This is a genomic window from Nocardioides sp. 616, assembly GCF_002930065.1.
Taxonomy (GTDB): domain Bacteria; phylum Actinomycetota; class Actinomycetes; order Propionibacteriales; family Nocardioidaceae; genus Nocardioides; species Nocardioides houyundeii.
Genome location: NZ_POAG01000024.1, coordinates 163,216 through 220,886 on the forward strand (window position 1 = coordinate 163,216; position 57,671 = coordinate 220,886).

Here is a 57,671-nt window from a genome sequence, read left to right on the forward strand (position 1 = left end):
CCTGGAGGCCCTCGAGCAGCCGCACCGCACCGACCGGGTGCGCGCCGCCGCCCTGACCTGCTTCCTCGGGGTCTCCGCGACCCAGCTGGACGCCGACGGCGACGCCGGCACCGACCGGCTCAGCGACCAGGTGCGCACCCTGGCCGACCTGCTCAACACCCGCGGCGTGGCCGCCGTGCTCGAGTACGCCGTGGTCGGCGGGCTGACCGCGCGGGTGCTCGGCACCCTGGGCGGCGAGCGCACCCTGACCGACATCCGTCACATCGGAGAGGCGCTGCACAAGATCTCGGTGGAGCAGCGCCTGGGTGCGGTCGGGCTGCTGGGCTGGCTGCGCAGCCAGGTGGCCGACGACAAGATCGAGGTCGCCTCCGAGCGGACCCGGCGCCTGGACTCCGACGCGGCCGCGGTGCAGCTGGTCACCATCCACGGCAGCAAGGGGCTGGAGTACCCGATCGTCTACGCCCCCACCTTGTGGAACCGCTACACCGGGCGGGACCCTGAGGTGCCCCTGTTCCACGACGAGCAGGGCGCCCGGTGCCGCGACGTGGGCGGCCCCAGTCCCTACCGCGCCGAGCACGTGAGCCGGCACTGGAGCGAGGACGCCGGGGAGTCGCTGCGGCTGCTCTACGTCACGCTGACCCGCGCCCGCTCCCAGGTGGTGGCCTGGTACGCCCCCACCGGCAAGAACACTACCGGCTCGCCGCTGCACCGGATGCTGTTCGGCCGCCGCCCCGGCATGGCCGCGGTGCCGGCGGAGCAGGCGCTCGTGGAGGACGACCGGGCGATGGAGATCTTCGGGCACTGGCGCGACGCGGGCGGCTTCTGGCCGGAGCTGGCCGCGCACGCCGCGCCCGACCCGACGCCGCTGCAGCCCTCGCGCGACCCGCTCTCGGTGCGTCGCTTCACCCGGGAGGTCGACACCAGCTGGCGGCGTACGTCGTACTCCGCCCTGTCGGCGGCGGCGCTCCAGCACGCCGGCGCCGAGCGCAGCCTCTCCGAGCCCGAGGACGTGCCCGAGACCGGGGACGAGGCGGTGCCGGTGCTGAGCACCGAGCCCGACCACCTCGAGCTGACCGCCGTGGCCTCCCCGATGGCCGACCTGCCGGTGGGCGCCACGTTCGGCTCCCTGGTGCACGCGGTCCTCGAGCACGCCGACCCTGCCGCACCCGACTTCCGTGCCGAGCTCCTGGGACACATCGAGGAGCAGCGGGTGTGGTGGCCGGTCGAGGTGGACTCCGAGGCCCTGGCCGACGCCCTGGTGACCGTGTGCGCCAGCCCGCTGGGGCCGCTGGCCGGCGAGGCGACCCTGATGGACGTGGCGGTCGCGGACCGCCTCACCGAGCTCGACTTCGAGCTGCCGCTGGCCGGTGGCGACGACGCCTCCTACGACGCCGGCGCGGTGCGGCTCGGCGACCTGGCGCCGCTGCTGCGCCGCCACCTGGGCGCGGGCGACCCGCTGCGGGGCTACGCCGAGACCCTGGACTCCGACCCGGAGCTCGCGCGCCAGCTGCTGCGCGGCTACCTCGCGGGCTCCATCGACGTGGTGGTGCGGGTCCCGGTCGAGGGCCGTCAGCGCTTCCTCACCATCGACTACAAGACCAACTGGCTCGGCGAGATGGGCGGGCCGCTGACCGCGCACGACTACCGTCCGGCGATGCTCGACCAGGCGATGGGCCACTCCGACTATCCGCTCCAGGCGCTGCTCTACACCGTGGTGCTGCACCGCTACCTGCGGTGGCGGATGCCCGGCTACGACCCGCACCAGCACCTCGGCGGGGTCCTCTACCTCTACCTCCGCGGCATGTGCGGACCCCAGACGCCGCGGGTCGACGGCCTCCCCTGCGGGATCTTCTCCTGGGCGCCTCCGGTCGCGCTGGTCGAGGAGCTCTCGGCCCTGCTGGACGGAGAGAAGGCATGAGCGACCTCTTCGAGATCGGCGACCCCCGCGACGCCCACCTGGCGCTGCGCGCCACTGGCCTGCTGGCGACCTTCAACCAGGCCGGGGTCATCACCTCCGGCGACGTCCACGTGGCCCGCACCCTGGGCGAGCTGGGCCAGGAGTCGGACGAGTCGGTGCTGCTGGCGATCGCCCTGACCTGCCGCGCGGTGCGCGCCGGGTCGGTCTGCCTCGAGCTCGACCGGGTGCGCGACACCCCCGTGGAGGTCGACCTGCCCTGGCCCGACCCCACGGCCTGGGACGAGGCGCTGACCGCCAGCCCGCTGCTGCGCCTCGGGGTGCTGCACTGGGTCGACGGCCTGCTCTACCTGGACCGCTACCACGAGCAGGAGAGCCAGGTCCTGGCCGACCTGGGGCAGCGGGCCGCCACCACCCCGCCGCACGATCCCGCCCTGATGGCAGCCTCCCTGGACCGGGTCTTCGCCGCCACCGGGTACGACGAGCAGCGCGCGGCCTGTCTGCGGGCGGCCGGACAGTGGACCACCGTCATCACCGGCGGTCCCGGCACCGGCAAGACCACCGCGGTGGCCGGGCTCCTGGTGGGGCTGCACGAGCAGTTCGCGGCCCGCGGCGAGACGGTCCGGATCGCGCTGGCCGCGCCCACCGGCAAGGCCGCGGCCCGGCTGCAGCAGTCGGTGCATCGGGAGGCGGGCACGTTCTCGGCCCACGACCGGGACCGGCTGGCCGGGCTGCAGGCCTCCACCCTGCACCGGTTGCTGCGCCCGCACCCGGGCAACCGCACCCGGTTCCGCCACGACCGCGGCAACCGGCTGCCGCACGACGTGGTCGTGGTCGACGAGACCTCGATGGTGTCGCTGACCATGATGGCGCGGCTGCTCGAGGCGGTACGCCCCGACGCCCGGCTGATCCTGGTGGGCGACCCCTTCCAGCTCTCCTCCATCGAGGCGGGCGCGGTGCTGAGCGACCTGGTGCGCGGCTACGCCGGGCGCAGCGACTCGCCGGTGGTCGCCCTGAGCACCACCCACCGGTTCGGCCAGGAGATCGCCGAGCTCGCCGAGGCGCTGCGCACCGGCGACGCCGACGCGGCGGTCGCGGTGCTGTCCGCCGGGCACGACGAGGTCGAGTGGGTGCGCGAGGAGGACCCGTCCGCCCGGATCCGGGACACCGCGCTGCCCGCGGCGCTCGCGGTGCGCGACGCCGCGGCCGCCAACCGGCCCGACGCGGCGCTCGCGGCGCTCGAGCAGCACCGGCTGCTCTGCGCGCACCGCGAGGGGCCGTACGGCGTACGGCACTGGAACCGCCGGGTGGAGGCGTGGATCACCGCCGAGACGGGCGACCCGCTGTACGAGTCGGCGTACGTCGGGCGGCCGCTGCTGGTGACCGCCAACGACTACGCCCTGGGCGTCTACAACGGTGACACCGCGGTGGTGGTCGACACCGGCCAGGCCCGCCGGGTCGCGGTGGACGCGAGCACCGGTCCGCTCGACCTCGCCCCCTCCCGCCTGGGGGACGTGGAGACGATGCACGCGATGACGATCCACAAGAGCCAGGGCAGCCAGGCCGACGTGGTCACGGTGCTGCTGCCCCCCGAGGACTCCCGGCTGCTCTCGCGCGAGCTCTTCTACACCGCGGTCACCCGGGCCCGGTCCCGGGTGCGGGTGGTGGGCTCGGAGGCGGAGGTACGGGCCGCGATCACCCGACGCGCCCAGCGCGCCACCGGGCTCGCCGTCCGCCTCGCCGGCTCCTGAGGCCGCTGGGGCGCTCACCGGAGGGCGCCCCGGAGACGGCCCGACCCGCCCGGGCCGGGAGTCGGGGAAACGCAGCCGTCATAACTTTTCGTTACTGTCATGGGTCAGAACGCCTACAGACTCGCGCACGAGGCGAGCCGGACATCTGGAGTTTGCCGAATGCCGTTCCTGCTGCGTGTGGAGTTGCCCGACGTGCCCGGATCACTGGGCCGCGTCGCCAGCACGATCGGTGAGGCCGGTGGCGACATCGAGGCGATCGAGATCGTGGAGAAGACCGGCCACGGCACCGCGGTCGACGACGTGCTCCTCGAGCTCGCCCCCGGGATGATGCCCGACTCCATCGTCTCGGCGTGCAGCTCGCTGCCCGGGGTGCACGTGCTGTGGGTCAGCCGGTACGCCGGCGGCGGCAACCTCTTCCTCGACCTCGAGGCCGTCGAGGACCTCACCGAGCACCCGGGCGAGGCGCACCAGCGGCTGCTCGCCCTGATGCCGCTGACCTTCCGGCTCGACTGGGCGGTGCGCGCCACGCAGGACGGGTTGGGCGCCCGGATCCTGGAGCGCACCGAAGCGGCACCGGAGAGCGTGGAGTGGGTCGACATCGGGGTCCCCAGCAGGCTGATCAGCGCTGACGACAACCTGGTGCTGTGCGGGGTGCCGGTCGGCGACGACGTCTATCTCCTGGCGCGCCGCGGCGGACCGGAGTTCCTGGACTCCGAGCTGGCACGGATGGGTCATCTGGTCGGGCTCGCCACCAGCATCGCCCAGGTCCAGGCCCTGACCCAGGCGCAGGCCGGGGTGCTCGGAGAGGCGGGCCTGCCCCAGTCGCCCGACCTGCCGCCCAGCGCCTCGCTCAACCCGCTCAGTCCCCCGCCTCCGGGCGCCGGGGGCTGAGGACGGCACTCCGCGACGCCGGCCTGCTACGCGGTGGTCGCCAGTGTCGCGTGCTCCTCGGCCAGGGCGACCAGCTCGGCGTAGCTCTCCTCGATCGCCGTGCACAGCCCCGAGGGGTCGGTGAGCGCGTCGGCGAAGGCCAGGATGCCCAGCAGCATCCGGTCCCCGTAGCTCCAGAGCATCACGTTGCAGCCCACCCCGTTGCTCGGTGGGCCGTCGACGTAGAGGTCCTCCACGGTGCGGCCCAGCAGGCGCAGCGGGCGCGCCGGGCCGCGGACGTTGGAGATCAGGATGTTGGCGTCCACGTCCGTGGTCGCCTCGCGCAGCCGCTCGGGAAGCTTGCGGGCCCCCGGCTCGGCGAGCAGCGGCGGCACCACGTCCAGCCAGGACGGCATCAGGTCCACGCCGAACAGGTCGAGCTGCCGCTTGCCCTCCCCGGCGTACGCACTGATCCGGGCCAGGCGCTCCCAGGGGTCGGCGACGTCGGTGGCCAGCGACGTGGTGAAGCTCCAGAACCGGTTGTGCGCCTGACGCACCGGGGCACCTGGAGGCTCCGAGGAGACCGGCACCGTGGTCAGCAGGGGTCGCTCCGGGACCTCGGAGACCCGGGCCAGGTATCGCACCAGCGCCCCGGCCATCACGCCGAGCACCACGTCGTTGACGGTGACCCCGGCGACCTCCTTGACCCGCTTGATCCCGGCCAGCGGCAGCGCGGCCCGGGCATAGGTGCGGGCCGGGGTGAAGGCATCGTTGAGCACCGTCCACGGGGCCGCCCCGCTGAACGCGGGCAGCTGCACCGGCGCGACCCGGCGGCGGGCCCGCACCCGGGCGGTGCCGCGCACGGTACCGAGCACCAGCCCGACGATGGTGACCAGGGCGCGCAGGTGGGCCAGCAGCGCCGCCCCCACCAGGCGCGCCTTGCCGGGGATCCGCTCAGCCACGTCGGGTTCGGCATCGGGCAGCGGCTCGAACTCCTCGTCGCTGTAGATCCGGGCGAAGGTGGTCAGTCCGGCGACGCCGTCGGCCAGGCAGTGGTGGTACTTGGTGATCAGCGCCTGACGGCCGTCGTCGAGGCCGTCGACCAGGGTGACCTGCCACAGCGGACGGTCCGGGTCGAGGTGCTCCTCGGCCAGGGACGCGAACGCCGCGTCCAGGGCGGCGTCCCCCTCGATGGTGATCGCCTGCAGGTGCTGGTCCAGGTCGAAGTGGGGATCGCGGACCGCCACCGGATGGTGCAGGCCGAGTGGCACCCGGACGATGCGCCAGCGCCACGACGGCAGGTGGTCCAGCCGCGCCTCGACGTGCCGGCGTACGTCGGCCAGGGACAGCGGGGGCCCGTCGCCGCCCAGCACCCCCAGCGCCATCGAGCACATCGCCTGCTGGGGCAGGTCCATGTAGAGGAACCCGGCGTCCTCGCCGTTGAGCCGGCGCATCAGGCCACCACGTCCGGTCGCGTCGCCGCCGGGTCGGTGTACGCCGCCAGCAGCTCGTCGAGGGAGGCGCGCAGGCGGCCGGCCAGCTCCTCGGGCGCGTCGACCGCGCTGGGGTTCGCCACGATCGCCAGCCCGAGCCGGTCGCCGTACCCGGTGAGGGTGATGTTGAGCCCGGCGCCGTCGGCGGCCGGACCCGACATCACCACCGTCTCCACCGTGCGGCCCGCCATCGTCCAGGGGCTGCCGGGCAGCCGCATGTTGGAGACCAGCACGTTGAAGTCGGGCTCGGCCTCGCCGCTGCGCTGCTTGGCCGCCATCCGGGCCGCGGCCGGCCGGGCCAGGGCCGGCGGAATCCGGTCCAGCCAGGCGGTCAGGGTGTCCCGGCCCAGCACGTCGAGCTGGGTGCGGGCGGCCGCGTTGGCGGCGGCGACCGCGGCCAGCCGGCGCCGGGGGTCGGGCTCGTCGGTGGCCAGGTGCGCCAGGTAGTTGGCGAAGACGTTGCCGGTGGTGCGCGTGACCTCACCGGGGGCGTCGTTGCCGATGGGCACGTTGACCACCAGCGGGGTGTCCGGCAGCGCGTCGCGCTGGGCGAGGTAGTCCCGCAGGGCGCCGGCGACGACCGCCAGCACCACCTCGCTCAGCGTGGTGCCCGCGGCGGCGCGCACCCGTCGTACGTCGGCCAGGGGGAGGTCGGTGCGGGCGTAGCCGCGCCGGGCGTCGGCGGACCGATTGAGCAGGGTGCGGGGAGCGCCGCCCATGGCCGGGGGCGGGGCGAGCTCCTGGCCCGCGCGGTGCCGGTCGACGGCACGGAACCGGCGCAACGTCCGGACCAGGAGCAGCGGGAAGGCGCACCAGGCCAGCAGCTGGCGGCCGAAGGTGCCGGCGAACAGCACGGCGCGGCGCGGCGCGGGGGCCGGGGCGGCCGGGAGCGCGGGGCGCGCGGCGTGCCTCCGGTCGTCGATGAGCTGGGCGAGGGTGTTGGCCAGTCCGGCACCGTCGGCCAGGGCGTGGTGGAAGGCGAAGACCAGCGCCTGCCGGTCCCCGGCCAGCCCGTCGACCAGCACCACCCGCCACAGCGGGCGGCCCTGGTCCAGCAGGGTCGGCAGCACCTCGGCGACCGCGGCGTTCAGCTGCTCGTCCCCGCCGGGCGCCGGGAGCCGGACCTGGCTCAGGTGGGCGTCCAGATCGAACTCCGGATCGTCGACCAGGAGCGGGTGTCCGAGCCCCAGCGGCACGTGCGCCAGGCGTCGGCGCAGCGCGGGTGTGCCCGAGAGCCGGGCGCTCAAGTGACCCCGCAGGTCCGCCAGCGACCAGGGCCCGCGTCCCTGCGGTGGGGCGCCCAGCACCACCAGGTCGACGCAGGTCGAGGTCTGGGTCTCGCTCTCGATGAACAGGAACCCGGCGTCGCTGCCGACGAGTCGGTGCATGGTTGCGCCCCCTCCAGGCGTTGCGCCGGATCGCCGGCGGCGGGTGTCAGACCGGCGCTCCCCACGCCGGGCTGGCGGCGAGCATGACACGGCCCCCGAGGTCGAGTCACCGGATTCGTCCCGTCAATCGGACACTCCGAAGTCCGCTGTCCAGACATGAGATGTGACCTACGTCACACTTACTGTGGCGTAGGTTGCGGGCGTCCTAAGGTGCCGGAACATCGAAAGGTGACTAGCTGGTAACAACAGGAAGAGCCAGCGCAACGTCCTGGGAGGGGCGGTCACCAGCCGAGGCGAGGGAGCGACGACGATGCTGCATGCACGCCACCAGCACGATGCCGAGCAGATCATCGCGGCCGACCCGTGCGGTGTCGAGAACCCCGCGCTGGTCGCTGCCGCCGGGCGCGCCGGAGGCACCGGACTGCTCGACATCCGCGACTCCGACCAGCTCGATCGGCTCCGCGTCGACCTCCGCCGGCGCGACGCCCTGGGCTGCTGGCTGCGCCCGGCGCCCGAGCTCGACGCCGCCGCGGCCGACCTGGGGTCCGACGCCGCCGGGTTCCCCGTGGCGGTGCTGGCCCTGTCGATGCGTCCCGGCGCCGATCTCCCGGCCCTGGTGGCCGGCTGGTCCGCAGGGGGATCGCGACGCGTGGTGGCGCAGGTGACCTCGCGGGCCGAGGCCGAGGCGGCAGTCGCGGCAGGCGTGCACGGGCTCCTCGCCTCCGGCTCCGAGGCCGGCGGCGTCGTGGGGCCCACCGAGGCGTTCGTACTGTTCCAGCAGGTCGTGGACCTGGGCGTGCCGGTCTGGCTCCGTGGCGGCATCGGCCTGCACACCGCCGCCGCGGTGATCGCCGGCGGCGGCGCCGGCGTCGTCGTGGACACCCAGCTGGGCCTGCTGCGCGAGTCCTCGCTGGACCACGACGCCCGTCAGGCGCTGGCCGCGATGGACGGCAGCGAGACCCGCGTGGTGGCCGGCATCCGCTTCTACACCCGTCCCGACCTCCCGGCGCACTCCCTGGCGCCAGACACCGACCGGGCGACCGTGGCGGCGCTGCTCGGCCCCGACCTGCGCACCCAGCTGGTCCCCTTCGGTCAGGACAGCGGCTTCGCCGCCGGGCTCGCCGAGCGCCACCACACCGTCGGCGGCGTGGTCCAGGCGCTGCGCGCCGCCATCACCGACCACCTCGCCGCGGCCGCCGCCGCCCCGCCGCTGGCTCCCGGCGCCGGTGTCAGCGCCGCCCACGGCACCCGCTACCCGATCGCCCAGGGCCCGATGACCCGGGTCAGCGACCGCGCCGCCTTCGCCGCCTCGGTCGCCGAGGGCGGCGGCCTGCCGTTCCTGGCGCTCGCCCTGCTGCCCGGCGAGGAGGTCCGGGCCCTGCTCACCGAGACCCGCGACCTGCTCGGCGACCGCCCCTGGGGCGTCGGCATCCTCGGCTTCGTCCCCGCCGAGCTGCGCGCCGAGCAGCTCGCGGTGGTCCACGAGATCGCTCCGCCGGTGGCGCTGATCGCGGGCGGCCGTCCGTCCCAGGCCGTCTCCCTGGAGGAGGCCGGCATCGCGACCTACCTGCACGTGCCCTCCCCCGGGCTGCTCGACCGCTTCCTCAAGGACGGCGCCCGCTCCTTCATCTTCGAGGGCCGCGAGTGCGGCGGCCACGTCGGTCCGCGCTCCAGCTTCGCCCTCTGGGACGCCCAGATCGAGCGGCTGCTCGAGGTCGAGGACGCGGCGAGCCTCAAGGTCATGCTCGCCGGCGGCATCCACGACGCCCGGTCGGCCGCGATGGCCGCCGCCGCGCTGGCCCCGCTCGCCGCCAAGGGTGCGCAGGTCGGCGTGCTGATGGGTACGGCGTACCTCTTCACCGCCGAGGCGGTGGCGGGCGGGGCCATCCAGCCCGCCTTCCAGGACGTCGCCCTCGAGTGCGACACCACGGTGCTGCTCGAGACCGCGCCCGGGCACGCCACCCGCTGCGTGGAGACCGACTTCGTCCGAGCCTTCGCCTCCCGCAAGGCCGAGCTCGAGGCCGCCGGCGTGGAGCCGGGCGCCCGCTGGGCCGAGCTGGAGCAGCTCAACCTGGGCCGGCTGCGGATCGCCGCCAAGGGGCTGGAGCGCGGCGCGGCCGGGCTGGGTCACGTGGCCGAGGACCGGCAGCGGGCCGAGGGCATGTACATGATCGGCGAGGTCGCCACCCTGCGCTCCGAGGTCACCACCGTCGCCACCCTGCACGCCGAGGTCAGCGCGGGCAGTGCCGCGTGGGCGCGGGAGCACGCCGCGCCCGCGCTGGAGGTCGCCGAGCCCCAGGGCCACCCCCTCGACGTCGCCATCATCGGGATGGACTCCTTCTTCCCCGGCGCGGTGGGCGCCGAGGAGTTCTGGTCCCAGATCGTGGCCGCCACCGACCAGGTCACCGAGGTCTCGGCGGAACGCTGGGACACCGACCTCTACTACAGCCCCGACGCGTTCGCGAAGGACGCCGGGGCCAAGACCCCGTCCAAGTGGGGCGGCTTCCTGCGCCGCATCGGCTTCAACCCGCTGGCCTACGGCATCCCGCCGGCCTCCCTGGCCGCGATCGAGCCGGTCCAGCTGCTCAGCCTCGAGGTCGCCTCCCGGGCGCTGGCCGACGCCGGCTATGCCCGACGCCACTTCGACCGCGAGCGCGCCTCGGTGATCTTCGGCGCCGAGTCGGGCAACGAGCTCGGCGGCGCGTACGGCGCCCGGGCGTTCCTGCCGCAGCTCTTCGGCTCCGTGCCGCCCGAGCTCGACCAGTGGCTGCCCACCCTGACCGAGGACTCCTTCCCCGGCGTGCTGGCCAACGTGATCGCCGGCCGCATCGCCAACCGGCTCGACCTGGGCGGGGTCAACTACACCGTGGACGCCGCCTGCGCCAGCTCGCTCGCGGCCCTGGACGCGGCCTGCAAGGAGCTGGTGACCGGCCAGTCCGACCTGGTCCTGGCCGGCGGGGCCGACCTGCACAACGGTCTCAACGACTACCTGATGTTCTCCTCCGTGCACGCCCTGTCCCCGACCGGGCGCTGCCGCACCTTCGACGCCGGTGCCGACGGCATCGCGCTGGGCGAGGGCATCGCCTGCGTGGTGCTCAAGCGCCGCGTCGACGCCGAGCGCGACGGCGACCGGATCTACGCCGTGATCGACGCCGTCTCCGGGTCCAGCGACGGGCGCCACCTCGGCCTGACCGCCCCGCGCAAGGAGGGCCAGCAGCGGGCGGTGGTCCGGGCGCTCGCCCAGGCCGGCACAGACATCGGCGAGGTCGGGCTGGTGGAGGCTCACGGCACCGGGACCGTGGTCGGCGACCGGACCGAGATGGCCACCCTCACCGAGCTGTTCGCCGAGGCCGGGGTGGCACCGGGCTCGGTGGTGCTCGGTTCGGTGAAGTCCCAGATCGGCCACACCAAGTGCGCCGCGGGCCTGGCCGGCCTGATCAAGGTCGCCAAGGCGGTGCACCACGGGGTGCTGCCGCCGACGATCAACCTGGTCGACCCCAACCCCTACTACGACGCCGAGCGCAGCCCGTTCCGCTTCCACGACACCGCCCGCCCGTGGCCGGCGGAGAAGCGCCGTGCCGGGGTGAGCGCGTTCGGCTTCGGCGGGACCAACTTCCACGCCCTGGTCTCCTCCTACGACGGCGGCGACCGGCCGGCGTACGGCCTGACGCAGTGGGGGCACGAGCTGTTCCTGGTGCGCGGCACCAGCGCCGAGGACGCCGCGCGCACCTGCACCGAGCTCGCCGGCACGGTGGCCCAGATCCTGGAGTCGGACCCCGAGGGCCAGCGTCACCCGCTCCGCGACCTGGCGGCGACCGTCTCCCGCGCCGGCCGCGGTCCGGTGCGGGTCGCCCTGGTGGCCTCCTCGCTCGACGACCTCGCCACCGGACTGGGCCGGGTGGCCGGCGGCACCGACGCCCGCCACGGCGTCTTCGTCGCCGACCCCGAGGCCGGGTCGCAGGCACCCAAGGTCGGGTTCCTCTACCCCGGCCAGGGCAGCCAGCGCCCGGGCATGCTCAACGACCTCTTCGTCACCTTCTCAGGCCTCGACGACCTGCTGCGCCTGGGCGCCCGCTGGACCGACACGATGTTCCCGCCCACCGCGTTCAGCCGGGAGGAGAAGGCCGCCCAGCAGGCGGCCATCACCGCCACCGACGTGGCCCAGCCGACACTGGGCATCGCGTCGCTGGCGATGACCCGGCTGCTGCGCCGCTTCGGCGTGGAGCCCGACGTAGCCGGCGGCCACAGCTACGGCGAGCTGGCCGCGCTGGCCGCCGCCGGGTCCTTCGACGACGCCACGCTGCTCGAGCTCAGCGCCGCCCGCGGCGGTGCGGTGCTCGGAGCCATCGAGCGCTCCGGGGGCGACCCGGGCACCATGGCCGCCATCGCGCTGCCGCTGGCCGAGGTGACCGAGCGGCTCGCCGCCTGGCCGACCCTGGTGGTCGCCAACCACAACGGACCCAAGCAGGTCGTGGTCTCCGGGCCCACCGAGGCGGTCCACGAGGCCGTCGCGGCCCTGGCCGCCGACGGCGTCCGCGCCACGGTCATCCCGGTGGCGTGCGCCTTCCACTCCCCGCTGGTGGCGGCTGCGGGCGAGATCCTCGGCGAGCGCCTGGCCGACCTGCCCGTCGCGGCCCCGCGGTTCCCGGTGTGGTCCAACACCACCGCCGAGCCCTACCCGGCCGACGACCCCGACGCCGTACGGCGGCTGCTCACCGAGCAGGTCACCGCCGGGGTCCGCTTCGTCGACCAGGTCGAGTCGATGTACGCCGCCGGCGTGCGGGTGTTCGTCGAAGCCGGTCCCGGACGCGTGCTCAGCCAGCAGGTCGCCAAGATCCTGGGCGACCGGCCGCACCACGTGGTGGCCTGCGAGTCGGGCGGAGAGCCCGGGCTGCGCCGCTTCCTGACCGCCCTCGCCGAGCTCGCCACCCTCGGCGTGCCCGTGGACCCCACCGGCCTGTTCGCCGGCCGGGCCACCCCGCTGGACCTGCACGCCCTGCCCGTCGCCGCGCCGGCGTGGACCGTGGACGGCGCGTTCGTCCGCCGTGCCGACGGCACCCCGCTCCCGAACAGCTACCAGCCGGCGAACACCATGCCGGCCCCCGACCTCGCGCCCCGGGGTCCCGAAGGAGACCCTGTGATCTACGCAGCGAGCGGCCCCGTCGTCCAGGCAGAGGCCGAGCCCGCGACCCCGGCGGCCGAAGTCCGGGCGATCCCGGCGGCCCCCGCGGTCCCGGCGACCCCGGCGGCCGAGGTCCCGGCGGCGAGCCAGGCGGCACCGGTGTCCGCTCCTGCTCAGCCGAGCCCGGTCCCGCAGGCACCCCTGGCCGCGGCACCCGCTCCCCTCGCGCCGGTCCAGCACGGCGACGGTGCGACCAGCATCGTGCACGAGTACCTGCGCAGCGTGCGCCAGATCGTGGCCGCCGAGCGGGACGTGGTGCTGCGCTACCTCGGCTCGGCCGTCCCGGTGAGCGGCGCCTTCGACGAGTCGACGTACGCCCCCCCGGTGCGTGAGGTGGCTGCGGAAACCCCGCCTAGGCGGGGAAACATCGGGTTCGAGGGGGTTGCAGAGGCCACTAACCGTAGGGAACCCCGCCTAGGCGGGTATCCCGACACCGCCGCCACGCCAGCAGCGCCGGCCCCGGCACCGGCCCCGATGCCCGCACCCGTGACCCCGACCCCGGCCGCCCCGGCCCCGGCCATCCCGGCCCCGGCTGCCACTCCCGCGCTCTCCGGCGCCGCCCTGATGCAGACGGTGCAGGGCGTGGTCAGCGACCGCACCGGCTACCCGATCGAGATGCTGGAACCCGACCTCGACCTCGAGGCAGACCTGAGCATCGACTCCATCAAGCGCATCGAGATCGTCGGCGAGCTCGCCGAGCGGATCGGCCTGGGTGGACTGGACGAGTCCGGGCTGGACGAGGCGGCCGTCGAGGAGCTCTCCCGGCACAAGACGCTGCGCTCCATCGTGGAGTGGGTCGAGGCTCTGCAGTCCGCCCCCGTACCCGCCGCACCGGCCCCCGCCGCGGTGCCGGACGCCGTACCCGCGGCGGCTGTCGCAGCACCCGAACCCCTGGCCACCCCGAGCCTCAGCGGGGCGGAGCTGCTGCGCGCCGTGCAGAGCGTGGTCAGCGACCGCACCGGCTACCCGATCGAGATGCTGGAGCCCGACCTCGACCTCGAGGCAGACCTGAGCATCGACTCCATCAAGCGCATCGAGATCGTCGGCGAGCTGGCCGAGCGGATCGGCCTGGCTGCCCTGTCCAGCGGCGGTGCGGACGAGCTCGACGAGAGCGTGGTCGAGGAGCTGTCCAGCCACAAGACGCTGCGCGCGATCGTGGAGTGGATCGAGGGCGTGACCGCGGCGCCCACGGCATCGCCCGCCGCCCCGGCCCCCGTCCCGGCCCCGGCCCCCGCCGCGGCGGCGGCGACGGTGAGCGAGCCGGAGGTCCACCTCCCGGTCGGCACCCAGCTCTTCGACGTCGCCATCGAGCCCCTCGGGCCGACGGTGGCGCTCGGCGACCTGCGCGGCGCCGAGGTGGCGCTGCTGGAGGGCCACGCCCAGCTCACCGGCCACGTCGAGGCCGCTCTGGCCGAGCGCGGTGCCCGGGTGCTGCGGCTGCCCGCCACGGCCGCGTCCTCGCACGCCGACGCGCTCTCCGGGGTGGACGCCCTGGTCGACCTGACCGCCACCGCCGGGGACCCCTCGGTGGACGCCCGCGGCGTCTTCGCCGCCGTACGACCCGCCCTGCTCGGCAAGGTACGCCGGGTGCTCGCGGTCACCGTGCCGCTGCACGCCGACGGCACCCCGACCGGGGTGCCGGGCCTGATGCGGGCGCTGGCCCGGGAGCGCACCGACGTGCTGCTGCGCTCGGTGGAGATCGAGACCGCCGACCTGCGGCACGACCTGATCCACAACCTGGCACCGCTGGCGGTCACCCTGGTCGACGAGCTGCTCGACCTGGACGCCCCCGCGGCGGTCTCCTGGGCCGGCGGCCAGCGGACCAGCCGGGTGGTCCGGGCCCCGCGCGAGGTGCCTGCCGACTACCCGAGCCTGGACCTGACCCCGGAGTCGGTCGTCGTGGTCACCGGAGGCGCTCGCGGCATCACCGCCCGGGTCGCCGAGGGCCTGGCCCGCACCGCCCCCTGCCGGGTGGTGCTGGTGGGTCGCTCGCCGTTCCCGACCGAGGACGAGGACCCGCGCACCGCGGCCGCCCAGGACACCGTGTCCCTGCGCCGCGCGCTGCTGGAGATCGGCGAGCTGCGCACGCCCGCCGAGATCGAGGCCGCCTGTGCCCGGATCGAGGCGGCCCGCGAGATGCGCGCCACCCTGGCCACGCTCAAGAGCGTGGCCGCGGAGGTCGACTACGTCCCGATGGACGTCCGCTCACCGGCGTTCGGGGCGCTGCTCGACGCGCTGCACGCCCAGTTCGGCCGCATCGACGCCGTCATCCACGGCGCCGGTGTGCTGGACGACCGGCTCGTGGTCGACAAGACCGCCGAGGGCTTCGACCGGGTCTACGGCACCAAGGTCGACGGGGCGCGCGCCATCCTGGAGCGCCAGCACCTCGGGATGCGCTTCGTGGTGCTGTTCGGCTCCGTCAGCGGCGTCTTCGGCAACAAGGGCCAGTGCGACTACGCCTCGGCCAACGACGCCCTGGACACCTTGGCCCGGACCCACGACGGCGTGCACGGCTGCCGCGTGGTGAGCCTGGACTGGGGCCCGTGGGCCGGCGGCGGGATGGTCTCGGCCGAGCTGGAGCGGGAGTACGCCCGGCGCGGCATCGGCCTGGTCGACCCGACCGACGGGGTGCGCGCGCTGCTGCACGAGGTGGCAGGAGGCCACGGCGGGTCGCAGGTGGTGGTGATGCGCGGTAACCCCGAGGCGTTCGCCCCGCCGGTGGACCACTCCTCGCTGGGTGAAGAGCTGCTCCAGGACTCGCGCAGCCGTGACTGACCTGTCCCCGCGCCCCGACGACACCGACGACGGCATCGCCATCGTCGGTGTCGCCGGCATCTTCCCCGGTGCGGCCGACGCGTCGACGTACTGGTCCAACGTGCTCGGTGGGGTGGACTCGATCACCGACGCGCCGGCCTCGCGGTGGGACCCGGTCTTCTTCGACGCCGACGCCAAGAGCGCGGACCGGTTCTACACCCGACGCGGCGGCTTCGTCGACGACGTGGCCACCTTCGACCCGTTGGCCTTCGGCATCATGCCGGTGGCGATGGAGGCGGCCGAGCCCGACCAGCTGCTGGCGCTCTCGGCTGCCGCGGCCTGCCTGGCCGATGCGGGTGACGTGCACGAGCGGCTGGACCCCACCCGGGTCGCGGTGCTGCTCGGCCGCGGCGGGTACGTCGGCGACGGCGTGGCCCGGCTGGACCAGCGGGTCCGGACCGCGCAGCAGCTGGTGGAGGTGCTGCGCACCCTGGTGCCCGGCATCGAGGAGGACCGGCTGGCGCAGGTGAAGGCGGAGTTCCAGGACTCCCTCGGCCCGGAGCGGCCCGAGAGCTCCATCGGCCTGGTGCCCAACCTCGCGGCCTCCCGGATCGCGAACCGGTTCGACTTCCAGGGTCCGGCGTACACCGTGGACGCCGCCTGCGCGAGCTCGCTGATCGCGGTGGACCAGGCCACCGACCTGCTGCGCTCCGGGCGCTCGGACCTGGTGCTGGCCGGCGGTGTGCACCACTGCCACGACCTGACCCTGTGGAGCGTCTTCTCCCAGCTCCGCGCCCTGTCCCCCAGCGGCGGCATCCGGCCCTTCAGCGGCGCCGCCGACGGCATCCTGATCGGGGAGGGCACCGGGCTGCTGGCGCTGCGCCGACTGGCCGACGCCGAGCGCGACGGCGACCGGGTCTACGCGGTGATCCGCGGCACCGGGGTCTCCAGCGACGGCCGTGCCTCCAGCCTGATGAGCCCCCGCCCCGAGGGCCAGGTGCTGGCGGTCGAGGCGGCGTGGCGCGCCAGCGGGCTCGACCCGGCCGACGTGGGCCTGATCGAGGCCCACGGCACCGCGACCCCGCTGGGCGACCGTACCGAGCTGGAGACCCTGCGCGCCGTCTTCGGCGCCCCCGACTCCCGGCCCCGAGCCGGGTTGGGGTCGGTGAAGTCGATGATCGGGCACGCCATGCCCGCCGCCGGTGCCGCCGGACTGATCAAGGCCGCACTGGCCGTGCACCACGGCGTGCTGCCCCCCACGCTGCACGCCCAGGAGCCGCACGAAGCCCTCGCGGACACCCGGTTCCGGCTGATCGCGGGGACCGAGCCCTGGGAGTCCGCCGGCCCCCGGCTGGCCGGGGTCAACGCGTTCGGCTTCGGCGGCATCAACGCCCACGTGGTGCTCGGCGAGACGCCCGGCGCCCGCAGCAGCGGCGAGCCGGCGTACGTCGGGGCGCGGGCTGTGCCGCCGGCGACCGAGGAGGTGCTGCTGCTCGCGGGCCGCGACGCCGCCGACCTGCTGACCCAGCTCGACGGCTGGACGCCGGGCGACTTCGCGGTGCCCACCGGCGGGCCCGCCCGCCTCGCGATCGTCGCCCCCGACGAGCGGCGCCTCACCCTGGCGCGCAGGGTGCTCGAGCGGGGTACGCCGTTCCGGGGCCGCAACGACGTCTGGTTCGACCCCATCGGCCTGCTGACCGACGGGGGCAAGGTGGGCTTCCTCTTCCCCGGTGTGGAGCCGGAGTTCGACCCCAAGGTCGACGACATCGTCGCCCAGCTCGGCCTGGAGTGGGAGGGGCTCTCCGGCGGCAGCGGGCTGCAGGAGCAGGGGCGAGGCATCGTCGCCGTCGGTCGCCTGCTCTCCGACGCGCTGGGGATCCTCGGGATCCGCCCCGACCTGATGGCCGGGCACAGCCTGGGCGAGTGGACCGGCCAGATCGTGTCGGGGATGATCCCCGCCGAGCACATCGACGACTTCCTGGGCAACCTGCGTCCCGACTCCATCTCCGTCTCCGACGTGGTCTTCCTGGCCCTGGGCTGCGGCGCCGAGGTCGCCGCCGAGCTGGTGTCCGGGCTCGACGACGCCCACGTCTCCCACGACAACTGCCCGCACCAGTCGGTGGTCTGCGCCCCTGCCGGGGTGATCGAGCAGGTGACCGCCCGGGCCCGGGCCCGCAAGGTGCTCGCCCAGGAGCTGCCCTTCCGCTCCGGCTTCCACTCCCCGCTCTTCGCGCCGCTGATCGACTCGATGCGCGAGCAGTTCGGCAGCCTTCCCCTGGTGCCCGCCCGGGTGCCGCTGTGGTCGGCCACCTCGCTGGCGCCCTACCCCGACGACGCCGCCGCCATCGGCGAGCTGGCGCTGCGCCACCTGGTGGAGCCGGTGCGCTTCCGCCAGCTCGCGCACGCGTTGTACGCAGACGGGGTGCGGGCCTTCATCCAGGTCGGCACCGGCAGCCTGACCGGGTTCCTCGACGACTCCCTGCGCGAGCAGGACGTGCTGACGGTCTCGGCCAACAGCGCCAAGCAGAGCGGGGTCGGCCAGCTGCGCCGGGTCGCGGCCGCACTGTGGAGCGCCGGGGCCACCGTGGACTTCGCGCCGCTGGGTCACGCCCCCGCGGGCCGGCGGGGGGGCTCCGCTGCGCCTGCCTCGGCTGCCTCGCCGACCTCCGCTCCGGCGAGCGCTCCGGCGAGCAAGGGCGCCCGGCCCCTGCCGATGGGCTCCCCGCTGGTGCGGCGGCTGACCCCGCTCGACCTGCCGGCCGCCGGCGCGCCGTCCCCGGCCGTCGTACCGACGGGGGCGGAGCCGGTCCTCACCGAGTTCCAGGCCGCCGTGCGGGAGGCGGCGGCTGCCGCCCAGCAGGTGCTCACGGTGGCTGCGGAAACCCCGCCTAGGCGGGTATCCCCTCGGTTCGAGGGGGTTGCAAAGGCCACTAACCGTCGGGAACCCCGCCTAGGCGGGGTTTCCGACAACCCGGCCGCACCCGTCCCGGCCCCCCGCACCGCCCCCGGGGCCACCAGCCGGCAGAGCGTGCTGCGCCTCTCGGTCGCGAACCAGCCGTGGTGGGGCGACCACGCCTTCTACAAGCAGCCGCCGGGCTGGGACTGCCTGGAGGACGAGTTCCCGCTGGTCCCGATGACCGCGATCCTGGAGATGGCCTCCGACGAGGCCGAGGCGCTGGTGCCCGGCACGGTGACGGTGGCGATCGAGTCGGTGCGGGCGTTCAAGTGGCTCGCGGTGGAGCCGGCGGTGGAGGTCACCGTGCGTGCCGCGATCGACGCGGCCGCGACCGCGGCCGCTCCCCCCGGTACGACGGTGGTGCGGTGCAGCGTGGACGGCCACGCCCGCGCGGTGGTCCACCTCGCCCCCCGGCACCCCGACGCGCCGGCGCCGGCGGGCCGGCCGGTCAACGGGAGCCTGCAGATCCCGGTCCCGGTGGACCGCATCTACGCCGAGGGGCACCTGTTCCACGGACCCGAGTACCAGGGGCTGCGGTCGGTGGACGTCTTCGGCACCGACGGGGTCAGCGGCTGGTTGGAGAGCCAGCGCGCGCCGGGCGCCCTGCTCGACAACGCCGGTCAGCTGTTCGGCTACTGGATGGCGACCGCGGTCGACCAGGACCGCCTGGTGCTGCCCACCTCGATCGACCGGATCTCGTTCTACTCCCCGCACCCGGTGCCCGGCACCCCGGTGCACTGCGTGGTCAACTGCACCTCGCTCACCGACAAGACGGTCCGGGCCGACCTCGAGCTCACCGTGGACGGCGTGCTGTGGTGCCGCATCGACGGGTGGGAGGACCGCCGCTTCCAGAGCGACGACCGGCTCTTCCTGCTGCTGCGCACGCCGAGCGAGCGACTCCTGGCCGAGCCCCAGCCCGGCGGCTGGGTGCTGGTGCGCGAGGGCTGGCCGGACTCGGCGTCCCGCGACGTGGTGATGCGCCGCTTCCTCGGCGCCGCCGAGCGCGCCGAGTACCAGGGCCGCAACCCCCGCGCCCAGCGCACCTGGCTGCTGGGCCGGATCGCGGTCAAGGACGCCGTACGCCGGTTGCTCACGGACCGTGGCGCGGGGCCGATGTTCCCGATCGAGGTGGCGGTCGCCAACCTCGAGAGCGGCCAGCCGGTGGTGCGTACGCCGGCCGCGGAGGACGTGCGGGTGTCCATCGCCCACAGCCAGGGGCTGGGCGTGGCGATGGCCGAGGTCGGTCGCCCGGTGGGGATCGACGTGGAGCTGGTCGCGCCCCGGTCGGCCATCTTCGAGTCGGCCTCGCTCAGCAGCAGCGAGCACGCGCTCTTCGAGCGGCGGGTCCGCACCAAGGACCGCGACCGCGAGCTGACCCGCTGGTGGGCCGCCAAGGAGGCCGCCGCGAAGTGCCGCGGCACCGGGCTCCAGGGCCGCCCCCGTGACTTCGAGGTGGTCCAGGTCGTTGGCGAACACCTGCAGGTCGGCGACCAGTGGGTCGCCACCACCTCGCTGCACCATCCACCCCAGATGTCACCCGCGAGCTCCGCCATGGAGCCGCACGCACCGCAGGAGTACGTCGTTGCCTGGACTGTCGCACAACCCGACGGAGGACCCCACCATGACTGAGACCGCGCAGATCACGCCCGAGAGCGTGCTCGCCGAGCTGGAGCGGATCCTGACCGTGGTGGTCGGCGACGACCTGCTGCTCGACGGGCCGCTGACCCCGGAGACCTCCTTCGACGCCGACCTGCAGCTGGAGAGCATCGAGTTCGTGGCCCTGGCCGACCAGCTGCTCGCCACCTACGGCGAGAAGGTCGACTTCGTCTCCTGGATGGCCGGCATGCAGCTCGACGAGATCGTGGGCCTGAGCGTCGGTCAGGTCATCGACTTCGTCGTCACCTCGGTCCGGAGCTGACGCCGTGCCCCAGGTGGAGGCCAACGGTCTGTCGTTCCACGTGCAGGTGATCCGCCACGACGACGGCAGCGCACCCGGGTCCGGTGCGCACCGGCCCCCGGTGGTGATGCTGCACGGTCTGGTGATCGACAACCTGTCGAGCTGGTTCTACACGATCGCGCACCCCCTGGCGCTGAGCTCCGACGTGCACCTGTTCGACCTGCGTGGCCACGGCCGCAGCGAGATGCCGCCGACCGGCTACTCGGTGGCCTCCAACGTCGACGACCTGGTGGCGCTGCTGGACCTGTGGGGCATCGACGAGCCGGTGCACCTGTTCGGCAACAGCTTCGGCGGGGTGGTCGCGCTGGCCTTCGCCCACCGGCACCCCGAGCGGGTGGCCAGCCTGTTCCTGATCGAGGCGCACTTCGCGGTCGAGGGCTGGGCCGAGCACATGGCCGGCAGCCTGGCGCTGGCGGCGTTCGGCCTCGACGAGGACGCCGTCCAGGACTGGATGGCGACCAACCCCGACCGCAAGCTCACCCGGGTGGCGCGGCGCAGCGAGAAGTTCCTGATGGAGACCTCGCTGATCGACGACCTCAAGGCCGAGCAGCCGATCGGCTTCCTGCCCCAGATCGGGTGCCCGGTGCACGCGATGTACGGCAGCGAGTCCGACATCCTGCACCTGGCCCGGGAGCTGGAGACCCAGTTGCCGGACTGTCGCCTGGAGATCGTGGAGGGCACCACCCACTCCCTGCTCACCGAGCGCAGCGAGCTGGTCCGCGAGCGTGCCCTGGAGTGGATCGCGGCGTTCACCACGGCGCCGGTAGGGGCCTGAGCGTGACGCGCTTCCTGTTCGTGGTGCCGCCCTTCACCGGGCACGTCAACCCGACCATCCCGGTGGCCACCGCCCTGATGACCCGCGGTCACGACGTCGCCTGGACCGGCCTGCCGGGCCTGGTCGACCCGCTGCTGCCGGCCGGCTCGACGTTCTTCCCGGCCACCTCGACCGACGTCGCCGAGTACGTCGCGAGCGCCGGCGAGCGGCGCCCGGACCTGCGGGGCGCGGCGGCGTTCAAGTTCCTCCAGGAGGAGGTGCTGCTGCCGCTGGCCGAGGCGATGATCGACGGGGTCGACGCGGCGGTGGACGCGTTCGGCGCCGACGTGCTCGTGGTGGACCAGCAGGCGCTCGCCGGGGCCGTGGTGGCCCGCCGCCGGGGACTGCCGTGGGCCACGTCGGCGACCACGTCGGCCGAGCTGGTCGACCCGCTGGCCGCCCTGCCCCTGGTCGCCGAGCAGATGCACGCCCGGCGGGTGGAGCTGCAGCTCAGGCACGGCGTACCGGAGGAGGTGGCGACCACCGGCGACCTCCGGGTCTCCGAGCACCTGGTGCTGGCCTACACGACCCAGACGCTGGTCGGTCCACCGACGATCAGTACGCCGGTCTGCTTCGTCGGTCCTGCGACCCTGGGACGGCCCGAGGCCGACGACTTCCCCTGGGAGCTGCTGTGCCATGACCTGCCCATCGTGCTGGTCTCGCTCGGCACCCTGAACGCCGACGCCGGGGGCCGCTTCTGGCGGGTGGCCGCGGAGGCGTGCCGCGACCAGCCGTGGCAGGCGGTCTTCGTAGCACCGGCCGAGCTGGTGCCGGACCCGCCGCCCAACGTGCTGGTGCGGACCCGGGTGCCGCAGCTGTCGTTGCTGCGCCGGGTGGACGCCGTGGTCTCCCACGCCGGGCACAACACGGTCTGCGAGTCCTTGGCCGCGGGTCTGCCGCTGGTGCTGGCGCCGATCCGCGACGACCAGCCGGTGGTGGCCGAGCAGGTGGTGGCCGCCGGCGCGGGGGTGCGGGTGCGGTTCGCCCGGGTGCGCCCCGACGAGCTGAGGTCGGCGATCGGGCTGGTGCTCACCGACCCCGACCTGGGGGCGGCGGCCGGACGCATCGCGGCGTCGTTCGCGGCTGCCGGCGGGGGCCGGGCCGCGGCCGAGGCGTTGATCGTGCTCGCGTCGCGCCGCGCCGCCGTACGCCCGTGACGGGAAGCCAGGGCACCGTTCCGGCCCGGCAGATGGTGCTCTCGGTTCCCGTCAGCGCGTCCGCCGGGGCACCTTGGCCGCCAGTTCCTCGGGCATCGGCTCGTAGTGGGCGAACTCCCGGGTGAAGGTGCCGACGCCGTGGGTGGCCGCCCTCAGGTCGACGGCGTAGCGGACCAGCTCGGTCTGCGGCACCACCGCGTGCACCAGGGTCCGGTCCGACCCGACCTGGTCGGTGCCGAGCAGGCGGCCCCGGCGGGCTGACAGGTCGCTCATCGTCTCGCCCACCAGGGCGTCCTGGACCAGCACCGAGACTTTGTCGTAGGGCTCGAGCAGCACCACGCCGACGCTCTCCGCGGCCTCCCTCAGCGCCAGGGCGCCCGCGGCCTGGAAGGCCATGTCCGAGCTGTCCACGCTGTGCGCCTTGCCGTCGGTCAGGTTGGCCCGCAGGTCGACCAAGGGGTAGCCCAGGCGCACCCCCAGCTCCATCTGCGCCCGCACCCCCTTCTCCACCGAGGCGACGAACTGGCGCGGCACCGCGCCGCCGACGACCCGGTCGGCGAACTCGAACCCGGCGCCACCGGGCAGCGGCTCGACCTCGACGTCGCAGACGGCGTACTGACCGTGGCCGCCGGACTGCTTCACGTGCCGTCCGTGCCCCTTGGCGGCCCCGGTCAGCCGCTCGCGCAGCGGCACGACCACGTCGCTGACCGCCACCTCGACCCCGTGCGACCTCAGCCGCTCCAGCGCCAGCTCGGCGTGGGCCTCACCCAGCACCCACAGCACCACCTGGTGGGTCTCGGCGTTGCGCTCCACCCGCAGGCTGGGGTCCTCGGCGGCGAGCCGGGCCAGGGCGCCGGAGAGCTTGTCCTCGTCCGAGCGGGTGGCGGCCTCAACGGCCACCGGCAGCTGGGGGTCCGGCGCCGTCCAGGGCTTCAGGACCCGGGGCTCCTCGGGGGTGCTCAGGGTGTCCCCGGTCTCCGCGGTGGTCAGCCGGCTCACGCAGCCGATGTCGCCGGCCACGAGCTCGGGGGCGGGCACCGAGGCCGCCCCGAAGGGGTGGGACAGCGCGCCGGTCCGCTCGTCGGCGTCGTGGTCCTCGTGACCGCTAGCGTCGCCGAAGAAGGAGGAGGCGTGCCCGGAGACGTGCAGGTTCTGGTCGGGACGGAGCGTGCCGGAGAAGACCCGCACCATGCTGAGCCGCCCCACGTAGGGGTCGCTGGTGGTTCCGATCACCTGGGCGACCAGGGGGCCGGACGGGTCGGCGGTCAGGGGTGGGGCCGTCTTCCCCGCGGGGGTGAAGACCTCGGGAGAGGGGTGCGAGGCGGGTGCCGGGAACCCGGCGACCACGAGGTCCAGCAGCTCGGTCAGCCCGACGCCGGTGGCCGCGCAGACCGGCACCACCGGGTGGAACAGTCCGTGCCGCATCGCCTCGGCGACATCGGCGACCAGTGCCTCCTCGCCGACCTCGGCCCCCTCGAGGTAGTCGTCCATCAGCTGCTCGTCCTCGGCCTCCTCGACGATCGCCTCGACGAGGCGGGCGTGCGCGGCCCGGGCCTCTTCGGACGCAGCCTCGTGGGCGAGCAGGTGGGTCAGCCCGGTGACCTCGGCGTGCTCGGTGGTCAGCGCGAAGAGCGGCAGCACCCGGTCGCCGAGCTCCTCGCTCACGGCCGCGACGACGAGGTCGAGGTCGGCCCGCGCGTGGTCGAGCTTGGTCACCACGACCGCCGAGGGCACCGCCGCCTCGACACCCTCGCGCATCATCTGTCGCGTCGCCTCGTCCAACGAGCCGTCGGTGGCGGCGTTCGCCGGCACCACCAGGAGCGCCGCGTCGGCGGCCCGGAGGCCGGCCCGCACCTCCCCGGCGAAGTCGACGTACCCGGGGGTGTCGATGAGGTTGATCTTGGTGCCGCCGTGCACCACCGGTACGACGGACATCGCGGCCGAGCGCTGGTGCACCCGCTCGAACTCCTCGAAGTCGGACAGGGTGGTGCCGTCCTCGACGCGGCCGGCGCGGGTGACGGCGCCGGTGTGCAGGGCCAGGGCCTCCACCAACGAGGTCTTGCCGCCGGTGGGAGGGCCCACCAGGACGACGTTGCGGATGCGGTCCGGCTCGGCCATGCAGAGGTCGTGCTGGGTGGCCCGATGAGTGGCTCGCTGGCCGGTCCTGTCCGCCATGGAGCCAGCAAACTCCCATCGCGGGTGGGGCACAAGACCCCCGGCGTTCGCGGTCCCCAGCACGGGTAGCCTCACGCCCATGAGTGCGATCGATGGCGTCTCCGAGATCTTCGACCCGAGCGACTGGGACCCGGTCCCCGGCTTCGAGGACCTGACCGACCTGACCTACCACCGGGCCAAGGCCCACGGCACGGTCCGGATCGCCTTCGACCGCCCCGACGTGCTCAACGCGTTCCGTCCGCACACCGTCGACGAGCTGCTGCGCACCCTGGAGCACGCCCGCACCTCCGGCGACGTGGGCTGCGTGCTGCTGACCGGCAACGGCCCCAGCGACAAGAACGGCAAGTGGGCCTTCTGCACCGGCGGCGACCAGCGGATCCGCGGCAAGGCCGGCTACCAGTACGAGACCGACGGGCACGTCGAGGCCGGCGCCCCGCCCAACCCGATCGACCAGGCCAAGCTGGCCCGCCTGCACATCCTGGAGTGCCAGCGGCTGATCCGCTTCATGCCCAAGATCGTGATCTGCGTGGTGCCGGGCTGGGCCGCCGGTGGGGGCCACTCGCTGCACGTGGTGGCCGACCTGACGATCGCCAGCGCGGAGCACGCACGCTTCAAGCAGACCGACGCCGACGTGGGGTCCTTCGACGGCGGCTTCGGGTCGGCGTACCTGGCCCGCCAGGTGGGGCAGAAGTTCGCCCGCGAGATCTTCTTCCTCGCCGAGGAGTACGACGCCCAGGAGATGTACCAGATGGGCGCGGTCAACCGGGTCGTGCCGCACGCCGACCTGGAGAAGGTGGCGCTGGAGTGGGGCCGCAAGATCAACGGCAAGTCCCCGACCTCGCAGCGGATGCTGAAGTACTCGTTCAACATGATCGACGACGGCCTGGTCGGGCAGCAGCTCTTCGCGGGCGAGACCACGCGGCTGGCCTACATGACCGACGAGGCGCAGGAGGGTCGCGACCAGTTCCTTGAGAAGCGCGAGCCGGACTGGTCACCGTTCCCCTGGTACTACTGATTCAGCGCGTTTGCGCAGGTCAGAGGCCTGTTAGTGCCTCGTGCGTGGCAGATGCGTGGCAAGAATCGCGATCAAGGATCCGCCGGGGCGGGTCGGTTGGGCGATCATGAAGCCATGGCGATTGACCTCAGCGGCTTCGAGCCTCGCGTTCGTGCCCTGGATCCTGAGTGGGCTGCGCTCGCCTACGAGGTGACGATCAAGCCGATTTCGCCGAACTACGGCAAGCCCGTCACCCTGGCCGAGTTCGTTGGGACCGATTGGCTCGCGTCCGTGATCGTCTGGGAAACCGGTGAGCTGGACCTTGATGCTGGCCGTGTGGCGGACGGCTGGTTGGTCTCAAAGCACTACGATCTCGAGCGAGTCGCCGAGCTCGACAAGGTGCTTGGAGAACTTGCGGCCCTGTTTCGAGATGGAGATGTCCCGCCCGACGCCATGACGTCGTGGCTCAACGTGGGCTGACCTTCCAAGCGACCGTGGCGACCAGGTGCGGTCCGATCGGGTCGGAGTAAGGAGGCGAGCTTGCCCACGGTGATCGATGCCGATCGCCCTACCCTGTAATCGTGGATGACCACTATCAGCGAATCCGTCTGCGTGCCATCGACGCGCTGATCGACAACGAGAATGGCGCGCTGTCCGACGACGACCTGATCTACGTGCTCGAAACGACCTGCGGGCTCCTGGAGCGAACCCACGAAGCAGCGCGCCGAGAACTGTGGGATGCCAGCGCGGATTTCGATGTTGCCCGGTACGCCATCCCGATTTCCGATGTCGGACAGCAGGACGACGCCGAGGAGGCGGTTCGCCGCGAGTTGAAGGCGCGGGCGCGCGCCCGCGCGCGGTCTGCTCTGGATTGACCAGCGGCTGGGCTCACGGCGCCCGTCAGTTCCCTTCGAAGGTCACGTCACCAGCCCAGATGGGCCGCCGCACGCGAACCGCGATGTAGTCCTGGATCGCCTGTGCCGTTGTGGCGGCGAGCGGATCGTCAAGGCGTTCAGCGACGAATGCGAGTTCGTCGAGCAGGGACAAGCAGCGCTGTTGGTTGAGCCGGACCGGCTCGGGTCCCTGAATCATGGGCAACGTGTGGAGCTCATAGGCGGCCGCCGCAATTGCCAGTCGCTGCACCAGGCGCTCTGAAAGCCACAGTGAGTCCGTGTCGTCGGGCGCTTGCTCGTAGATTCCGACAACCTCGTCGGCTTCGTAGCTCGCGGGGTCGAGACGATCCGCGAAGCGGTCAGATGTCACGACCACATCCTGCCTTGCCTCTATGGCTGCTCATGCCCTGTACAGCGTCGCGATCGCCCGGAGATCCATAGCGATCTTCCGTGCCTGGGCGTGGATCTGCGCCACTTCCGATTGCCACGGTTGTCGCGGTGCGTCGTAGTCGAGGGCTCGCGCGTCGAGCCAGAGCGGTTCCTCCGGGAACTGTCCCGCGACTTCGTTGAGTTCCGACTTGGAAAAGCCGACCGCCAACAGGGTCGCAGCATTCTGCGCTCTCACCCGGTAGAGTTCAGCGGCGCGCGTCTCTCCGTGTTCCGCTAGGAGGTCGGTCAAACGCGTGCAAGCGATCTCCAGGTCGCACAGCTGCGCTTCGCGGTCCTCTTGTGTGAAGACATGCTCGACGCCCTCGTCACGTCGTCGCTGCCACATGCCTTCAGTGTCCTCCACGGGGTGACGGCGCAACCACCCGTTCCTCCGTGTCATGGGTCTGCGCGAGAACGGAGGCCGCCATCGCCGACGCTGCTGTGCGCGTCTTGTCCTCGGCCGTCGGCCACAGATGTGCGTACGTGCTCAGGGTCGTAGTCGCTGACGCATGGCCCATCGCTCGCTGCACGGTGACGACGTCACACCCGGCCGCGATCAGCCCGCTGGCGAAGTAGTGCCTCAGGTCGTGAAGCTTGTGCGCAAGTCCGGCGTCGGTGCGGGTCGACCGCCAGCGGTAGTCAACGAGGTTGTCGTGCCACGGCTTCCCGAGCTCGTCGAACAACCAGCGGTCGGGCATCCCCGTGGGCGTGTGCTGGCGGACGTGCTCGGAGAGGATCGCGATCAGTTCGTCGGGGAGGTAGATCGTCCGCTCCGATTCGTACTTGGGCGGGCGGGCCACCACGGTGATCCCGCCCGCCGCATCGACGAGGTCCTTCCCGGTCGCGATGTCAGCAGCCTTCGCTCGCTGCAGTTGGCGCGTGACCCGCAGCGTGCGGCCGAGGAAGTCGATGTCGCCGACCTGCACCCCAAGTGCCTCGCCTCGACGGAGGCCGGCGAAGGCGCACAGGGCGACGTACGCAGTGAATCCCGGGCGGGATCGCGGCCGCCGAACGGGCTCGGCTGCGTGGAGCAGTTTCACCACGTCCGCGTTGGTCGGGATCCGCATCGCTGCCTCGGCCTTCCGCTTGTGCGGCAGCACGACGCCAACGGTCGGGTCGCTGGCGATGAGGCGATCGGCGACGGCCGCGCGGAAGACACCGCGAACGATGGTGAAGCGGGTGTCGATCGTCGTCGGCGCGAGCCGCGAGGTCATGTTCTTCACCCACGCCTCTATGTGCGAACGCCGGATCGACCTCAGCTGCATGTCGCCGAACGTCACGCCGGCGGTGGCCAGGTCGGCGTTCTCGCGCGTCGAGGAGAGCCAGACCTGCCGCGGTGCCCAGTCGGCGTAGAACGCCGCGAAGGTCACCTTCCCGGCGGCGGGGTCGAGCCAGTCACCGCGGACGACCTTCGACTCCTCAGTGGCGACCCAGCGCTTCGCGTCGACCTGCCTCTTGAACGACTTCGTGTGCTGCTTGCCGGCTTCGTCGCGGTACGACCCGCGCCAGGATTGGCGTTCCTTCCAGACCCAGCCCATGGCTGTCTCCTTTCGGACGATCTTTCATCGTGCGCCGCCGGTCGGCGGATGTCGATGCGAGTCAGTGGTGCTGTGGACGGTTCATCTGCTCGGTGAGCCAGAGGACGACGTCGGCCTTCCAGTAGCGGACGTGGCGGCCGACCTTGAAGCTCCTCGGACCGGCGCCGGTCACGCGCCAGTAGCGCAGGGTGTTCTCGGGGACGCGGAGCAGCGCGGCGGTCTCGTCGAGGGTGAGCATCTCGTCGCCGAGGTTCTTGCGCGGTTGTGGTGTGTCGGGTTGAGCTGTCATGACTCCTCCTTGGAGATCGATGGCTTTCATGGTGTGGGGGAGGGGGCACCAATTTGCGCCCGTCCTGAGGGCGCCCGTCCTTAGGACGGGCGGGGGACGGGCGGGCACTCGTTGGCGGCGTTTTCGCTGGTCAGCGGGGCGCCCGTCCGAAAGTTCGAAGACTTCTTGCTCACCTCCTCACGGACGTCGTCGGAGGTGGCTTGCTCATGGTGGTCGAGGCTGCTGCGAACTGGTCCATGACGAACAGCGTGAGCCAGCAGGTACCCACGATTTCGGGATACCTGGCCAGATTCGGGAGGGGGATACCTGCGTTTGCGCAGGTCAACAGGTATCCCTAAGTCGCTCGGCCGCGAGCTTGAAAACTGCTGGTTCATGCCGATCAGCGTGAGCGATGGGTGTTACCGGAATCCGATAACAAGGAGGGGGTACGCCGAGGGGGAATGTTGGATACGCGCAGGTCAGGTGCGTTCCCTAAGTCGTCCGCCGGGTGCTCTTGTCAGAGGCCAATTCCCTCGCGGCGCGTCACTGGTGGACGGTGATCCGGGACGGGGGATGCCCTTCGTTGTGGCGGTACGACGGCGGGCCCGTAGCGGTCGATCGCGTCGATGGCCTGCCGACGTGCGTGCGCTGGTCCGAGGTCGGCGCGGTCGCGACTGAACGCGTCGATCCACTGCTGCCGGGCGTCCTCGATCGACTCGGCGACGAGGTGGGCGGTGTTGCTCTCGCGGCCGCGCGTCATGGCGACGTACGCCGCCGCCGCGCCCGTCGTTTCGCTCAGCGCGACATGGGCGCGGTTGACCGTGTCGCCCTGGGCGCCGTGCACCGTGGTCGCATAGGCGAGCTCGAGGAACCGCGCGGCGTACTCGGCGGGGATATGGCGTTCCCGTCCGTGGCCTCGAAGGGTGAGGCTGCCGTCGTCGCCCAGACCGCTCACCGTCCAGGTCTGGCGGTTGGCGACCTGGAGGTCGGGGTCGTTGCGGCGCGTGGCGACGCGATCGCCCAGGCCAAGCTGCTCGCCGCTTGCTGTCGTGATGACGTGCCCACCCTGGTCAACGCGTACCCGGTCGCGGATCGCGGCGTTGAAGTCGGCGACCTGTTCTCGCCGGTCAGCGATGACGAGGTCGCCTGTGGCGCCGACATCGGCGAGTGCGGCGGTCCGCTCGACGTCGGAAGCGTGGACGACGATGAGGCCGCGTCGGTCGAGTTCGTCGAACACGGCCGCCGGGTCGTCGCCCTTCCGCATCCGCAGACTCAATGCCGCGTAGTCAGGATCAGCGAACCGATGCACCTTCTCGAGGGAGACGACGGCCGTTGGATGGGCCCAGGCCATCGCATGGTCGAGGACGCCGCCGCGGCCAACGGAGGGCAGTTGGTGCTGGTCCCCGACGAACGCCACGCGAGCCCCGCACTCGTCGGCAACAGTCAGCACAGCGCGAGCGGTGTCCTGGTCGAGCATGCCCGCCTCGTCGACGAGAAGCAGATCACCAGGGCCGAGTTTGGCACGTCCGTCAGGCACTGCGCTCGGGTCGCGTGTCCATCGGCCATCGGCGTCCCAGCGCCAACCGTGTTGATGAATCAGCCAAGAAGCCGAATGCCCGTCGGCACCCGTCTCGGTGGCGGCGACCTCGGCGGCCTTCAGCGTGGGCGTCACGACCACGAGCCGATGCCCGTGCCGCGCCAGGAGAGCCTGCGTCGCACGCAAAGCCGTGGTCTTACCCGAGCCAGCCGCTCCTTCGACAACGACCAGCTCACCGTCGCCGGCAAGCGCTCCAACGACTGCCGCCTGCGTCGGGTCGATCCTGTCGACGCCTCGCGCACCGATGCGCGCCCTGCTTGCTGGCCGGGTCGCGCGCCGTGACAGTCGGGCGATGACGTCGGCCTCGACGTCGAGCACATAGGGCGACGACAGCGACCGGAGGTGTTCCGGTACGTCGCCTCCGTTCAGCAGCCGTCGACATCGCTCGACGGCCCGTGCCGTGATGTCCTCGGCCAGCTCGATCCGCACCGCCGAGTCAGCGATCAGGCAGGTCTGAGCGAGCAGGACCTCGGTCTTGCCGCGGATGTCGGCCTCGTTCCACGCGGACGTCTTCGCGCCGAGCATCGAGACGATCAGCTCCGCAGCGGCGTCGCGGTCGATCCACCTGGGGTGCGTGCCCTCCAGCGCGACCGCTGTGCCGGGGTCGCGATATCCGAGGTCCCGCAGCTCGGTGTTCCAGCGTTCGACGAGTTCTCGTCCGTCGCGCGGGCTGACCTTGTCCGGTCGGGCCTCGGCCCAGGCCCGCCGGTCCCACCCCTGTCGCCGACGCGGCCCGGGCTCTTCGCCGGGATGCTCCCTGCGCCACTCGGCCTCATACCGTTCGACGTTGCGGCGGATCTGCGAGGCTCTGGCGCTGAACGAGCCGGCATACGGCATCAGCTCGCGAATCTCGTTCGTCTCCGGATCCATCGTCAAGCCGTGCGCGGCCAGTGCTGCGCGGAACTCCGGATCCGTCGCGACCGCAGCGTGCCCGATCCCGTTGATCGCGCCGATCGAGTCCCGGAAGCCGATGGAGTGCATGCCGCGCCAGCCGCCGGCGGCGTACGCGCGCGCGTTGATCTGGAGGTGGAGATGGCGGTGCGGGTCGCCGGCGCGGGAGGTGTAGTGCCGGATGACCGCGGCCTCGATCTTCTCGACGGGCACCTGGACCTGTCGGCCGCGCGGTCCGACGCGCGTCGTGGCGTACGACGCGACCCAAGCGACGATCTCGCTGGCTGCCTTGTCCTGTGCGGCGTCCAACGCTGCCGAGATCTCGGGATGGAGCGCAGCGGCGAGCGACCAGGTCTTGGGCCCGTTGACGGTGACCTCAACGAACCGCAGCGCGTGCTCGTCCTTGAGTAGTCGGCCCTTCTTCGCACCGGTCTCCACGTCGATCCCGGCAACCCACTGCTCGTAGGTGTCACCGTCCATGGCGCCCTTGCGCTCGACGCCCTCGGGTGTGGCGATCATGCGCTCGGCGACGCCGGTGCCCTCGCTGAGGTAGTAGTCATCGGCCCGAGACCGATCGCGCTCGACGTAGGCGCGGGCGGCTTTCGCCGCGCCGCGGTAGAACTTCACGCCGCCGTGCACTCGAATCACCCCGATTCAGCGTCCGTCGACTACCGTCGATAACCACATATCCGCAGGTCACAAGCCGTTTCGTCCTCGACTCCTACGATCCTTCGTAGCATGCGTGCCGACTGAAACTGGGTGTGGAACGAGGTCAGAAGGCAGGGATCTGGAGGAGATTCTGGGAGCCGTGTAGAGCCAATGGTGATCAATGGTTGGGCTCAGGGTGGCCAGGTGAAGGACAGTGGGAATTCGGTGGGGATAGGCGCACGGCGTGAGCGAGAATGCGCGCATGGACACGGTCACCCTCTGGCGCCCGACGGGCCCCGAAGAGCTTGCGCTCGTCGAAGCCTCGGGCTGGCGCGAGTGGCCGCCGCGACTCCCGGACCAGCCGATCTTCTACCCGGTCCTGAACGAGGACTACGCCGTCCGGATCGCCCGCGACTGGAACGTCAAGGCGAGTGGTGTCGGCTACGTGACGCGCTTCGAGGTCGAGAAGGACTTCCTCGACCAGTACAACGTCCAGCAGGCTGGCGGTCAGACGATCCTGGAGTACTGGATCCCCGCCGAGGATCTCGACGAGTTCAACCAGCACATCGTTGGCCTGATCGAAGTCGTTCGCGAGTTCCGATGAGCGATCACAACGTGACACCGGAGCAGGCGTCACACGGCCGGGTCATCCCGGACCGCGATCTGCCGATGGTCGCTGCGCAGTGGTTGGTCGATGGCTACGACTCGCCACTCCTTCGGGAACTGGCCTCGCACACATCCAGGCAGGCGCTCGAAGGCCAGGTCAGGCTCGCCGACGTCCTGGCCGAGCTCGGCTATCCGATCCGCGAGCTCGATTCTCCGTACGAGCAACTGCCATGGCGCGGCCAGTGGGAAGGCATCTGGTGGGCCGTCGATCGAATGGATCGCACCCACCGGCCCTATGCGTCGGCGCAGTACGTCATCGAGATCATCGGCGACTACGAAGGTCTGTGGGATCCCGGCGGGGGCGAGGCCTTGATGGCGATGCTCCGGGCCTGGGACGAGAATCCGGACCTGCGGCCCGCGATCGATGAGCAGATCCGTAGGCATCTCCGTGGACTTCGCGAAGACGACGTGCCGCCGCTCGGGCTGCTGGAGGGGTGGGACGGATGACGAGCCCTTGGCGGGGTCCGATCGAGCGGCTCTGGGCTGAGCATCTAGCTCGGCCATTCCCGCCTGACCTTCGAGGCGTGGAGGTCGGCGGCGTCGAAGTTGTCCTGCTTGATTCGGACATCGCCGGCTACGTATCGACCTGGCTCTCGTCCGGCCGGCTCAACGGTGGAGCGCATCCGATCCTGGCGCAGTGCATGGACGAGGCGTACCGCGTCGCGAGGCTGCTGGTCGATTCGACTGATGCCGCGTACTTCGAGGGCCTGGGGAACCTCGCACACGCAGTCCTCGGCGCGGACGAGGTCCGGGAGGAGTTCGCCCCGCCGCGAAGTTATCTGGCCTGCAAGTGGAGCCACTCAGCCAGCGACGAGCCCACAGTGATTCTCTCCGAGCTCGACTCGGCGCGCTACGAGGTTCGCAAGATCCAGCAGTTTGCCGATGGCCGGCTGGAGCGCGCCGACCGAATCACCGAGGCGAGCACTTCCCTGAGCTGGGAGCCAACGCCGAGCGAGCCCGAGATCGCGGCGAATGATGAGTTCGAACTTGTCGATATCGATGCGGCCACCTTCGAGGAGAACTGGCGACAAGCGGTTCCGGTCGGGCTCCCTGTGCTCGTTATCGACGGCGACAAGTTCGACGACTTCGAAGGTTTCGTGGTGCGATTCTCGGCGCTCCTCGAGGACTTCAAGTGGAACGGCAGCCTCGACGCCTTCAACGACATCCTTCGGGGTGGGTGCGGAACTCCGGACGGTGGTTTCGAGTTGCGTTGGTTGAACTCGACCCGGTCACGACAGGCGCTCGGACGCCCCGCCACTATCCGCTGGCTCGAGGACACCATTGCCCGTGCCCACTCGTCCAACATCCCGAGGCTCGCAGCCGAGTTGGAAGCAGCCAGGAGGGGGCAGGGCACGACGCTCTTTGAGTGGATCGTTGAGATCGTTGAAGCGCATGGTCCCGGCGGACACGAGGCCGAGAGCAGCGTCCTCCTGCGCCTGCTCTGAGCCGCTCCGGTGTACGTAACCGGTTCGCCCTGCATCCTCGGGTAGGCGACCATGAACGCATGGAATGGGACGCTGCGACGCGCGAGAGGTTGGAGACCGCGCTCAACGAGTCCGATGTCGTTGGCGTACGGCTCGATCCCGCAGGCGCGCACGTCGACGTACTGCTTCACGTGATCGCGCTTCCAGAGTCTGGCCCGCTCGTGAAGGACGGTCGCCGGATCATGCGGCTCATGCGGCCTGCCGAACTGCGGTTCCTTCTGCGGCGGGATCCGGTCGGCGAGCAGGCGGCGACCCAGCCGGCCATCCCGCTGGCTGACGAGGAAGCGGTCGAGAACTTCTTCGACTCGCTCGCCTGGGGCGGTTCGATCTACGGCTGGCGCTTCTTCGATGAGCCGGGACTGACCAGTGACTGGCCGGCGGATCCGAGTCTCCAAATCTCGGTTCGAACCGAAGGTGGCCCGCACTCGTTCTACTGGTTCAACGAATGCGGCGTCGAGAGGGACGGTGAGAGCGAGGCCTTCTGCATCGAGGGCACGATCACTTTCGACGACCTCGTGGTGTTCGATGCCGAGGAGCGCGAGATTCCCATCGAGACGTTCATCTCTGACGGCGTTCGCCAATGGGACGCGCTCCACGCGCACGATGATCGCCTCAGTGTGGACGCTCAGAGGGAATCGCAGAACCGCGCCCCGAAATGGAGGAAGTGGGCGGAGGGGGCGGAATCGGCCATGGGCCCGATGTGAGTCGGTGTCACAACACTACCGTTTTCGGTATAGTTGTGACATGGCCGCCGAGACGAAGTACCGGGACATCGTGCGCGAGATCGCGCTCGATCAGCACGGCTACGTCACCACGAAGCAGGCGGCCGAGGCAGGAGTCCCGGCCGCCGAGCTACCCAAGCTTGCCGCACGCGGCGGTCTGGAGAACGTCGCCTACGGGATCTATCGGGTGCCGGATGCACCTCCCAGCGCGTTCGACCAGTTCGCCGAGGCGCTACTACGTGCCGGTGAGGGGTCGTACCTCCATGGAGACTCGGTGCTCGCCTTGTTCGGGCTCGCTGATGTGAACCCTCGACGAATCAGGGTCGCCGTTCGGAAGCGCACTCGGCCGAAGCTGCCGCCGTTCATCGAGCTAACTCTGGTGAAGGGTGATGTCGTGACGACCCAGTACGAAGGTCTGGAGTCGCAACGCGTTGCGGACGCGATCCTCGAGTGCCGGGGGCGCATCGAGCGGAGCCGCCTGATGGATGCTGCCGAGGAAGCGCGAAGGGAAGGCCTGATGACCACCAAGGAATGGCAGCGGGTCAGGAGGGAACTCCGATCGTGAGCTACACCGATGCTCCGAACAGCGTCCGGTCGCTGGAGCAGCGCATCCGCAATCTCGAGGGCAGCGAGGAACTCGCCATTCGACGACGCGTCGGCATGGCGCTCGTCGTGGTCGGCCAGATGCTTCCCGAGGGAGCCATCAAGGGCGGCAGCGCGATGGCGCTTCGCTACGGCCGCGGCACTCGGTTCACCCAAGATCTCGACGCGGCCCGAGTTCAGCCGCTTGCTCGGTTTCGCAGCGACTTCGAGGACGCGCTGGCTGCCGGCTGGGCCGGCTTCACCGGCAGGCTGATCGAGAAGGCTGCTCCCCGGCCGACCGGCGTGCCAACCGCGTACGTCATGCAGCCGTTCGACGTGAAGCTCGACTATCGCGGTCGACCTTGGTGCACCGTGAAGTTCGAGCTCGGCCACAACGAGATCGGCGATGCGGACGAGCCGCAGTACCAGCTCGCCGACGGCTTGGTGCAGCTCGTCACCGAGGTGGGTCTAGAGGCGCCCAAGCCGGTGCCGGTTATGCGGGCCGATCACCAGGTCGCCCAGAAGCTGCATGCGGTCTCGGAGCCTGGCAGCGAGCGAGTCCGCGACCTCGTCGACCTCCAGCTGCTCGACAAGGGCGAGGACCTTGACCTGGTGCAGGTGAAGGCAACCTGTATCCGGCTCTTCGAGTACCGGCGCCAACAGGCCTGGCCGCCGACCATCGAGACTGGTGCCGGTTGGGACACGCTGTACGAGGCCGCGGTCGAGGACATCGACGCCTTACCCGACGCCGAGGCTGCCATTGCGTGGGTCAACGAGTTTGTCCAGCGAATCGTCGGCGGCGCCTGAAGGACAACTGGGCGGCCCGTGACCTCACAGAACTGTCGGACCCAACAATTACGTTGTTCTCGTGACCGTCCCGAAGCCGAATCAGCACGCTGGGCCGATGGCCGGCCACGTTCGGAAGGGACGCGTCTACCGTTCCCCGCTCGCCGCAACCGGTGCGCTACAGGTTCACGACTGGTTCAAGGACGATCTTCCTGATCTCCTGTGGCCGGCGCTCGTCCTCGCTGAGCAAGGCAACGAGAGTGTCCATCGCTTCGTTCGGTGGCAGAAGGCGGTTCAAGATGGGCTCGCTGCTCACGGCGAAACCACCCTTGTCGCGGAGTCGTTGGACGGGCGCCTGACGCACCTCGCGGTGCTTGCCGCGAAGTCCTCGGACGCGGCGGAGCTCATCGTCGCCGAGGCAACCCGCTATGGCTTGTTGTCAGAGGGTGTCCGCAGTGGGCTCGGGTCCTATCCCTACATGCCGGCGCCGTGGCTCGCCGGACAGGGACAGGTCCGTCCTCCCGAGTTGGCCGAACTGCAGCTGATCCGCAGCGCCCTGCTCGGTGTTCTCAAGGATAGTCACCGGGAAGCGCTCCTCAAGTGCCTGCGCACCTGGAGCACGGTCCAGGCAGGCACCTTCAGGTCGGACGAGAAGACGATCGACATCCTGAAGAACTACCCCGGCGACAGCAGCAGCAGATCAGCCGCCGACACGACGGTTCGAGCCATGTGGGGTGCGCACAAGGGTGCAGTGCTCATCGACGATCCGAACCACTTCGATGAAGCGATCAAGTGGGCGCGGGTGTTCTGGGGCGCCAACTCAATGACATCGAGGTGCGTCCGCAAGCGGGAGTCGGAAGGTGAAGACGACATGGAAGCTCCAAAGAATGGGAGTGCCGTGCACGAGTCGCCAGCCGACCAGCCTTCTGGTGACGCGGCTGCGGCTACTCCCGTCCCGGCGGACGGAGCGCACCTTCGTGGGCTCACGATGGATCTGTTGAGCAGCTTCGTGGAGGCACTCGAAACAGCACCGGCGCGATTGCACGACAACGAGCGGCAGGAGGTCATCTCGGGACTCGTCGCCCGCGCTGGGCGCGACCTCATCGCGGTGCTGACCGCGCCCGATCTTTGGTGCATGGAGCACGGCGCGCACATCGTCCGGATGCTGGTTGAGACGAAGATCTACCTCCACTGGATGGCCCAGCAGGACCCGTCCATCTATCGAGAGTTTCAGGAGTACGGCGCAGGCAAGGCCAAGCTCTACGCCCGGATCTCAGATGAGGTGCCGGCGGAGGCGCGCAAGGCCGGATTCCAGGAGGCCATCGAGGAGTTCGAGCGTCTCAGTCACAACCACGACGTCTTCGATCACCGGGTCGTTGACACCCGAGACACATTCGCGGGCGGGAAGTCGATCCGAGCGATGGCCGAGGAGACCGGGCTGTTGGACTTCTACCGTCAGGCGTATTCGCTCGCCAGCGGGGTCGCCCACTCCGAATGGTGGTCAGTCGAGACGCACGCGATGGAGCCCTGCCTGAATGTGCTTCACGGTCTCCACCTCATTCCGAGTCTCTCGCTGAGCTTCGGTGGCAACGTCCCGCTGGCCTCGTCATGGGTTGATCAGTTCTACTCCTTGGTTCGAACCGCCTTGGGCATTCTTGGCACCGATGACGCGGCCGTGTCCGCAGCTTTCAGTTGGCTCGACGAGTCGGCCGAGGAGGAGGCGTCCGAGTCCCCGTGACGTTCGGCTCGTCCGATCTTCGGCAGCTCGCAACTGGAATTGCGAGCAGTGCGTGCGTGGCAAAAACGTGGCAGGAGAGTCGTCGGAGCCAGTCGACCGTCAACGCCGACAGCCACGTTTGCGCAGGTCAGCGGCACATTGCCGTCGATTGCCAACCACAGTCGCTGAGCGTGCCGGGCTTCCCCTGGTACTACTGAGTCCGCGCGTTCACGCGTCTCCTCCGTCCACGTCGGACATGTCGAGCACGAAACGGTAGCGAACGTCGTTGCGCCGGAGCCGGTCGAGAGCCGTGTTCACCTGCGACGACGGCAGCACCTCGATGTCGGCAGCGACGCCGTTGTCCGCGCAGAACTGGAGCATCTCGGCTGTCGCTCGACGGCCTCCGCTGCCCGCGGAGCTGAGCCTCTTGCGACCGATGAGCAGGTCGGTGGTCTCGAGCGTGACGGGACCGAGGTGGCCGACGACGCTGAGGGTTCCGTCCATCGCCACCAGCTTGAGGTACGGGGCCAGGTCGTGGGCGGCTGAGATGGTGTCGATGACCACGTCGAAGGTGTCGCGTGCCGCAGCCATCTGCTCGCCGTCGGTGGAGTCGATCAGGTCGTCAGCGCCGAGCCGGTGCGCGTCGTCGCGCTTGTCCGGGGTGCGGCTGACGACGGTCGTCTCGGCGCCGAGCGCTACGGCGAGCTTGACGGCGAGGTGGCCCAGGCCGCCGAGCCCAGCGATGGCGACGCGGCTGCCGGGGCCGACGCCGAGCGCGCGCAGTGGCTCCCAGACCGTGACACCGGCGCACATCAGCGGGGCAGCCGCAGCCGGGTCGAGGCCAGCGGGGAGGCGGTAGGCGAAGGCTTCCCGCACGACGTACTCGCGGGAGTATCCGCCCAGGGTGGTCGACCCGTCCTGCCGATCGGTACCGCCGTAGGTCAGCGTCGGGAAGGAGTAGCAGAAGTTCTCCTGCCCGGCGGTGCACATGGCGCACTCGCCGCAGGAGTCGACGATGTTGCCCACCGCGACCCGATCGCCGACCGAGAAGGCGGTGACCTCCGGCCCGGTTCCGGTCACCACGCCGGTGAACTCATGCCCGGGCACCAGAGGCGCCTTCGCCTCAGGGTCGTGGAGCTGCAGGGCGTGGAGGTCGCTGTGGCACACGCCGCAGAAGTCGACCTGCACCGCAAGGTCATCCGGGCGGAGCTCCCGTCGCTCCAGCGTCGTTCGTCGCAGCTCCGCCGAGCCGGCCGCGTGCCAACCAAGGGACGTTCTCATACCTACTCCTTAAACAGACTGTTCGGTCTGCTTCATGCTGACACACCTCTCGTGGCGGAGCAAACCAACCGTTCTGTTTGATAGACTGGTGGCATGCCGGAGCAGCCCCAGACCTCCAGAGGCGCGGCGACCTATCAGCGCATCCTGGAGGCCGCCACGGAAGAGTTCGCGCAGCACGGCATCGCCGGGGCGCGCATCGAACGCATCGTGACGGCAGCGCGCAGCAACAAGGCGCAGCTCTACGCCTACTTCGGGGACAAGGACCGACTGTTCGACGCCATCTTCCTCAGCTCGCTGGAGCGCATCACCAACGTCGTGCCTCTCGACGCCGACGACCTCGCGGAGTGGGCCGTTCGTCTCTACGACGAGTACCTGCGCCGACCCGACCTCATCCGGCTGGCCACGTGGGCGCGGCTCGAGCGACGGCCCACCGGGCACCTCGTCGAGACCCACCAGCAGTACGACGACCGCAAGCTCGCGGCCATCGCGGCGGCGCAAGCCGCCGGACGGGTCCGGGCAGGTGACCCGTTCGACATCATGGCCCTGGTCATCGCGATGTCCATGGCCTGGTCACCGGTCAGCAATGTGTATGCGGCCAGCAACCAGGAACCCGACGACGTGCATGACCAACGCCGTGCCCTGCTCCGCGACTTCGTCCGAAGCGCCACCGAAGCCGGCACGGGTGACGCGCCCCTCCCATGACTGCTGCACCCACCGACCAGGTCACGGACAGGACGGATCCTCGCCCATGACGCTCCGCTTCGCCGTGACCGCCTGCAGGACCACTGTGCTCGTCCTGACCACCGTCCTGGCGACCGTCCTGACGACGGGGTGCAGCCCGTCCAGCTCGCCGACGAGCACCCCGTACAGCGCACCGACCACTGCGGCTGCCCGCCCGAGCACCCCGGGCCGCACGCCCCCGCCGTGGCTGGGCACCCGGATCCTGCCGACGGACGACCCGGCCGCGATCGCCGCCCTGCGCACCCCCCGGCGGCTGCGCGAGCGCGCCTTCACGCTGCCCGACACCCTGGACCCGCTCTCGGGGCGGGGCTTCCGGGCGGTCGTCGAGTCGCCTGCTCCGAGCCAGGTGATCGCCCGCTCCACCTGGAACCCCGCCTGCCCGGTCGCGGCCCAGGACCTCGCCTGGATCCGGCTGACCTTCCGCGGCTTCGACGGCGCCCGGCACACCGGCGAGCTGCTGGTCAACGCTGCCGTGGCCGACGACCTGGTCAGCGTCTTCCGCGACCTGTGGCGGGCGCGCTTCCCGATGGAGCAGCTGGCGATCACCACCCGCGCGGAGCGGGACGCTGACCCGACCGGGGACGGCAACGGCACGGGGGCGTTCAACTGCCGGCCCGTGACCGGCGGGAGCTCCTACAGCGAGCACGCCTACGGCCTGGCCGTCGACCTCAACCCGTTCCAGAACCCGTACGCCAAGGGCGCGGTGGTGCTGCCCGAGCTGGCTCGCAGCTACCTGGACCGCGGACGGCGCCGACCCGGGGTGATCACCGCCGACGGCCCGGTGGTCCGGGCCTTCGACCGCATCGGCTGGGGCTGGGGCGGGGACTGGCGCACGCTGAAGGACTACCAGCACTTCTCCGCCACCGACCGCTGAGCGCTATCCCTTGCCCTTGTTCTTGCCCTTCACCTGGCGGGCGATCACCACGACGTACTTCGTGTAGTGGAAGCGCCCGTTGCGGTAGACCACCCGGTCCGTGCAGCTGATCAGGACCAGACGGTGGGGCCCTGCCGTCGAGAAGTAGCGCTGCGGGACCTTGTTGCGGCGGTCGAAGGTCTTCTTGGCCGTGACCACGTAGGTGTACCGCTCACCGCCGCGCACCACCTGGATCCGCTCCCCGCGCTTGGCGGAGTTCAGTCGCCACATGGCGCCCGGGCGATCGTGCCGGTCGGAGACGTGCCCGCCGACCACCGCGGTGCCGATCTTGTCCCCGAAGCCGGCAGACTTCTTCAGCCGTGCGACCTCGTGGACGTTGCCCGGCAGCGTCATCTGTCCCTTGCGGATGCTCCCGGTGCGCACCACGGCCGGCTTGCGCAGACCCGGGAGCGTGATCGTCGTTGGCGCCCGACGGGCGCTCTGCTGCTTCGGCTTCAGCGTGCCGGAGAAGCCGCCGGAGATGATCGGCGCGACGTAGCGGGGCTTGGCGACCACGGTCGTCTCAGCCACCTGTCCGCACTTGTGCGTGGCCGACTCGTTGTTGGCATCGGCCCGGATGGCGACGCGCCAGGTGTAGACGCCGGGAGCGCGGACCCGGACCTTCGGCGTACGGTTCCAGCCGTTCTCGACGCGGAAGGTCTTCGTCCGGACCCGGTTGCCCGGCGTGCAGGTGATCGCGGCCCGGGACGAGAACGGTCCGTAGAGACCGGCAGTGACGGTGCCGCCCTCGTCGGCGAGTCCGCGCACCCGGATCCGGTCGAAGAACGGCTTGCCCACGACCACCCGGCGACGCGAGGTGACGGTGCGCACCTCAGGGGTGCTCTTCTCCTTCACCTCGTTGGTGATCCGGTTCGACACGGTGAAGAGGATCGAACGTCCCCCGTTCACGGTGATGAGCTGGGTCCGCGACGGCTGGTAGGTCGCCTCGAGCTGGTCTCCCCCACGCTCCGAGATCGTGATCCGGGTGCCGACGGGGAGACGTTGCGGCACTGCGGGGGCCGTCTGACCCGGTGCCACCGCGAACGTCGCCGGGTTCACGCTCGCCAGAGAGTTGTCGCCGCGGAAGTCCGTTGCGGCGGTGACGTCGAAGGTGAACGTCCGCCCCGGCGGCGGCGTGTCGCCCCGCGTCAGCTTGCTGATCTGGAACGTGCCGGTGGCGATGAAACCGGCGTCGATGGTGTGGTTGTTGCGGCCCGGCGACCCGACGTTCACCGGAGCCTGGCCGTTGGCCGGGTTCGGGTTCGAGTCGCGCTGCAGCGCTGCCGTGGCCTGGGAGGTGAAGGCCAGGTCCGCCCAGGTGATGCCGGCGAAGCCCGGGTTGTCAGCGTTCGGCCCGGTGAAGGTGACCGGGCCGGTGCCGCGCCCGAACACCACGACGTACGGCAGCGTGTCGCCCTGGGTGGCCGCCGGGTTGAAGCCGGCGATCTCGTCACTGCGGAAGTAGTACTCGCCACGGGCGTTGGTCGTGGTCGAGGCCAGTGCCGCACCGGCGGGCGCCCCGTCCGGTCCGCGGGCGAACAGCGTGACCGGGGCTCCCTGGATCGCCGGCTCGTCCGGGTCCTGGCGACCGTTGAGGTCCGCGTCCAGCCAGACCCGGTTGCCGATCTCCACGGGCGGCTCACGGGTGAGCAGCGAGACGGCGCCCAGCCCTCCGCCCTTCTGGAAGAAGGGGGCGGTCGGGGGGGACCCGAACCCGATGGCCCGTCCCGGAAGGGGGTCGGGGGTTTGGTTGTAGCCGCGCAGGGTCTGGCCGTCGTCCACCGAGAACCAGCTCAGCCCGGAGACGCGGATGGCGCCGAGCGGATCCATGGCGGTCGAGGCGACCTCCTGGAGCCCGGGGTAGGCAGCGACGCCACCCAGGGTGTTGTCCCAGTGGTTGACGCCCTGGCCGATGTCCTGCCGGTCGTTGTAGAACTCTCCCCCGCCCGGCCCCTCGTCGTTGCCCGGGTTGGCACCGGTCCGAGCGCCGACGACGGCGTTGTCCTCGAGCGTTCCGTCGGGCGTCGCGATCAGGATGTCGCCACCCGAGACGGTCTCGAAGAAGCGGTCGTCGGTGGTGCAGGGAGCGGCGCACCCGGGCGGCGGCTCGGACGCCCACTGCCGGTTGCCGCCCTGGACGCTGCTGCGGTCGACGAACCCGAGCGTCAGGTAGCCCTGGGCATCGAACGTGATGCTGCCGAGGATCGGCTGGGGATAGTTGTGGGTCCAGCCGTAGGAGGTGTTGAAGCCCACCGAGCCGTTGCCGCCGTCCCAGTACCAGCTGTCGGTCCAGGAGTTCCAGCGCCGCACCTGGTCGGGGATCGCGGTGGTAGGCGGAATCGGGTCGCCCCAGCCGGCGATGTTGTTCCCCTTCTCGAAGTCGAGCGGGGCGGTGAGCGTGCTCGTCCACCCAGAGCCCCCGGTCGCCGCCGTCGCCTCCGGCTGCGAGACGACGTACATGTTGCCCGTCGCCTGGACGCCCGGATTCGCGCCGTCACCGTTGGTGTCGACGTAGCCGACGTAGACCCGGTCGCGGTTCACCGTCACGGCCCAGGGCCGCTGGTCGGCCGTCAGGCCCAGCGGGATCCGGGTGGCCGTCGTCGGGGTGGCGCCGTTCGTGATGTCGACGGCGTAGAGGTCCCGGTCGAAGAGGTTGACGAAGTACAGCGTCGTCGCGTCCTCGTTGATCGCGATGCCGCCGATGCCGACCTTGCCGGCGTTGACGAACGCGTTCGCGTCCCGGACGAGTGCGTCGGGGTCCCCGAGACCGCGGTCGGCGGTGCTCGGCACCGTCCCCACGTCCACCCCGAGGGTGGTGACGTCCAGCCAGGGCGTCACCGAACCGGTGGCAGGGTCGTTGAGGGCGCCGCTGCCCGGGGCGAGGACGTCGGTGATCCGGTAGATGCCCCCGAGCCCGAGCGGACCGAGCTCGGAGATCCGCTTGTAGGACGCCGCGGCGTAGGCGGCATTCTGGGACCGGGCGAAGGCCACGCCCCAGACTGAGCCCACCTCGCCGTACGTCGCCAGGTCCACGCGGCCCGGGTAGTTCCCGGACGCCGGGTCGTTGGGCGGCACCACCCACGGGTTGGCCACGACGGCGGGCTGAGCGGCGGCCTCGGGCACGCTCCGCAGCCCGGCGTACTGGATGCCCGTCATGATCGGCGCGTTGTTGGCCGCGTAGTCCTCCGGCTCGAGCACCCCGAAGTCGACGCCCTCGGCGCCAGCGGCCGCGAACTGGACGCTCGTGCCGTTGTCGGGCCCGGCGAAGGAGGACTGGTAGTTCCCCGGGAGCTGTTCTGCCGTCCCCCCGTTGGCGTCGGGGAACTCGATGCGCAGGGGTGTCCCGTCCGCGACGGACGAGGTGTTGATCGAGTAGCTGCCGTCGGCCGCGGTGGTGGCGGTGCCGACCACCCCACCGCGCGGTCCGTACGCCGTCACCGTCAGTCCGCCGAAGCCGACGTCGGTCTGGACGCCGGTGGCCGGGTCGCCCGCGTCGCGGGTGCCGTCCCCGTCGAAGTCCTGGTAGACCACCCCCGAGACCGAGCCCGGGGCCGCGTACGACGGTGGCGCGGCGACGATCCCGACGACCACGACGCTCAACGCTGTCGCGCCCAGCATCAGGCTGAGGCCCAGGTGGGAAAGCTTGTGGCACAGCCTCATGACGCCTCCGGTTGAACTCCGAGATGACGCCTCCTGACTGAAGAGCGCCCCGTAGTTCTTCCACCCCTATCACAGGGGTGACACGATTCACAGGGTCCTTGGTTTGGCCCTAAAACTGCCTTGTGGTAAGCGGCCTATACTCGGCGCCATGCCTATCGGGAGGGCCGCCGCGGCGGTCTTGGCGGTCGTGGCCTGCCTCGTCGCGGGCTGCTCGGACGACCCCGCCTCGCCGGAGGCCGACCCCTCGCTCGTGCGGGTCCCGCAGGACGCCGACTCCATCCAGGACGCCGTCGACCGGGTCGCGGCAGGTGGCCTGGTGCTCGTGGACGAGGGGGTCTACCGCGAGAGCGTCGTGGTCTCGACCGCCGACGTGACGCTACGAGGGGTGGACCGAGGAGGGACCGTCGTCGACGGCGAGGGCGAGCGCCCCTACGGTGTCGTCGGGATCGCCGACGGCCTCCGCGTGCAGAACCTCACGGTGCGCGACCACACCTTCTACGGGGTGCTGGTCACCGGCGTCCACGACGGGGACGTGCCGAGCGCGAACAACGGAGACGACTACGCGGAGTTCGACCCCGACCGCTTCCCCCCGGTGCAGCGCTTCGCGATCGACCACGTCACCGCTCACAACAACGGGCTCTACGGCATCTACGCCTTCGACGCCCAGCACGGGGTGATCGCCGACTCCTACGCCTCCGGCTCGGCCGACAGCGGGATCTACGTCGGCCAGTGCCACGCGTGCGACATCCTGGTGACCGGAAGCGTGGCCGAGCGCAACGCGGTCGGGTTCGAGAACGCCAACGCCTCCGGGCCGCTCGTGGTGACCGGCAACCGGTTCACCGGCAACCGCGTCGCCATGACGCTGCTCTCGAACTACCAGGAGGCGTTCCGCCCGCAGCGGGGCAACCAGATCGTCGGCAACGTCATCGGAGCCAGCGGGGCCGGTGACTCCCCCGCCCAGGCGGACGGCGGCTTCGGCACCGGCCTGGGCATCGCGGGCGGCGTCGGGAACGAGATCGCCCGCAACCGGATCGTCGGCAACCCCCGGGCCGGCGTCCTCCTGACGAACACCGAGGACCTGCCGGCGTCCGGCAACACCTTCACCGGCAACGTCTTCGCCGGAAACGCCACCGACATCGCGAACATCTCCGCGGTCCGTGCCCCGGCGACGGCGAATTGCGTGACCGGTCGGGTCACCACGGTGCCGGCGGCGCTCGCTCCGGCGCTGGGGTGCGGCACCGCCACGTCGCAGCCGGCGGCGGCACCGGCGGTCATCGCGCGGCGCGCGCGGGCTCCGCGGGGCATGAGCTTCCTCGACGTCACACACCCCGGCGAGCAGCCCGGCCTGTCCTCGGTCACGGGCGGGCTGGAACGGCTGCCCGACCGGGTGGTCATGCCGGACACCGCGCGGATCGGCGTACCCCCGGCGTCCCTGCTGTCCGGTCGAGGTGGGTCGTGATGCGCGCCCGCCGCTGGCTGGTCGTCCTGGCGCTCCTGGTGCTCGGCGCCGCCGGCTGCCGCGATGGTGCCGAGTCCACCGGCGACGCTTCGCGGGCCCCTGAGCCGAGACCGGTGACCGCCGGCGAGGCGCAGGTGCTGGCCACGACGATGTTCCGCAACTACGACGCGGGCAGCCGCTCGCTCCGGACCACGGTGCCGGTGGGCGAGCAGCGGGTCCGTCTCCAGGGGTGGGTCGACTACCGGACCCACACCGGCTACGCCCTGGCCACGGGGGCCGACTTCGCGCCGCAGCTGGTGCGGTGGAACCTCCGTCAGGTCGGGCTCACCCCGGCCCCCGCGGGCACCACCGACGCTCCGCCGCTGCCGATGCCGAAGGTGGGCTGGCAGACCCGTCCGGTCGACACCGAGCGTTCGGTCCTCGACGCGGTGCTGGTCGTGATCGCCGGCCTCGCCCAGGACCGGCCGGAGAACCCGCTCCTCCTGGCCCAGAACGGCGCGCTGTGGCTCGGTGGGGACGAGCTGAACGGCGACGAGGTGACCGGGTACGCCGCCCCGCCGTCCAACGAGCAGGCGGAAGCGCCGGTCGACTCCGACGACTCGGGCCTCCGGCTGTGGGTCGACGACACCGGGCTCGCCCACCGCGCCCAGGTCCGAACCGGCGACGACTGGGCGCAGGTGGACCTCGGCGACGCCGACGGGGTCTCGCTCCCCCGACTGCCGGCGGTGTCCCGGTGAGCCTGGACCGCAGGCAGGTGCTGACCTCGGCAGCGGTGGTCACGGGCGCAGGGGTTGCTTTGTCGATCGGCTGGGCGAGGGACCGGGGCGACCGGTCCGCGGGTCCCGGTCCGCGCGGCGCCCAGGAGTCGCGGGACCTCCAGGGCACCGGGCACCAGCCGGGCATCCACCGACCTGTCAACCCCCAGGCGTACGCGCTGCTCACGGTGCTCGACCTCCCGACGACGACCCGCGCGGAGCTCGGCGCACTGCTCGGCCGGCTCGGCGACACGATCAGCGCCGTCCCTGGTGAGTCAGGCGACCTGACCGCGACCGTCGGCGTCGGTCCCCGGCTGGTGCGCGCCGCCGGGGGCTCGCTGCCGGGGAGCACGCCACTGCCGGGCTTCGCCGGGGACGACCGCATCCCCTCGTCGTACGTCGGCGGCGACCTCCTGCTCGCCGTGCACGGACCGAACGCGGCCGCCGTCGAGCGGGTCACCGACCGCCTCGTGTCCGCCACCCGCGGACGGGTGCGGTGGGCCCAGGCGGGCTCCCGCTCCAGCGCCGGGCACGGCCGCGCCCGCAACCCGCTGGGGTTCCTCGACGGAGTGGTGGTCCCCCGCACCGACGCCGAGCTGGCCGACGACGTCTGGATCCCCGAGGGGCCGGCCGCCGGCGGCACCATCTGCGTGGTGCGACGCCTGCGGCTGGACGTCGACGGGTTCCAGGCGTTGCCGCTGCGCCGCCAGGAACGGGTCATCGGCCGCCGGCACTCCGACGGCGCCCCGCTGTCCGGAGGAGGCCCCTTGGACCAGGTCGACCTGTCGGCGAAGACGCCCGACGGCGAGTACGTGGTACCGCTGCACTCCCACGCCCGGGCGGCCCACCCGTCGTTCACCGGCAGCGGCCTGATGCTGCGGCGCAGCTATGCCTACCAGAACGGCGCGGAGGACCGCGGGCTGCTCTTCATCAGCTTCCAGCGCGAGCTCGCCACCTTCGTCCGCACCCAGCAGCGGCTCGACGAGGCCGACGAGCTGATGGGCTTCTCCAGCCCCACGGCCTCCGCCGCGTTCCTGGTCCTGCCGGGCTTCGACGGCACGCGTCCCCTGGGCGCCACGCTCTTCGGGTGAGCACCGCCGGGCTCGCCTGACACGGGGTGCCGGCAGGTCCGGGCATGATGTCCCCCGTGTGGGAGGCAGAGCAGTCACCAGCCGGTGGGCGGGCGTCTCCTGGTGGGGAGCCCAGGCCGGTGCCACGCCGAGTCCGCCCTACCGCGCTCGACCTGCTGGTCGCCGGCGCCTGCGGCGTGCTGGCGCTCGCCGGGCTGGCCGCCGTCCCGGCCCTCTCCTCGGCAGACCCCTCCGCCGAGCCGACGCTTCCCGCACTGGGCGGGACCGGCTGGTGGCTGGGCGCCATGACGCTGCTGGCCCAGGCCGCCGTCCTGCTGCTGCGCCGTACGGCGCCCCGGGCGGTGCTGCTGCTGGCCGCGGCGGCGGTGCCGGTGGCCGCCGCCTGCGGGCTGGGTGACGCGACGGGCCTCGCCACCCTGACGGTCCTGGTCGCGGTCCTCACCCTGGGGCTGGCGCAGCCTGCCTCCCGCTCCTGGCCCGCCCTGCTGGGCGCGGGCGTGCTGGTCGCCGTCGGCATCACGATGAGCGCCCTGGACTCCGGCGAGCCCACCGGGGCCGCGATCGTCGGCGGCCTGCTGCAGGGGCTCGGCACCATCGGCCTCCCCCTGGTGCTCGCGGTCGTCCTCACCGCCAGGCGCGAGACCCGGCTGGCCCGGGAGAGCCAGGCTGCCGCGGTCGCCCGGGAGCAGGACGCGCTGCTGGCCGCCGCCGTCGCCCGCGAGCGGACCGCCATGGCACGGGAGCTGCACGACATCGCCGCGCACCACCTCTCCGGCATCGCGGTGATGACCGCCGCCATCGGGACCCAGATCGACTCCGACCCAGCGGCGGCCAAGGAAGGCGTGGCCCAGGTACGCCGGCAGAGCAAGGCGGTGCTCCAGGACCTGCGCCGCCTGGTGGGACTGCTGCGCGAGCAGGACCGCCCCGGCGATGGAGCCACGGTGCGACCGGAGTCCCTGTCCGGGGTCGCCGCCCTGGTCGAGGACGCCGCCACCGCGGGCCGGGAGGTGGGCCTGACCGTGCTGACCGGTGCGGGCCCGCTCGGCGCCGGCGTCGGCCCGCTCGCCCAGCTCGCCGGCTACCGCACAGCCCAGGAGGCCCTGGCCAACGCCGCCCACCACGCCCCGGGTGCCGAGGTTCAGGTGGTCCTCGACGACCGCGCCCCCACCAGGGCCCGGCTCACCGTGCGCAACGGCCCGCCGCCGGCGCTGCCGGCCGCCGGGGTCCGCAGCGGCTTCGGGCTGCTGGGCATGCGCGAGCGGGCCGAGCTCACCGGGGCGGAGCTGGAGCACGGTCCCACTCCCGAGGGGGGCTGGCAGGTGGTGCTGGGGATGCCGCGCGAGGGTGACCTCGGGGCTGACCGTCCCGACCTGGACCGCGCCCCCAGCAGCGCCCCCGAGAGCGAGGACCGATGATCCGAGTCGTCGTCGCCGACGACCAGCCGCTGGTGCGAGCCGGGCTCGGCACCCTGCTGGGCGCGGAGCCGGACATCACCGTCGTGGCGCTCGCCGCCGACGGCCGCGAGGCGGTCGAGGCCGCGCGCCGCCTGCGGCCCGACGTGGTCTGCATGGACGTCCGGATGCCCCACCAGGACGGCATCAGCGCCACCCGTGAGCTCTGCGGTCCCGGGGTCGAGGACCCGATACCGGTGCTGGTGCTCACCACCTTCGACATCGACGAGCACCTGTTCGGGGCGCTGGAGGCCGGGGCGTCGGGCTTCCTGCTCAAGGACGCCGAGCCCGAGGTCCTGGTCGCCGCGGTGCGCACCGTGGCCCGGGGCAACGGCACCCTGGACGACGCGCTCACCAAGCGGGTGCTCCGCGAGGTGGTGACCCGACGCGAGACCCGGCCGGTGACCGCCGGGCGCGCCTCGGAGCTGCTCACCGCCCGCGAGCTGGACATCCTGCTGCTGCTGGCCCAGGGCATGTCCAACGACGAGATCGCCGCCGAGCTGTTCCTGGAGACCTCCACGGTGAAGTCGCACCTGGCCCGGATGATGCCCAAGATCGGCGTGCGCTCACGCCTCCAGGCCGCCGTTTGGGCCTACCAGAACAAGGTCGTGGCCATCCCCGACTGAGCGGCTTGCATCGAAGGATGCAACCTCCTCGGCTCATCCTTGCGGCGCTCGAGGCGCACCCCCGGTCGCTCCTAGCGTGGCTGATGTCCCAGCCGAGTCGCCCGAGGAGCCCGCCATGACCAGCCCCAGCACCCAACCCGCCACCGCGCCGCCCCCGACCGCAGCCACCGTCGGGGCCACCGTCGGAGCCGCCGTACGCCTGGAGGAGGTGCACAAGCAGTACGGCGGCACCCCCGCGCCGGTGCCCGCGCTGCGCGGGGTCTCCCTGACCCTGCCGACCGGGTCGTTCACCGCCGTGATGGGGCCCTCGGGCTCGGGCAAGTCGACGCTGCTGAACTGTGCCGCCGGGCTCGACGTGCCGACGAGTGGCCGGGTCTGGGTGGGCGGGGAGGAGATCAGCGCCCTGGCCCCGGACGCCTTGACCCGGTTCCGCCGTGAGCACGTGGGGTTCGTCTTCCAGGACTACAACCTGGTCGCGCACCTCAGCGTGACCGACAACGTGCAGCTGCCGGTGATGCTGGCCGGCAAGGAGCCCGACCTGGCCTGGCAGGCCGAGCTGCTCGCCGAGATCGGACTCACCGGCATGGAGGACCGTCGACCCGGCGAGCTGTCCGGCGGCCAGGCCCAGCGGGTCGCCATCGCGCGGGCCCTGTTCTCCCGGCCCACGGTGGTCTTCGCCGACGAGCCGACCGGAGCGCTCGACTCGCGCACCGGCACCGACGTGCTCACCCTGCTGCGCGATACCGCCAGCCGGCTGCGCCAGACGGTGGTGGTGGTGACCCACGATCCCCGGGTGGCGGCAGCCTCGGAGCAGGTGCTGCTCCTGGCCGACGGCCGCCTGGTGGACCGGCTCGACGCGCCGACCGCCGAGCAGGTCACCGCCCGCATGCTGACCCTGGGCCGGTGAGAGCCATGTGGTCGCTGGCTCGTTCCGGCACGCGGGGCCACCTGGCCGCGATGACCGGCACCTTCGTCGTCCTGGCCCTCGCGGGCGCACTCATCTCCGGCACCGGCGTGCTGTTCGAGTCCGGTCTGCGCAGCTCGGGCGACGCCGCGGAGGGCGGCCTGCTGGTCGCCCTGGCCAGCTCGTTCGCCGGGACCCTGCTGACCCTGGTGGTGCTGGTGGTCTCCTCCACCGTCTCCCTGGCGCTGCGCCAGCGCCAGCGCGACTTCGCGCTGCTGCGCGCGGTGGGCGCCACCCGCTCCCAGGTACGCCGACTGGTCGGTCTCGAGGTCGTCCTCGTCGGCCTGGTCGCAGTGCCCACCGGCGCGATCCCCGGGCTGTTCGCGGCGCGCCTGCTGACTCCGGCGCTGGTCGACGCCCAGATGGTGCCGGCCGGGTTCACCATGACCCGCTCGCCGCTGCCGGTGCTCGCGGCGCTCGTGTTCCTGCTCCCGGTCGCGCTCCTCGCCGCTCGCCTGGCGACCCGGGAGACGCTGCGCATCCCGCCGACGACCGCGGTGCGGCAGAGCGTGGTCGAGCCGGCCGGCATCGGGCCGGTACGCCGGATCTCGGCACTGGCGCTGGCGGTCTGCGGCCTGGTCGCGGCGTTCAGCCCGCTGGTGGTGCCGGGCACCATCGGCAGCGCCGCCGCAGCCACCTCGGCGTTCCTGCTGGTCGCCGCCGCAGCCCTGGCCGGACCGCTGCTGGTGGCATGGGTGCTCGGTGCCACCCACCGGGTGCCGGGCGGCCCAGCCACCACGCTGGCGCTGGCCAACACCCGCGGCTTCTCCCGCCGGCTGACGACCGCGGTGGTGCCGCTGGCGCTGGTGCTCGCGGTGGGCACGGTGCAGACCACCGTGGACGACACCGTCGCCGAGGCGGCGACCCGGCAGCTGGCCGACGGCCTGCGCGCGGACCTGGTCGTCATCTCGCCCGGGCTCGACGACTCCCGGCTGGCCGCGCTCGCCGCGGTCCCCGGGGTCGACAGCCTCACGCCCCTGGGCACGGTGAGCGCCCAGGTGCAGGTCGACGACGAGCTCGGCGGGGTCGAGGCCCTCTCGTGGGAGTCCGGCCCGGTGCGCACCCTGCCCGGCGGCGGAGTGGCAGGCCTGCTGGACCTCGACGTCGTCGAGGGCGACCTCTCCGAGCTGGACCGGCCCGACACCGTGGCGATCAGCCGGGACGCCGCCATGGACACCGGCAAGGGGCTCGGCGACACGATCCTGGTCCGCTGGGCGCCCGGGGTCGAGTCGCCCACCGAGGTGGTCGCGGTCCACGACCGGGGCCTGGGCTTCGGGGGCTTCCTGACCGGACAGGCGACTCCCGCCGCCCACGGCGTCGATGCCCCGCCCGACACGGTGCTGTTGGGCACCAGCGACGACCGCGCTGACGGTGAGGCAGCGCAGGCCGTGGCCGGGCTCGGCCTCACCGTCACCGACGAGGCGTCGTACGTCGCCGCGGCGAGCGCCGGGGACGATGCCGGTCGTGCGCTCTCCACGGCGATGCTGCTCGCCCTGCTCCTCTTCGTGGGCATCGCGGCCGCCAACACCCTGGTGCTCACCACGGCCGGGCGACGCTCCGAGCTGACGCTGCTGCGCCGCACCGGCGCGACCGGCGCCCAGTTGGTGGCGATGGCCGGGGTCGAGGCCCTGGTGGCGGGGGTCGCGGCCTGGGTCATCGCGGTGGCAGCGGTCGTCCCCTCCGTGCTCGGCGTGAGCTTCGGGCTGCTCGGTCCCAGCGTGCCGCCGATCGACCTGGCGACCTTCGGTGGCCTCACCCTGGTCGTGCTCCTCGTCCCGCTGCTCACGGTGGTCCCGGTCGTCCTCTCGGCGAACCGGCGGGCGGGCGCCGAGATGGTCCGCGGATGAGCTCACGGGGTCTGATTGACTGCTCCCCATGCGAACCCACGGCTCCGGTCTCCGCCTCGGCTCCTCCCTCGGGACCGCCCTGCTCCTCGGCCTCCTTACCGCCTGCAGCAGCAGCGCGTCGGCGGTCGACGCCGGCACGTTGGAGAAGCACGTGCAGGACAACGTCACCGCGGACGCCGGCGTCGAGCTCAGCGTCGACTGCCCCGAGGACCTCGAGGCCGAGGTCGACGCCACGGCCAGCTGCACCGTCGACGACGGCGAGGGACAGACCGGGGTCCGGTTCACCACCACCGAGGTGGACGGCGACGAGGTCTCCTACGAGACCGTGCCCTTCCTCGCAGCCGAGACCCTGGAGACCGCACTGGGCGCCCAGCTGGCGGAGCAGGGCTTCGAGGTCACCGAGCTGGCCTGCCCCGGCGAGCTCGACGGGGTCGAGGACGAGACCACCGAGTGCACCGCCACCTCCCAGGGCCAGGAGGGCGCGATCGGGGTGACCGTCACCGAGATCGACGGCCTGCGCATCGGCTTCTCCTGGAAGGCGCTGAGCTGAGATGAGCACCCCCGTCACCGAGGAGTTCGTACGCCGGGTCCGGGACGCCACCGAGGGCACGCCGTACGTCGTGACCCGCACCAGCAGTGGCTTCGACCTGTCCCTGGACGTGGCCGACGCGCAGTGGTTCGGCCTGTTCAACCGAGCCGGCCTGCGCAAGGTGTTCGTGCACCACGTCAAGGTCACCCCGGACACCTTCAGCATCACCGACGACTCCACCGAGATCCGCTGGGAGGCCGGTCACCCCAAGATCGCGGGGTCGGCCTCGCGCACCATGGGCCGCAGCATCGAGTTCGGCCACGAGAAGATCTGGGCGATTCGCGACGACGGCACCGTGGGTCGGGTCGTGGACTACAAGTTCGACTCCGAGGAGGGGCGGGACCTGATCACCCTCATCGGCAAGGACCTGGGGCTGACGTCCAAGGCGGGCGGCGCGGAGAAGATCGGTCTCTACGCCGCCCTCAGCGTCCCGGTGCTGTTCGTGCTGGGGCTGCTGCTGGTGCTGGTGCTCTGGCTCACTGGTCAGATCTGACCCGTCGACCGGGTCAGCTCGACTCGGGCGAGGAGTGCGAGCCGTCGGGCGCGATCGGCTTCACCGTGCTCATGAACGCCTGGAACTCACGTCCCACCACGTCGAACTGCTCCGCGGCACAGGTGACGGTGTAGATCACCACCACCCGCCGGCTCGGGTCCTTGACGTCGACCAGCCCGGAGAGCACCTGTCCCTGGCGCAGCTCCCAGCCGCGGCCGTCGATGGTGGCGTTGACGCCCAGCAGCTGCAGGATCGCCGGCGCCTCCTCGGAGCCGATCTCCTTGCGGTCCAGGAGCTCCACGGCGTCCGCCTGCGCGCGGGCCAGCTCGACTGACTCGTCGGCGATCGTCTCCAGGGCGATGTAGTCCAGGCGCCAGTCCCCGCTGATGCTCAGGATCGGCACGTAGTCCCCCGGGGCGTTGCGACGCACCGCCATGAAGGCGGCGTTCTCCACGCCCCACTCCTCGGGGCGCACCGGCTCCCAGCCCTCGGGGAGGCGGAACTCGACGGGGACGGGCAGCTTGCTCACAGGGTGGACCTCTCTGGTGCGGGGTGGACGGTCATCACGGGAACCAGCCGCCGATGTGCTCGACGACGTCCTTGCCGGTCTCATAGATCTTGGGGAAGTCGAGCGTCACCTCGCCGCTGACCTTGCCGCCCACTCCCCAGGCGACGCCGCCGCTGCCGCCGACGGTGAACCGGCCGGAGTCGTAGCCGACGTTGACGTCGCCCCCGATCCCGGCGCCGGCCCAGCCCTCGACCCCGACCTTGCCTCCGACGCCGCCCACGTCGAGCTCGCCGTCCACCCCGGCGCGGGCGCCGGCGAACAGCTCCCCGCTGGCGTGCGCGCCGTTGCGGCCGAACAGCGCCTTGCCCTCGGCGGAGGCAGCCACCTCGGCGTTGCCGGACACCTTGGCCTCCGCGGCGCCGTACTCGCCGCCGAACTCGCCGTCCACGCCGACCACGGTCGCCTTGCCGCTCAGGTCGACGCGCACGCCGTCGGAGTCGACGCCGGCCCCCGCGTTGCCCTCGGCCGCGAGGAACTTGAACGTGCCGTCGGCGTTCATCTTGGCGTCGCCCCAGTAGTCCTCCCAGCTGCCCGTGGACCGGAAGAACCAGGCGGCGCCGCTGGCCTCGCCGAAGTTGAGCGAGAAGTCGTCCCAGTTGCGTCCCGGAGCGCCCTCGCGCGGGTCGCTGCCGAACGCCTCGGACAACGGGCCCCAGTTGAAGGAGGGTCCCTGCGCGTCGCCCTCGGCGCCGAACCAGCCGCTCTCGGACTCGGTGCGGGCCCCGTCCTCCTTGCCCAGCTTGGTGGTGGCGCTCTGACCCGCCTGGTCCAGCTCGCTGCGTGCGGTGTCGAGCAGCTCCTCGGCCTCCTCGCGCAGCGCCGCGCCGGGGTCTCCCGGGCCGGCGCCGGGGTGCGGTGGCATCTCGTCCAGCGGGCGGTCCTCCGCCACGGCGGCGTTCCAGGTCTGCCGGGTCTTCTCCCACGCGTCGTAGGCCTCGATGCGCTTGCTCTCGCCCTGCTCCCACTTGGCGAGCGCCTCGGCGGCCTTGCCCTGGGCGGTCTCGAGCTGGCCGGCGTAGGTCTCCAGCGCCTTGGCAGAGGTGTCCAGGAGCTTGAGGTAGAGCTTCCAGCGCTCCCGCTCCTCCTCGTGGGAGGACTCGTAGGCGGAGGCTGCGACGCCGGTCCAGCCAGGCACCCGTGCCGCACTGAAGCTGTCGAAGGCCCCGTCGGTCGTGGTGTGCAGCCCGGTGAGGGTGGTGACGACGGCGCGCACGGCGCTGACGTCACCGGGCACCAGCTCGCGGTGGTCGGAGGTCTCGCCCAGCTCCTTGGACGCCGGGGCTGTCACGGGGCGACCACTCGCGGGCCGGCGGCGGAGGAGCCGGAGGGACCGGGCAGTTCCAGGCCGGGTCGGTCGAACAGGTTCTTCATCGGGTCGAACCGGGTGACGGCGCTCTGGTCGCCGGCCTCCAGGTCGTCCGCGGTCTCGCCCAGGTCACCGGCCATCGTGGTGGCCGCGCTGCTGAGCTGGGTGTTGGCGTCGCGGCAGTAGTCCAGGATCGCGCCGGTCCACTGAGCGAGCTCGACGTGGCCGAACGCCGTGCCGTTCACCCCGTCGCCCGGCACGTGCCGGCAGGCCAGTGGCTCCGCCGCGGCGCGCAGCTTCTTCGCGGCGCCGCGCAGCTCCTCGGGCACGACCTCGAGTGTCATCGCTTCTCCGTCCGACGTGGCAGTTCCACGTCTCCTATCCCCCGCCAGCCCTGCTGAAACTCCGGCAGCGGCCGGCCCGGCACCTCGGCGGGACCGGCCCGGTCACTGGTGAAGATCTATCACGCCCGCCGGCGCCGTGATGACGTCGGAGATACTGACGGCATGAAGGTCGTGATCCTGACCGGTGCCGGCATCTCCGCGGAGAGCGGGGTGCCCACCTTCCGCGACGCCGACGGCCTCTGGGAGGGCCACGACGTGATGCAGGTGGCCACCCCCGAGGGCTTCGAGGCCGATCCGGCGCTCGTGCAGCGCTTCTACGACCTGCGGCGCGCCCACCTGTCCCGGGTGGAGCCGAACGCGGCGCACCTCGCCCTGGGCCGGTTGGCCGAGCACCTGGGCGACGACCTGGTCGTGGTCACCCAGAACGTCGACGACCTCCACGAGCGCGGCGGCGTGAAGCACGTGCTGCACATGCACGGCGAGCTCAACTCCGCGCTGTGCCAGGCCTGCCTGGCCCGCTTCCCGTGGTACGACGACCTCGCGCCCGAGCCGCCCTGCCCGCGGTGCGGAGCCCACCTGCTGCGACCCGACGTGGTCTGGTTCGGCGAGGTGCCGCTGCACATGGACGAGACCCTGGAGGCGCTGGAGCAGGCCGACGTCTTCGCCGCCATCGGCACCTCTGGGATGGTGCAGCCGGCAGCGAGCTTCGTGCACTTCGCCCGCGCCAACGGCGCTCACACCATCGAGCTGAACCTGGAGCCCACCCCGGGCACCGAGGACTTCGAGGAGTCCCGGCTGGGCCGGGCCGGCGACCTGGTGCCGCAGTGGGTCTCGGAGCTGATCGCCGTCGCCTGACCGGCACCGACGCAGGCACCGACGCAGGCACCGACGCCGGCGATCAGCCGGACGGCAGCCAGACCCGGAACGTGGTGCCCTCCCCGAGGGCGGACTCCACCTCGATGCGACCGCCGTGGCCGACCACGATGCGCCGCACGATCGCCAGCCCGAGCCCGGTCCCGGGTCGGGTCAGGGCGCGGGTGTTGGTGGAGCGGAAGAACTCGGTGAACAGCCGCTCCTGGTCCTCCGCGGAGATCCCCAGGCCCTCGTCGGAGACCCAGAGCAGCACCTCCTCGTCGAGGCGCTCCACTCCCACCCGGACCGTGGACCTGGCGTCGGAGTACTTCACCGCGTTGCCCACCAGGTTGTCGACCACGCGCCCAAGGTCGTCGGGGTCCCCGAGCACGGTGACCTTGTCGGCGACGCCGGCGAGCTCCAGCGCCACGTCCGCCTGCGCGCTGACCACCGAGGTGAGCTCGGCGCTCTCCCTGACCAGGGCGGCCAGGTCGACGGGAACCCGGTCCGGGCCCTGGTCCGGCCCGCCCAGGCGACTGAGCGTGAGCAGGTGGTCGGCCAGGGTCTCCAGGCGGGCGGCACCCTTGCCCATCGCCGCCAGTGAGGCCCGGACCTCCGGCGGTGCCGAGGGCCAGGCCTCCAGCATCTCCAGGTGGCCCACGATCACCCCGATGGGGTTCTTCAGCTCGTGCAGCACGGTCTCGATCAGCTCGGTCCGGTAGCTGTCGAGACGGCGCAGCTCGACGTTGAGCTGCTGCTCCTTCTCGAAAGCGCGCGCGTCGAGCACCGCCTGGCCCAGGTCATGGCCCACCTCGAGGGCGGCCGCGCTCTCGCTGTCGGTCCAGCGCACCTCGTCGGCGCCCCGGACGATCACCAGCGCACCCAGCAGCCGGCTCGAGCCGGTGACCGGCACGACGATGATGCTGCGCACCCCGTGCTCCTGGGCGGCTCCGGCGAGCACCGCCGCGTGGCGCACCTCCAGCCGCACGCCGCCCCACACCTCCTCGCGCTCGGCGATGACCACATGGCCCTCGGTCCAGGCCAGGCGGGCGGCGGCCGCGATCGCCGCGTCCAGGTCCTCGCTGCCGTGGCCCGCGGCGTGGC

At 72.0% G+C, this 57,671-nt stretch carries 44 protein-coding genes (2 of these 44 only partly in view); 30 read left to right on the top strand and 14 right to left on the bottom strand.

The genetic code is table 11. From position 1 onward, the window contains the following. The 3 genes from C5H89_RS17670 to C5H89_RS17680 all read left to right on the top strand — a co-directional run. Nucleotides 1–1,918, top strand: the 3' portion of a protein-coding gene (locus tag C5H89_RS17670) for a UvrD-helicase domain-containing protein (RefSeq protein WP_104108267.1). The gene continues 1,415 nt to the left of window position 1, outside the view; 1,918 of the gene's 3,333 nt are visible here — the last part of the coding sequence; its start codon lies beyond the left edge, outside the window; its stop codon occupies nt 1,916–1,918. Next, complete coding sequence (gene recD, locus C5H89_RS17675; protein WP_104108268.1) at nt 1,915–3,666, top strand: exodeoxyribonuclease V subunit alpha; 1,752 nt, start codon at nt 1,915–1,917, stop codon at nt 3,664–3,666. The genes C5H89_RS17670 and recD overlap by 4 nt, the downstream gene beginning before the upstream one ends. Nucleotides 3,667–3,825: 159 nt before the next feature. Beyond that, nucleotides 3,826–4,557: an ACT domain-containing protein gene (locus tag C5H89_RS17680; protein WP_205305107.1), complete on the top strand. Its 732-nt coding sequence runs from the start codon at nt 3,826–3,828 to the stop codon at nt 4,555–4,557. Between the two features lie 26 nt (nt 4,558–4,583). Here C5H89_RS17680 and C5H89_RS17685 read toward each other — a convergent pair whose 3' ends face one another. Next, nucleotides 4,584–5,990, bottom strand: coding sequence for a wax ester/triacylglycerol synthase family O-acyltransferase (locus tag C5H89_RS17685; RefSeq protein WP_104108269.1), 1,407 nt, complete (start codon nt 5,988–5,990; stop codon nt 4,584–4,586). Further along, nucleotides 5,990–7,417, bottom strand: coding sequence for a wax ester/triacylglycerol synthase family O-acyltransferase (locus C5H89_RS17690; RefSeq protein ID WP_104108270.1), 1,428 nt, complete (start codon nt 7,415–7,417; stop codon nt 5,990–5,992). Before C5H89_RS17690 ends, C5H89_RS17685 begins: the two co-directional genes overlap by 1 nt. 310 nt (nt 7,418–7,727) lie before the next feature. Between C5H89_RS17690 and C5H89_RS17695 the strand changes: the two genes are divergently transcribed. Genes C5H89_RS17695 through C5H89_RS17715 form a run of 5 tightly spaced genes read left to right on the top strand, consistent with a single transcriptional unit; the run spans nt 7,728 to nt 22,237 of the window. After that, entirely contained in the window at nt 7,728–15,374 is a 7,647-nt protein-coding gene (locus tag C5H89_RS17695; RefSeq protein ID WP_205305108.1) for a type I polyketide synthase, read from the top strand. Further along, a complete protein-coding gene (locus C5H89_RS17700; protein WP_162799452.1) occupies nt 15,367–19,938 on the top strand; it encodes a type I polyketide synthase in 4,572 nt (1,523 codons plus the stop codon). The genes C5H89_RS17695 and C5H89_RS17700 overlap by 8 nt, the downstream gene beginning before the upstream one ends. Continuing rightward, entirely contained in the window at nt 19,931–20,227 is a 297-nt protein-coding gene (locus tag C5H89_RS19025) for an acyl carrier protein (protein WP_158648097.1), read from the top strand. The genes C5H89_RS17700 and C5H89_RS19025 overlap by 8 nt, the downstream gene beginning before the upstream one ends. A 4-nt stretch (nt 20,228–20,231) precedes the next feature. Beyond that, nucleotides 20,232–21,041, top strand: a complete 810-nt coding sequence (locus tag C5H89_RS17710; RefSeq protein ID WP_104108272.1) for an alpha/beta hydrolase — start codon at nt 20,232–20,234, stop codon at nt 21,039–21,041. A 2-nt stretch (nt 21,042–21,043) separates the two neighbouring features. Next, on the top strand, nt 21,044–22,237 hold the full coding sequence (locus C5H89_RS17715) for a glycosyltransferase (RefSeq protein WP_104108273.1): 1,194 nt from the start codon (nt 21,044–21,046) through the stop codon (nt 22,235–22,237). Nucleotides 22,238–22,288: 51 nt separating this feature from the next. Here the strand turns inward: C5H89_RS17715 and C5H89_RS17720 are convergent, their stop codons facing one another. After that, nucleotides 22,289–24,412 carry an elongation factor G-like protein EF-G2 gene (locus C5H89_RS17720; protein WP_104108274.1) on the bottom strand — a complete coding sequence of 708 codons (2,124 nt, stop codon included), beginning with the start codon at nt 24,410–24,412 and terminating at the stop codon, nt 22,289–22,291. Nucleotides 24,413–24,491: 79 nt separating this feature from the next. On the opposite strand from C5H89_RS17720, the gene C5H89_RS17725 reads away from it, so the two are divergent. From C5H89_RS17725 to C5H89_RS17735, 3 genes are all read left to right on the top strand, one after another. Then, nucleotides 24,492–25,427, top strand: coding sequence for a 1,4-dihydroxy-2-naphthoyl-CoA synthase (locus C5H89_RS17725; protein ID WP_104108275.1), 936 nt, complete (start codon nt 24,492–24,494; stop codon nt 25,425–25,427). Between the two features lie 114 nt (nt 25,428–25,541). After that, a complete protein-coding gene (locus C5H89_RS17730) occupies nt 25,542–25,886 on the top strand; it encodes a hypothetical protein (RefSeq protein ID WP_104108276.1) in 345 nt (114 codons plus the stop codon). A 101-nt stretch (nt 25,887–25,987) separates the two neighbouring features. Beyond that, nucleotides 25,988–26,281 carry a hypothetical protein gene (locus C5H89_RS17735; protein WP_104108277.1) on the top strand — a complete coding sequence of 98 codons (294 nt, stop codon included), beginning with the start codon at nt 25,988–25,990 and terminating at the stop codon, nt 26,279–26,281. 25 nt (nt 26,282–26,306) lie between these two features. Here C5H89_RS17735 and C5H89_RS17740 read toward each other — a convergent pair whose 3' ends face one another. The 5 genes from C5H89_RS17740 to mobF all read right to left on the bottom strand — a co-directional run bounded on the left by C5H89_RS17740 (nt 26,307) and on the right by mobF (nt 31,649). Beyond that, nucleotides 26,307–26,669, bottom strand: coding sequence for a hypothetical protein (locus C5H89_RS17740; protein WP_162799453.1), 363 nt, complete (start codon nt 26,667–26,669; stop codon nt 26,307–26,309). 30 nt (nt 26,670–26,699) lie between these two features. Then, nucleotides 26,700–27,074, bottom strand: coding sequence for a hypothetical protein (locus C5H89_RS17745; protein WP_162799454.1), 375 nt, complete (start codon nt 27,072–27,074; stop codon nt 26,700–26,702). 4 nt (nt 27,075–27,078) lie between these two features. Beyond that, complete coding sequence (locus C5H89_RS17750) at nt 27,079–28,266, bottom strand: site-specific integrase (protein ID WP_104108280.1); 1,188 nt, start codon at nt 28,264–28,266, stop codon at nt 27,079–27,081. 61 nt (nt 28,267–28,327) lie between these two features. Further along, nucleotides 28,328–28,555 (bottom strand): helix-turn-helix domain-containing protein, encoded by a 228-nt coding sequence (locus tag C5H89_RS17755; RefSeq protein WP_104108281.1) that lies wholly within the window; start codon nt 28,553–28,555, stop codon nt 28,328–28,330. A 496-nt stretch (nt 28,556–29,051) separates the two neighbouring features. Next, nucleotides 29,052–31,649, bottom strand: coding sequence for a MobF family relaxase (gene mobF / locus C5H89_RS17760; RefSeq protein ID WP_205305110.1), 2,598 nt, complete (start codon nt 31,647–31,649; stop codon nt 29,052–29,054). 283 nt (nt 31,650–31,932) lie between these two features. Here mobF and C5H89_RS17765 point away from each other — a divergent pair, with 283 nt between their 5' ends. The 7 genes from C5H89_RS17765 (at nt 31,933) to C5H89_RS17795 (ending at nt 37,648) form a co-directional block, all read left to right on the top strand. Next, nucleotides 31,933–32,274 carry a hypothetical protein gene (locus tag C5H89_RS17765; protein WP_104108283.1) on the top strand — a complete coding sequence of 114 codons (342 nt, stop codon included), beginning with the start codon at nt 31,933–31,935 and terminating at the stop codon, nt 32,272–32,274. Further along, nucleotides 32,271–32,783 (top strand): hypothetical protein, encoded by a 513-nt coding sequence (locus C5H89_RS17770; protein WP_104108284.1) that lies wholly within the window; start codon nt 32,271–32,273, stop codon nt 32,781–32,783. Before C5H89_RS17765 ends, C5H89_RS17770 begins: the two co-directional genes overlap by 4 nt. 77 nt (nt 32,784–32,860) lie before the next feature. After that, a complete protein-coding gene (locus C5H89_RS19210; protein WP_205305111.1) occupies nt 32,861–33,781 on the top strand; it encodes a hypothetical protein in 921 nt (306 codons plus the stop codon). Between the two features lie 59 nt (nt 33,782–33,840). After that, a complete protein-coding gene (locus C5H89_RS17780; protein WP_104108285.1) occupies nt 33,841–34,524 on the top strand; it encodes a hypothetical protein in 684 nt (227 codons plus the stop codon). A gap of 40 nt (nt 34,525–34,564) precedes the next feature. After that, nucleotides 34,565–35,107, top strand: coding sequence for a type IV toxin-antitoxin system AbiEi family antitoxin domain-containing protein (locus C5H89_RS17785; RefSeq protein WP_104108286.1), 543 nt, complete (start codon nt 34,565–34,567; stop codon nt 35,105–35,107). Next, complete coding sequence (locus C5H89_RS17790; RefSeq protein ID WP_205305112.1) at nt 35,104–35,931, top strand: nucleotidyl transferase AbiEii/AbiGii toxin family protein; 828 nt, start codon at nt 35,104–35,106, stop codon at nt 35,929–35,931. The genes C5H89_RS17785 and C5H89_RS17790 overlap by 4 nt, the downstream gene beginning before the upstream one ends. Before the next feature lie 61 nt (nt 35,932–35,992). Then, nucleotides 35,993–37,648, top strand: a complete 1,656-nt coding sequence (locus C5H89_RS17795; RefSeq protein ID WP_205305113.1) for a DUF5677 domain-containing protein — start codon at nt 35,993–35,995, stop codon at nt 37,646–37,648. Nucleotides 37,649–37,855: 207 nt separating this feature from the next. On the opposite strand, the gene C5H89_RS17800 is transcribed toward C5H89_RS17795, so the two are convergent. Next, a complete protein-coding gene (locus C5H89_RS17800; RefSeq protein WP_104108289.1) occupies nt 37,856–38,908 on the bottom strand; it encodes an NAD(P)-dependent alcohol dehydrogenase in 1,053 nt (350 codons plus the stop codon). Nucleotides 38,909–39,001: 93 nt separating this feature from the next. Here C5H89_RS17800 and C5H89_RS17805 point away from each other — a divergent pair, with 93 nt between their 5' ends. Continuing rightward, nucleotides 39,002–39,610 (top strand): TetR/AcrR family transcriptional regulator, encoded by a 609-nt coding sequence (locus tag C5H89_RS17805; protein ID WP_104108290.1) that lies wholly within the window; start codon nt 39,002–39,004, stop codon nt 39,608–39,610. Nucleotides 39,611–39,656: 46 nt separating this feature from the next. Next, nucleotides 39,657–40,523: a M15 family metallopeptidase gene (locus C5H89_RS17810; RefSeq protein ID WP_104108291.1), complete on the top strand. Its 867-nt coding sequence runs from the start codon at nt 39,657–39,659 to the stop codon at nt 40,521–40,523. A 3-nt stretch (nt 40,524–40,526) separates the two neighbouring features. Here C5H89_RS17810 and C5H89_RS17815 read toward each other — a convergent pair whose 3' ends face one another. Further along, nucleotides 40,527–44,222, bottom strand: coding sequence for an SdrD B-like domain-containing protein (locus C5H89_RS17815; RefSeq protein WP_104108292.1), 3,696 nt, complete (start codon nt 44,220–44,222; stop codon nt 40,527–40,529). A 148-nt stretch (nt 44,223–44,370) separates the two neighbouring features. On the opposite strand from C5H89_RS17815, the gene C5H89_RS17820 reads away from it, so the two are divergent. The 9 genes from C5H89_RS17820 (at nt 44,371) to C5H89_RS17855 (ending at nt 53,497) form a co-directional block, all read left to right on the top strand. Continuing rightward, entirely contained in the window at nt 44,371–45,681 is a 1,311-nt protein-coding gene (locus tag C5H89_RS17820; RefSeq protein WP_104108293.1) for a right-handed parallel beta-helix repeat-containing protein, read from the top strand. Next, nucleotides 45,681–46,418: a hypothetical protein gene (locus C5H89_RS19030; RefSeq protein ID WP_162799455.1), complete on the top strand. Its 738-nt coding sequence runs from the start codon at nt 45,681–45,683 to the stop codon at nt 46,416–46,418. Before C5H89_RS17820 ends, C5H89_RS19030 begins: the two co-directional genes overlap by 1 nt. Then, on the top strand, nt 46,415–47,527 hold the full coding sequence (locus C5H89_RS17825) for a Dyp-type peroxidase (RefSeq protein ID WP_162799456.1): 1,113 nt from the start codon (nt 46,415–46,417) through the stop codon (nt 47,525–47,527). Before C5H89_RS19030 ends, C5H89_RS17825 begins: the two co-directional genes overlap by 4 nt. A 119-nt stretch (nt 47,528–47,646) precedes the next feature. Further along, a complete protein-coding gene (locus C5H89_RS17830; RefSeq protein ID WP_104108295.1) occupies nt 47,647–48,942 on the top strand; it encodes a histidine kinase in 1,296 nt (431 codons plus the stop codon). After that, entirely contained in the window at nt 48,939–49,604 is a 666-nt protein-coding gene (locus tag C5H89_RS17835) for a response regulator transcription factor (RefSeq protein WP_101525720.1), read from the top strand. The genes C5H89_RS17830 and C5H89_RS17835 overlap by 4 nt, the downstream gene beginning before the upstream one ends. A gap of 115 nt (nt 49,605–49,719) precedes the next feature. Further along, nucleotides 49,720–50,511, top strand: coding sequence for an ABC transporter ATP-binding protein (locus C5H89_RS17840; RefSeq protein ID WP_104108296.1), 792 nt, complete (start codon nt 49,720–49,722; stop codon nt 50,509–50,511). 5 nt (nt 50,512–50,516) lie between these two features. Beyond that, nucleotides 50,517–52,415, top strand: coding sequence for an ABC transporter permease (locus tag C5H89_RS17845; protein WP_104108297.1), 1,899 nt, complete (start codon nt 50,517–50,519; stop codon nt 52,413–52,415). Nucleotides 52,416–52,443: 28 nt separating this feature from the next. Then, nucleotides 52,444–52,965 (top strand): DUF4333 domain-containing protein, encoded by a 522-nt coding sequence (locus C5H89_RS17850; RefSeq protein WP_104108298.1) that lies wholly within the window; start codon nt 52,444–52,446, stop codon nt 52,963–52,965. Between the two features lies 1 nt (nt 52,966). After that, the gene (locus C5H89_RS17855; RefSeq protein ID WP_104108299.1) at nt 52,967–53,497 is read left to right on the top strand and encodes a hypothetical protein; all 531 of its coding nucleotides are present in this window, start codon (nt 52,967–52,969) and stop codon (nt 53,495–53,497) included. 13 nt (nt 53,498–53,510) lie between these two features. On the opposite strand, the gene C5H89_RS17860 is transcribed toward C5H89_RS17855, so the two are convergent. From C5H89_RS17860 to C5H89_RS17870, 3 genes are read right to left on the bottom strand one after another with little or no spacing between them, the layout of a single operon-like run. After that, complete coding sequence (locus C5H89_RS17860) at nt 53,511–54,026, bottom strand: hypothetical protein (protein ID WP_104108300.1); 516 nt, start codon at nt 54,024–54,026, stop codon at nt 53,511–53,513. Nucleotides 54,027–54,060: 34 nt separating this feature from the next. Continuing rightward, nucleotides 54,061–55,353, bottom strand: a complete 1,293-nt coding sequence (locus C5H89_RS17865) for a putative T7SS-secreted protein (RefSeq protein ID WP_104108301.1) — start codon at nt 55,351–55,353, stop codon at nt 54,061–54,063. Beyond that, complete coding sequence (locus C5H89_RS17870; protein WP_104108302.1) at nt 55,350–55,715, bottom strand: hypothetical protein; 366 nt, start codon at nt 55,713–55,715, stop codon at nt 55,350–55,352. Before C5H89_RS17870 ends, C5H89_RS17865 begins: the two co-directional genes overlap by 4 nt. 162 nt (nt 55,716–55,877) lie before the next feature. On the opposite strand from C5H89_RS17870, the gene C5H89_RS17875 reads away from it, so the two are divergent. Continuing rightward, complete coding sequence (locus tag C5H89_RS17875) at nt 55,878–56,570, top strand: NAD-dependent deacylase (RefSeq protein WP_104108303.1); 693 nt, start codon at nt 55,878–55,880, stop codon at nt 56,568–56,570. 43 nt (nt 56,571–56,613) lie between these two features. On the opposite strand, the gene C5H89_RS17880 is transcribed toward C5H89_RS17875, so the two are convergent. Further along, nucleotides 56,614–57,671, bottom strand: the 3' portion of a protein-coding gene (locus C5H89_RS17880; protein WP_162799458.1) for a HAMP domain-containing sensor histidine kinase. It continues 727 nt past the right edge of the window; the window shows 1,058 of its 1,785 coding nt (coding positions 728–1,785); the start codon falls outside the window, past its right edge — the gene reads right to left on this strand; the stop codon is at nt 56,614–56,616.

Bases quoted from the DNA above. Each gene is read 5' to 3' on its own strand.
- recD (WP_104108268.1), top strand. From the start codon at position 1,915: ATGAGCGACCTCTTCGAGATCGGCGACCCCCGCGACGCCCACCTGGCG.
- C5H89_RS17680 (WP_205305107.1), top strand. From the start codon at position 3,826: ATGCCGTTCCTGCTGCGTGTGGAGTTGCCCGACGTGCCCGGATCACTG.
- C5H89_RS17685 (WP_104108269.1), bottom strand. From the start codon at position 5,990: ATGCGCCGGCTCAACGGCGAGGACGCCGGGTTCCTCTACATGGACCTG.
- C5H89_RS17690 (WP_104108270.1), bottom strand. From the start codon at position 7,417: ATGCACCGACTCGTCGGCAGCGACGCCGGGTTCCTGTTCATCGAGAGC.
- C5H89_RS17695 (WP_205305108.1), top strand. From the start codon at position 7,728: ATGCTGCATGCACGCCACCAGCACGATGCCGAGCAGATCATCGCGGCC.
- C5H89_RS19025 (WP_158648097.1), top strand. From the start codon at position 19,931: ATGACTGAGACCGCGCAGATCACGCCCGAGAGCGTGCTCGCCGAGCTG.
- C5H89_RS17720 (WP_104108274.1), bottom strand. From the start codon at position 24,412: ATGGCGGACAGGACCGGCCAGCGAGCCACTCATCGGGCCACCCAGCAC.
- C5H89_RS17725 (WP_104108275.1), top strand. From the start codon at position 24,492: ATGAGTGCGATCGATGGCGTCTCCGAGATCTTCGACCCGAGCGACTGG.
- C5H89_RS17730 (WP_104108276.1), top strand. From the start codon at position 25,542: ATGGCGATTGACCTCAGCGGCTTCGAGCCTCGCGTTCGTGCCCTGGAT.
- C5H89_RS17745 (WP_162799454.1), bottom strand. From the start codon at position 27,074: ATGTGGCAGCGACGACGTGACGAGGGCGTCGAGCATGTCTTCACACAA.
- C5H89_RS17750 (WP_104108280.1), bottom strand. From the start codon at position 28,266: ATGGGCTGGGTCTGGAAGGAACGCCAATCCTGGCGCGGGTCGTACCGC.
- C5H89_RS17755 (WP_104108281.1), bottom strand. From the start codon at position 28,555: ATGACAGCTCAACCCGACACACCACAACCGCGCAAGAACCTCGGCGAC.
- C5H89_RS17765 (WP_104108283.1), top strand. From the start codon at position 31,933: ATGGACACGGTCACCCTCTGGCGCCCGACGGGCCCCGAAGAGCTTGCG.
- C5H89_RS17770 (WP_104108284.1), top strand. From the start codon at position 32,271: ATGAGCGATCACAACGTGACACCGGAGCAGGCGTCACACGGCCGGGTC.
- C5H89_RS17780 (WP_104108285.1), top strand. From the start codon at position 33,841: ATGGAATGGGACGCTGCGACGCGCGAGAGGTTGGAGACCGCGCTCAAC.
- C5H89_RS17785 (WP_104108286.1), top strand. From the start codon at position 34,565: ATGGCCGCCGAGACGAAGTACCGGGACATCGTGCGCGAGATCGCGCTC.
- C5H89_RS17800 (WP_104108289.1), bottom strand. From the start codon at position 38,908: ATGAGAACGTCCCTTGGTTGGCACGCGGCCGGCTCGGCGGAGCTGCGA.
- C5H89_RS17805 (WP_104108290.1), top strand. From the start codon at position 39,002: ATGCCGGAGCAGCCCCAGACCTCCAGAGGCGCGGCGACCTATCAGCGC.
- C5H89_RS17810 (WP_104108291.1), top strand. From the start codon at position 39,657: ATGACGCTCCGCTTCGCCGTGACCGCCTGCAGGACCACTGTGCTCGTC.
- C5H89_RS17815 (WP_104108292.1), bottom strand. From the start codon at position 44,222: ATGAGGCTGTGCCACAAGCTTTCCCACCTGGGCCTCAGCCTGATGCTG.
- C5H89_RS17820 (WP_104108293.1), top strand. From the start codon at position 44,371: ATGCCTATCGGGAGGGCCGCCGCGGCGGTCTTGGCGGTCGTGGCCTGC.
- C5H89_RS19030 (WP_162799455.1), top strand. From the start codon at position 45,681: ATGCGCGCCCGCCGCTGGCTGGTCGTCCTGGCGCTCCTGGTGCTCGGC.
- C5H89_RS17835 (WP_101525720.1), top strand. From the start codon at position 48,939: ATGATCCGAGTCGTCGTCGCCGACGACCAGCCGCTGGTGCGAGCCGGG.
- C5H89_RS17840 (WP_104108296.1), top strand. From the start codon at position 49,720: ATGACCAGCCCCAGCACCCAACCCGCCACCGCGCCGCCCCCGACCGCA.
- C5H89_RS17845 (WP_104108297.1), top strand. From the start codon at position 50,517: ATGTGGTCGCTGGCTCGTTCCGGCACGCGGGGCCACCTGGCCGCGATG.
- C5H89_RS17850 (WP_104108298.1), top strand. From the start codon at position 52,444: ATGCGAACCCACGGCTCCGGTCTCCGCCTCGGCTCCTCCCTCGGGACC.
- C5H89_RS17855 (WP_104108299.1), top strand. From the start codon at position 52,967: ATGAGCACCCCCGTCACCGAGGAGTTCGTACGCCGGGTCCGGGACGCC.
- C5H89_RS17870 (WP_104108302.1), bottom strand. From the start codon at position 55,715: ATGACACTCGAGGTCGTGCCCGAGGAGCTGCGCGGCGCCGCGAAGAAG.
- C5H89_RS17875 (WP_104108303.1), top strand. From the start codon at position 55,878: ATGAAGGTCGTGATCCTGACCGGTGCCGGCATCTCCGCGGAGAGCGGG.